Source organism: Kitasatospora sp. NPDC058243 (assembly GCF_042882025.1).
Lineage (GTDB): Bacteria > Actinomycetota > Actinomycetes > Streptomycetales > Streptomycetaceae > Kitasatospora.
The window spans coordinates 1-45117 of record NZ_JBHVWW010000078.1 but is presented as its reverse complement, the minus strand read 5'-3'; the positions used below and the strand labels follow the sequence as shown (position 1 = coordinate 45117).

39 protein-coding genes and 1 pseudogene are annotated in these 45117 nt (G+C 74.8%); 21 read left to right on the top strand and 19 right to left on the bottom strand.

Annotated features, from left to right (window positions below; all coding sequences use genetic code 11):
- The 3 genes and pseudogenes from ACFVX9_RS34645 to ACFVX9_RS34635 all read right to left on the bottom strand — a co-directional run.
- Positions 1 to 1635 (bottom strand): annotated as a pseudogene (locus tag ACFVX9_RS34645) (hypothetical protein); the annotation flags it as partial.
- 37 nt (positions 1636 to 1672) lie between these two features.
- On the bottom strand, positions 1673 to 2548 hold the full coding sequence (locus ACFVX9_RS34640; RefSeq protein WP_063350182.1) for a hypothetical protein: 876 nt from the start codon (positions 2546 to 2548) through the stop codon (positions 1673 to 1675).
- Between the two features lie 66 nt (positions 2549 to 2614).
- On the bottom strand, positions 2615 to 4168 hold the full coding sequence (locus ACFVX9_RS34635) for a hypothetical protein (RefSeq protein ID WP_079136051.1): 1554 nt from the start codon (positions 4166 to 4168) through the stop codon (positions 2615 to 2617).
- Between the two features lie 185 nt (positions 4169 to 4353).
- On the opposite strand from ACFVX9_RS34635, the gene ACFVX9_RS34630 reads away from it, so the two are divergent.
- From ACFVX9_RS34630 to ACFVX9_RS34610, 5 genes are all read left to right on the top strand, one after another.
- Entirely contained in the window at positions 4354 to 5394 is a 1041-nt protein-coding gene (locus ACFVX9_RS34630) for an IPT/TIG domain-containing protein (RefSeq protein WP_387985686.1), read from the top strand.
- Between the two features lie 236 nt (positions 5395 to 5630).
- Positions 5631 to 6167: a hypothetical protein gene (locus tag ACFVX9_RS34625; RefSeq protein WP_380484566.1), complete on the top strand. Its 537-nt coding sequence runs from the start codon at positions 5631 to 5633 to the stop codon at positions 6165 to 6167.
- Positions 6168 to 6307: 140 nt separating this feature from the next.
- On the top strand, positions 6308 to 7084 hold the full coding sequence (locus ACFVX9_RS34620) for a LamB/YcsF family protein (protein ID WP_244293516.1): 777 nt from the start codon (positions 6308 to 6310) through the stop codon (positions 7082 to 7084).
- Positions 7081 to 7707 (top strand): 5-oxoprolinase subunit PxpB, encoded by a 627-nt coding sequence (pxpB, locus tag ACFVX9_RS34615; protein ID WP_387985681.1) that lies wholly within the window; start codon positions 7081 to 7083, stop codon positions 7705 to 7707. The genes ACFVX9_RS34620 and pxpB overlap by 4 nt, the downstream gene beginning before the upstream one ends.
- Positions 7708 to 7801: 94 nt before the next feature.
- Positions 7802 to 8665, top strand: a complete 864-nt coding sequence (locus ACFVX9_RS34610; RefSeq protein WP_380484564.1) for a biotin-dependent carboxyltransferase family protein — start codon at positions 7802 to 7804, stop codon at positions 8663 to 8665.
- 71 nt (positions 8666 to 8736) lie between these two features.
- Here ACFVX9_RS34610 and rox read toward each other — a convergent pair whose 3' ends face one another.
- The 3 genes from rox to ACFVX9_RS34595 form a co-directional block, all read right to left on the bottom strand.
- Positions 8737 to 10161, bottom strand: coding sequence for a rifampin monooxygenase (rox, locus tag ACFVX9_RS34605; protein WP_387985678.1), 1425 nt, complete (start codon positions 10159 to 10161; stop codon positions 8737 to 8739).
- Between the two features lie 217 nt (positions 10162 to 10378).
- On the bottom strand, positions 10379 to 11305 hold the full coding sequence (locus tag ACFVX9_RS34600; protein WP_387985676.1) for an aminoglycoside phosphotransferase family protein: 927 nt from the start codon (positions 11303 to 11305) through the stop codon (positions 10379 to 10381).
- Between the two features lie 28 nt (positions 11306 to 11333).
- On the bottom strand, positions 11334 to 12098 hold the full coding sequence (locus ACFVX9_RS34595; RefSeq protein WP_380378592.1) for an alpha/beta fold hydrolase: 765 nt from the start codon (positions 12096 to 12098) through the stop codon (positions 11334 to 11336).
- 115 nt (positions 12099 to 12213) lie between these two features.
- Here ACFVX9_RS34595 and ACFVX9_RS34590 point away from each other — a divergent pair, with 115 nt between their 5' ends.
- The 3 genes from ACFVX9_RS34590 to ACFVX9_RS34580 all read left to right on the top strand — a co-directional run bounded on the left by ACFVX9_RS34590 (position 12214) and on the right by ACFVX9_RS34580 (position 14700).
- On the top strand, positions 12214 to 12750 hold the full coding sequence (locus ACFVX9_RS34590) for a PadR family transcriptional regulator (protein ID WP_380484558.1): 537 nt from the start codon (positions 12214 to 12216) through the stop codon (positions 12748 to 12750).
- Between the two features lie 119 nt (positions 12751 to 12869).
- On the top strand, positions 12870 to 13583 hold the full coding sequence (locus ACFVX9_RS34585; RefSeq protein WP_380338335.1) for a class I SAM-dependent methyltransferase: 714 nt from the start codon (positions 12870 to 12872) through the stop codon (positions 13581 to 13583).
- A gap of 274 nt (positions 13584 to 13857) precedes the next feature.
- Positions 13858 to 14700 (top strand): undecaprenyl-diphosphate phosphatase, encoded by an 843-nt coding sequence (locus ACFVX9_RS34580; protein ID WP_387985689.1) that lies wholly within the window; start codon positions 13858 to 13860, stop codon positions 14698 to 14700.
- A 272-nt stretch (positions 14701 to 14972) separates the two neighbouring features.
- Here ACFVX9_RS34580 and ACFVX9_RS34575 read toward each other — a convergent pair whose 3' ends face one another.
- Positions 14973 to 16484 carry a HEAT repeat domain-containing protein gene (locus ACFVX9_RS34575; RefSeq protein ID WP_380378584.1) on the bottom strand — a complete coding sequence of 504 codons (1512 nt, stop codon included), beginning with the start codon at positions 16482 to 16484 and terminating at the stop codon, positions 14973 to 14975.
- 286 nt (positions 16485 to 16770) lie between these two features.
- Between ACFVX9_RS34575 and ACFVX9_RS34570 the strand changes: the two genes are divergently transcribed.
- Positions 16771 to 17295 carry a hypothetical protein gene (locus tag ACFVX9_RS34570; RefSeq protein ID WP_380484552.1) on the top strand — a complete coding sequence of 175 codons (525 nt, stop codon included), beginning with the start codon at positions 16771 to 16773 and terminating at the stop codon, positions 17293 to 17295.
- Between the two features lie 98 nt (positions 17296 to 17393).
- On the opposite strand, the gene ACFVX9_RS34565 is transcribed toward ACFVX9_RS34570, so the two are convergent.
- On the bottom strand, positions 17394 to 18875 hold the full coding sequence (locus tag ACFVX9_RS34565; protein ID WP_063350171.1) for a hypothetical protein: 1482 nt from the start codon (positions 18873 to 18875) through the stop codon (positions 17394 to 17396).
- A 473-nt stretch (positions 18876 to 19348) separates the two neighbouring features.
- Between ACFVX9_RS34565 and ACFVX9_RS34560 the strand changes: the two genes are divergently transcribed.
- The gene (locus ACFVX9_RS34560) at positions 19349 to 20563 is read left to right on the top strand and encodes a phosphotransferase (RefSeq protein ID WP_387985668.1); all 1215 of its coding nucleotides are present in this window, start codon (positions 19349 to 19351) and stop codon (positions 20561 to 20563) included.
- A gap of 36 nt (positions 20564 to 20599) precedes the next feature.
- On the opposite strand, the gene ACFVX9_RS34555 is transcribed toward ACFVX9_RS34560, so the two are convergent.
- The 3 genes from ACFVX9_RS34555 to ACFVX9_RS34545 all read right to left on the bottom strand — a co-directional run bounded on the left by ACFVX9_RS34555 (position 20600) and on the right by ACFVX9_RS34545 (position 23624).
- Positions 20600 to 21883 carry an acyl-CoA dehydrogenase family protein gene (locus tag ACFVX9_RS34555; protein ID WP_380378587.1) on the bottom strand — a complete coding sequence of 428 codons (1284 nt, stop codon included), beginning with the start codon at positions 21881 to 21883 and terminating at the stop codon, positions 20600 to 20602.
- 321 nt (positions 21884 to 22204) lie between these two features.
- Entirely contained in the window at positions 22205 to 22699 is a 495-nt protein-coding gene (locus tag ACFVX9_RS34550) for a hypothetical protein (protein ID WP_063350170.1), read from the bottom strand.
- A gap of 712 nt (positions 22700 to 23411) precedes the next feature.
- Positions 23412 to 23624 (bottom strand): DUF397 domain-containing protein, encoded by a 213-nt coding sequence (locus tag ACFVX9_RS34545; protein WP_208869206.1) that lies wholly within the window; start codon positions 23622 to 23624, stop codon positions 23412 to 23414.
- A gap of 294 nt (positions 23625 to 23918) precedes the next feature.
- On the opposite strand from ACFVX9_RS34545, the gene ACFVX9_RS34540 reads away from it, so the two are divergent.
- The gene (locus ACFVX9_RS34540) at positions 23919 to 24533 is read left to right on the top strand and encodes a PTS-dependent dihydroxyacetone kinase phosphotransferase subunit DhaM (protein ID WP_380379295.1); all 615 of its coding nucleotides are present in this window, start codon (positions 23919 to 23921) and stop codon (positions 24531 to 24533) included.
- A 119-nt stretch (positions 24534 to 24652) separates the two neighbouring features.
- Here the strand turns inward: ACFVX9_RS34540 and ACFVX9_RS34535 are convergent, their stop codons facing one another.
- The 3 genes from ACFVX9_RS34535 to ACFVX9_RS34525 all read right to left on the bottom strand — a co-directional run bounded on the left by ACFVX9_RS34535 (position 24653) and on the right by ACFVX9_RS34525 (position 26325).
- Complete coding sequence (locus ACFVX9_RS34535) at positions 24653 to 25141, bottom strand: NUDIX domain-containing protein (protein WP_387985664.1); 489 nt, start codon at positions 25139 to 25141, stop codon at positions 24653 to 24655.
- A gap of 73 nt (positions 25142 to 25214) precedes the next feature.
- On the bottom strand, positions 25215 to 25724 hold the full coding sequence (locus ACFVX9_RS34530; protein ID WP_063350168.1) for a sugar transferase: 510 nt from the start codon (positions 25722 to 25724) through the stop codon (positions 25215 to 25217).
- 328 nt (positions 25725 to 26052) lie between these two features.
- Positions 26053 to 26325 carry a hypothetical protein gene (locus tag ACFVX9_RS34525; RefSeq protein WP_063350167.1) on the bottom strand — a complete coding sequence of 91 codons (273 nt, stop codon included), beginning with the start codon at positions 26323 to 26325 and terminating at the stop codon, positions 26053 to 26055.
- Positions 26326 to 26698: 373 nt separating this feature from the next.
- Between ACFVX9_RS34525 and ACFVX9_RS34520 the strand changes: the two genes are divergently transcribed.
- Positions 26699 to 27724: a polysaccharide deacetylase family protein gene (locus tag ACFVX9_RS34520; protein WP_244293515.1), complete on the top strand. Its 1026-nt coding sequence runs from the start codon at positions 26699 to 26701 to the stop codon at positions 27722 to 27724.
- 477 nt (positions 27725 to 28201) lie between these two features.
- On the opposite strand, the gene ACFVX9_RS34515 is transcribed toward ACFVX9_RS34520, so the two are convergent.
- On the bottom strand, positions 28202 to 28987 hold the full coding sequence (locus ACFVX9_RS34515) for a glutamate racemase (protein WP_380427349.1): 786 nt from the start codon (positions 28985 to 28987) through the stop codon (positions 28202 to 28204).
- A gap of 57 nt (positions 28988 to 29044) precedes the next feature.
- Between ACFVX9_RS34515 and ACFVX9_RS34510 the strand changes: the two genes are divergently transcribed.
- Both ACFVX9_RS34510 and ACFVX9_RS34505 read left to right on the top strand, forming a co-directional pair.
- On the top strand, positions 29045 to 30193 hold the full coding sequence (locus ACFVX9_RS34510) for a glycosyltransferase (protein WP_380427347.1): 1149 nt from the start codon (positions 29045 to 29047) through the stop codon (positions 30191 to 30193).
- A 57-nt stretch (positions 30194 to 30250) separates the two neighbouring features.
- On the top strand, positions 30251 to 30997 hold the full coding sequence (locus ACFVX9_RS34505; RefSeq protein ID WP_387985659.1) for an SAM-dependent methyltransferase: 747 nt from the start codon (positions 30251 to 30253) through the stop codon (positions 30995 to 30997).
- Between the two features lie 55 nt (positions 30998 to 31052).
- Here ACFVX9_RS34505 and ACFVX9_RS34500 read toward each other — a convergent pair whose 3' ends face one another.
- Both ACFVX9_RS34500 and ACFVX9_RS34495 read right to left on the bottom strand, forming a co-directional pair.
- Positions 31053 to 31727 (bottom strand): thiol:disulfide interchange protein DsbA/DsbL, encoded by a 675-nt coding sequence (locus tag ACFVX9_RS34500; RefSeq protein ID WP_063350163.1) that lies wholly within the window; start codon positions 31725 to 31727, stop codon positions 31053 to 31055.
- A 164-nt stretch (positions 31728 to 31891) separates the two neighbouring features.
- Positions 31892 to 33151, bottom strand: a complete 1260-nt coding sequence (locus ACFVX9_RS34495) for a glycosyltransferase family 4 protein (protein WP_380484541.1) — start codon at positions 33149 to 33151, stop codon at positions 31892 to 31894.
- A gap of 323 nt (positions 33152 to 33474) precedes the next feature.
- On the opposite strand from ACFVX9_RS34495, the gene ACFVX9_RS34490 reads away from it, so the two are divergent.
- The 5 genes from ACFVX9_RS34490 to ACFVX9_RS34470 all read left to right on the top strand — a co-directional run bounded on the left by ACFVX9_RS34490 (position 33475) and on the right by ACFVX9_RS34470 (position 40182).
- The gene (locus ACFVX9_RS34490) at positions 33475 to 34605 is read left to right on the top strand and encodes a glycosyltransferase family 4 protein (RefSeq protein WP_380484539.1); all 1131 of its coding nucleotides are present in this window, start codon (positions 33475 to 33477) and stop codon (positions 34603 to 34605) included.
- Positions 34606 to 34811: 206 nt separating this feature from the next.
- A complete protein-coding gene (gene mscL, locus ACFVX9_RS34485; protein WP_063350160.1) occupies positions 34812 to 35261 on the top strand; it encodes a large conductance mechanosensitive channel protein MscL in 450 nt (149 codons plus the stop codon).
- A 345-nt stretch (positions 35262 to 35606) separates the two neighbouring features.
- The gene (locus ACFVX9_RS34480; RefSeq protein WP_387985653.1) at positions 35607 to 36416 is read left to right on the top strand and encodes a DUF6643 family protein; all 810 of its coding nucleotides are present in this window, start codon (positions 35607 to 35609) and stop codon (positions 36414 to 36416) included.
- Positions 36417 to 36615: 199 nt separating this feature from the next.
- Positions 36616 to 37494 carry an MOSC domain-containing protein gene (locus ACFVX9_RS34475; RefSeq protein WP_380379308.1) on the top strand — a complete coding sequence of 293 codons (879 nt, stop codon included), beginning with the start codon at positions 36616 to 36618 and terminating at the stop codon, positions 37492 to 37494.
- Between the two features lie 246 nt (positions 37495 to 37740).
- A complete protein-coding gene (locus ACFVX9_RS34470) occupies positions 37741 to 40182 on the top strand; it encodes a right-handed parallel beta-helix repeat-containing protein (protein WP_380379310.1) in 2442 nt (813 codons plus the stop codon).
- A 187-nt stretch (positions 40183 to 40369) separates the two neighbouring features.
- Here ACFVX9_RS34470 and ACFVX9_RS34465 read toward each other — a convergent pair whose 3' ends face one another.
- Both ACFVX9_RS34465 and ACFVX9_RS34460 read right to left on the bottom strand, forming a co-directional pair.
- Entirely contained in the window at positions 40370 to 41581 is a 1212-nt protein-coding gene (locus ACFVX9_RS34465; protein WP_380379312.1) for a PLP-dependent cysteine synthase family protein, read from the bottom strand.
- A 142-nt stretch (positions 41582 to 41723) separates the two neighbouring features.
- Positions 41724 to 43001 carry an ROK family protein gene (locus ACFVX9_RS34460; RefSeq protein ID WP_380379314.1) on the bottom strand — a complete coding sequence of 426 codons (1278 nt, stop codon included), beginning with the start codon at positions 42999 to 43001 and terminating at the stop codon, positions 41724 to 41726.
- A gap of 17 nt (positions 43002 to 43018) precedes the next feature.
- Between ACFVX9_RS34460 and ACFVX9_RS34455 the strand changes: the two genes are divergently transcribed.
- Complete coding sequence (locus ACFVX9_RS34455; RefSeq protein ID WP_387985647.1) at positions 43019 to 44290, top strand: MFS transporter; 1272 nt, start codon at positions 43019 to 43021, stop codon at positions 44288 to 44290.
- Positions 44291 to 44415: 125 nt separating this feature from the next.
- Positions 44416 to 44997, top strand: a complete 582-nt coding sequence (locus ACFVX9_RS34450) for a HutD family protein (protein WP_380379318.1) — start codon at positions 44416 to 44418, stop codon at positions 44995 to 44997.
- Positions 44998 to 45117: the final 120 nt, after the last annotated feature.

Sequence of the window (45117 nt, the reverse complement as noted above, 5' to 3'; positions counted from 1 at the left end):
GGCGAGGGCGGCGCCGGCGGCCTTCTCGACGTCGGCGGCGTGCAGGGCGGCGCGGGCCGGGTCGACGTCGCCGTCGGCGTCGATGAAGCCGGCCTCGACGGCGGCGGCGGTCTCCTGCTCGACCTCGGCGAGGCGCTGGCGCAGGTGGTCGACCTCGCTGCGGGCCTTCTGGGCGGCGGTGGCGGCCTCGGTGGCGTCGGACTGGGCCTTGGCACCGTCGTCCTGGAGCTCGCCGGCGCGCTGCTCCTCGGTGTCGGCACGGGCCTCGGCGGCCGCAGCGGCGCCTTCCAGGGCGCGGGCCAGGGCGGTGGCGGCGCGGGCACGGGCGGCGAGCGCGGGGGCGGCGTCGAGTTCGGCCTCGCGGATGGCGGCGGCGACCCGGGTGATCCGGTCGGCGGCGGCGCGCTGGCGCAGGACGGCCTCGGCGGCCTGCCAGGCGGAGTGCAGGGTGCGGGCGTCGATGAGTTCGCGGCGCAGTGCGGCGGCCTCGGCGGTGGCCGCGGCGAGGCCCAGGGTGGCGTGCCGGTGGGTGAGTTCGGCGGTGATGAGGGTGTGCCGGGTGCGGTCGGCCTCGGCGGCGGTGACGGCGCCCGCGGCGGCGGCGACCTCGATGGCGAGGTCCTGGGCGCGGTCGCGTTCGGCGGCGGCGCGGGAGGTGAGGGCGTGGGCGAGGCGTCGGGTGCGGCGTTCGGCGGTGCGGTGGGCCTCGCGGACGCTCTCGCGGGCGCCGGTGGCCTCGACGATGCGTTCCAGCAGGTCGAGGGAGCCGGCGGTGAAGTCGCGTTCGGCGGTGAGTTCGGCGCGGCGGCCGAGCTTGGCGGCGAAGCCGTGGACGAGGTCGGCGAGGCCGTCGGTGTCCCGGGTGTCGGTGACGGCGCGCAGCAGCAGGTCGGTGAAGTCGCTGTCGTGCTTGACCGCGAAGAGGCCGGCGGCCTCGCCCTCGTCGGCGTTCATCTCGCGCTGGTAGCGGAAGAGTTCGGGGTCGAGGCCGAGTTCGCCGAGGTGCTCGGTCCAGCGGTCGTGGCCGTCCTCGAAGACCAGGTCGAGGTGCGGGTGGGCCTTGCCGGCCTCGGTGAGGGCGTCGCGGAAGCCCTTCATGGTGCGGCGGCGGCCGCGGGCCTTCTGGTCGCCGGCCAGGCCGATGCGTTCGGCGACCGGCAGCGAGTCCAGGGTGAGGCCGGGGCCGGGGCGGAAGGAGTACCAGGTCTCGGCGAACTTGCGCGGGTCGGAGGAGACCTGGCGGCCGCGCCACTCGCTGACCTTGCCGACCACGATCAGCTCGCCGGTGACGGTGTGCTGCCACTCCAGCGCGACGTGGCCGCAGTCGTCGGCGAGCAGGAACTTGCGCAGCACGCCGGAGCTGGCGCCGCCGAGGGTGTTGCGGTGGCCGGGGAGCATCACCGAGAAGATCAGTTTGAGCAGGACGGACTTGCCGCCGCCGTTCTCCAGGAAGAGCACGCCGGCCGGGGCGGGGCGGCGGACCGGGCCCTCGGTGTCCTCGCCGAACAGGCCGATCTGCTGCGGGGCCGGGTCGGCGACGGGCTCGCCGACACCGCGCAGGTCGAGCACCGTGTCGGCGTAGCGGGCGCCGGCCGGTCCGATCGAGTAGAGGCGGACCCGGTTGAGCTCGTACATGTGCGGCGGTTCTCCGTGGGCGAGTCGGGTAGGGGTGTCAGAGCGAGTGGAACGGCAGGCCTGCGTCGGCCACCAGTTCGTCGCCGGTGTCCGGCGGCAGCAGGCTGGCGGTGCCGTCGGAGACCGGGACGATGCCGAGGTCGAGCAGTTCGGCCATGGCCGCGCTGCCGGCCAGGTCGCGGACCTGGAGCTGGTAGCGGGCGGTGGTGCGGTAGGTGCCGCCGGAGTCGTCGGAGACCTTCTGCAGGAAGCCGGAGTCGACCAGGAACAGCACGGCCTTGGCGACGATGCCGATGGTGGAGCCGGAGAGCCGGCGGGCGTCCTTGGTGGCGCCGGTGGCGGTGCGCCGGGCCCAGACCCGCCAGGCGGCCTCCAGGCCGGGGGCGTCGGACTGCGGGTCGGTGTTGTCGCCCTCGGTCGCGGCCTGCTCCTCCAGGCGGCGGCAGGCCTGGCGGACGAAGGCGTCGACGCCGTTGACGGTGATCCGGCCGAGGTAGCCGTCGTCGGCGAGGTCCTCGGGCCGGGGGAAGGCCATCGCGGCGACGGCGAGGTGGGCCAGGCCGTGCAGGAAGCGGTCGGTGGACTCGGTGGCGGCGCGGCGCGAGTAGTCGCCCATCCGGACGGCGAACAGCGAGTCCTCGGCGGCGGCGACGGCCATGCCGGCGCGCGGCGAGACCTCCAGGACGACCAGGCCCATGCCGGTGGCGACGGCGTCGGCGAGCCGGGCGAACGGCGGGTCCTCGCGGTGGCGGCGGACGAGTTCGGCGTACTCGGCGTCACGGGCGGGGAGCAGCTTGGCCTGGAGGCCGAAGGAGACCAGCCGGGCGGCGTCGGCGACGTCGCCCGGGGTGATCGGGGCGGGGGCCGCGGGTTCGGTCTCGGCCGCCCAGGACGTGTCGTGGTGGGTCGTCACGGGCGGTGCTCCTCGGGGCTGTTGCTAGTACGGGTGATCTGGTGGTGCGTCGAGACGGCGGCTTCGTCAGCCGGCGTCCTTGCGGTCGGCGGCCATGCCGGCCGCGTCGAGCAGGGCGCTGCCGACGATCAGGTCGGCGCCGCCGAACTGCGGGTCGCGCAGCGGGGTGCCGTCGTCCACGGCGAACAGCAGCCGCTCCTCGCCCTGCCGGTAGGCGGTGCCGACCGGCGGGCTGGCCGCGTGGACGGCCAGCAGGGCGACCAGGTACGGCAGCTCCGGGTCCTGCCCGCGGGCCTCGGCGAGCAGGCCGGAGAGCCGGCGGGGGGCGTCGGCGGGCAGGTCGAGCAGGAGCAGCGCGGCCTCCAGCTGGGCTTCGGAGAAGCGGCTGTCGTCCGGGGTGGCGACCAGGTCCGGGTCGGGCAGTTCGGCGCCGAGGTGCTCGCGCTCGACCGGCGGGGTGAGCAGCAGGTCGACCAGGTCGGCGACCCGGACGGAGACGGGGGTGCGCAGGCCGGCGCCGCGGGCGAAGAAGGCACCGGTGGGGCGGACGGCCTGCTCGACCGGCAGCCGCAGCACGGGGGCGAGCAGCTGGCCGTAGAGGTCGATGCCGCTGCGGGCGCCGGGGGTGGCGAAGGCCTGCCGGTCCTGCTCGGCGCGGAACAGCGGGCCGGCCTCCAGCAGGCGGGTCTGCAGTTTGGTGTGGCGGCGGATGCAGTCCTTGACGATGTCGAGCAGCTCGGCGGCGCGGCGCTTGTTCTCGGCCCCTTCGGGGGTGTTCGGCTCGGCCTCGTCGCGGGCCTTGCGGATGTTGGTGAGAATCGCGTTCTCGTGCCGGTAGCGGTCGGCGATGTGGTCCAGCGCCTCGTCGATGAGGTCCGGGATGGCGCGCATCCAGTCGACGGCGCGGACGTTGCGCCGGGTCGCGTCGAGGGCGCGGCGCAGCGTCTCGGCGTACTGGACGGTGCGGTAGCGGGCCTGCTCGGCGGCGAGTTGGGCGTCGGCCAGGCGGCCGCGGCGGATCAGCACCTCCAGCTTGACCTCGGCGGCGATCTGGGCCGAGGTGACGTCGGTGTCGAGCGCGCCGACCAGGACGTTGACCGCCTCGTCGGTGGTGCGCAGGTAGACGCCGCCGTCGGGGCCGGGGACCTCCTCGATCAGCTTGAAGTCGTAGTCGCGCCGGACGTACGCGCCGTCCGCGCCGAAGGTGCCGTAGACGGCGCGGAAGCCCCGGTCGACGCTGCCGACGTTGATCAGCGACTCCAGCACCCAGCGGGCGACCCGCTCGTGCTCGGCGGCGGGGCGGCCGGCGGCCTGGGCGGCGACCCTGGGCAGCAGGCGGGCGAGCACTATGTCGCGGTCGGCGCCGGTGTCGAAGTCCATGTGCAGGGTGACCAGGTCGATCGCGGCGAGACCGACCTCGGCCATCGCGTAGCCGCCGTACTCGCCCGCCAGGTTGACCTTGCGGTTGTCCAGGTCGTGCAGGGGGGCGGTGCAGGCCAGCGCCTTGAGCCGGCGGGCCAGGCCCTCGTCGGCGGCGGGGCCGGGCGCGGGCCTCGCCGCGACGGACCCGGCGGGCGGCCGGGGGCCGGGCAGGGTGGGCGGGTCAGCGATGGCGGTCACGGTGCACAAGATTAGAGGTTCGCACCGACATCGACCGAAACGGGCCTTGTGGGCGGGCTGCGCGGCAGGCCGGAGGGCGTGTCGGGGGTGAATTCAGAACGGGATTTCGACGGGATTCCGCCAATTCCGAACCGATATTCGGCAAACCCGTGAAGACTGCGCGTCGCTACCGTGATGATCGGCCTATGATCACTCGACTGGTCAAAGCGGGCTTCGCCGCCGCGCTGTCCGTGACCACCCTCGCCACCGGTGCCGCCGCCTCGTCAGCCGCCCCCGCCGACGCCCCCGCCGTTCAGGGGCAGCACGTGACCGCAGCCCTGAACGGCTTCCTGCCGGGCACCACCCCTCCCGGACCGGGCAAGCTCTCGGTCGGCTGGACCTCCGCCGGCACCCAGGACCTCACCGGGCCGACCCACATCACCGTCGACCTGCCGCCCGGGCTCACCACCGAGCTCGGCATGTTCTACTCCACCCCGTACGACTACACCTTCACCGAGTCCGTCTCGCCCGACGGGCGCCACCTGGACGCCGTCCTCATCGGCACCCGCAGGTCCGGGCGCTACGAGTTCATGAAGCTGAACGTGGGCCGCGACTACACCCAGCAGCTGACCGGCCAGATCGTCGTGACCGTGTCCAATCCGAACGACACCGACCCGACCGGCCACGTGACGGCCCTGTCGGTCGACGGGACCACCCCGGCGCCGGTCGTCCAGGCGCCGCCCACGGTCGACGGCCTCGACACCACCACCGGCCCCGGCGCGGGCGGCACCGCGGTGACCGTCAGCGGCAGCAACCTGGCGCACGGCATGGTGCTGGTCGGCGGCGTCCCGGCGGCCGGCACCTGCACCGACACCGCCTGCACGGTGACCACGCCCGGCGGCACGGGCAGCGCACCCGTCTCCGTGGTGACGCCCGGCGGCACGGTCGCGGCGCCGGCCGCCTTCGACTACACGGGCGCCCCGCCCCCGCCCCCGCCCGCGCCGACGGTCGGCAACCTGACCTACATCAGCGGCCCGGCCGCCGGCGGCACCCAGGTGTACCTGCAAGGCACCAACCTGACGTACGGGACGGTCGCGTTCGGCGGGGTGCCGGCCGCGCACGTCTCCTGCGGCCCGTCCTTCTGCTCGGCCACCTCCCCGGCGGCGGCGGGCCCCGGCCCGGTGGGCGTCACGGTGACCACGGCGGGCGGCACCAGCGCCCCGGTGACCTTCACGTACACCGCGTAGTCCCGACCTACACCGCGTAGTCCCGGCGGTTCCGATGCCCGGGTGCTCCGGCACCCGGGCATCGGCGTGTCCGGGGGCGCGCGCCGGCCCGGCGTCCGGGGGTGCGTACCGGCCCGGTGTCCGGGGCGTGCCCGCACGTCAGGGGCTAGTTGAACGCGTTCAAATCAAGGGTCTAGAGTCGGTTCCGCACAGACGGGACAAGGCCCCGCCTGCTCTTCGGCATGGAGGTTCGCACCATGGACACCAATCCGGGCACCGATCCCGCGGCGGTACTGCGCAGAGTCCGGCACTGGCTCTGGATCTTCGTGGTCTGCCTGGCGCTGAGCGGCCTGACGGCCTTCCCGCTGGAGACCGAGACCCGCTGGCTGGCCGATCTCGCGACCGGGCCGGCCGCGCCGCTGGCCGACCGCTTCCCGGCCGCACTGGACTGGATCGAACGCGTCCGCACCGGCGTCGCGGAGACCAATGACCGCTACCCCTTCCTGGCCTACGGCACCGACTGGCTCGCCTTCGCCCACCTGGTGATCGCCGCCGCCTTCTGGGGCCCGATCAAGGACCCGGTCCGCAACATCTGGGTGATCCGCTGGGCGGTGCTCGCCTGCGGCGCCGTCATCCCCCTGGCCCTGGTCTGCGGGCCGCTGCGGGGGATCCCCCTGGGCTGGCGATTCATCGACATGTCGTTCGGAATCGTCGGCGTCGTCCCGCTGCTGATCGTGCTGCGGGCGCTGCGCCCGCTGGAACGTTCCTTCCAGGGGCCGGTGGCCGCGAGCTGAGTCGGAGCCGCCCAGCGCCGCCCCAGGGCGTGTGACCAGGGGTCGCACGCCGGTGGGCCCCCTGGGCCCGGGTCACGGGCAACGGCCTTCATCCGCAGGCCCTACCATCTGGCTCAACAGCTGCTGGAAGGCGGACGGGCGTGGCCGATGCGGTGATCGATCTCAATGCGGACCTCGGTGAGGGGTTCGGACGCTGGACGCTGACCGACGACGAGGCCCTGCTGTCCGTGGTGACCAGTGCCAACGTCGCCTGCGGCTTCCACGCGGGAGATCCGTCGACGATGCGCCGGGTCTGCGCGCTGGCCGCCGAACGCGGCGTCCGGATCGGCGCCCAGGTCTCCTACCGCGACCTGGCCGGCTTCGGCCGCCGGGCCATGGACGTCCCCCCGGAGGAGCTCGCCGACGAGATCGCCTACCAGATCGGCGCCCTCCAGGTCTTCGCCCGCGCGGCCGGCTCCCGGGTCTCCTACGTCAAACCGCACGGCGCCCTCTACAACCGCGTGGTCACCGACTCCGAACAGGCCGAGGCCGTGGTGGCCGGCGTGCTGCGGGCCGGGGCGGTCTGCGACGGACCGCTGCCGGTGCTCGGACTGCCCGGCTCCCGGCTGCTCGCCGTCGCCGAGGGCGTCGGCCTGGCGGTCGTCGCCGAGGCCTTCGCCGACCGCGCGTACACCTGGGCCGGCACCCTCGTCCCGCGCCGCGACCCGGACGCCGTGGTGCACGACCCCGAATCGGTGATCACCCGAGCCGTCGGCATCGCCCGGGACGCCTCGGTGGAGGCCGTCGGCGGCGAACGGATCGCCGTCGAGGCCCGATCCCTGTGCGTCCACGGCGACACCCCCGGCGCCGCCCAGCTCGCCTGGCGGATCCGCGGAGCCCTCGCCTCCGCCGGGGTCCGGGTGGAGGCGTTCACATGACGCCCGCCGCCGTCCGGCGCGTCGGCGAGCGGGCGCTGCTGGTCGAACTCGACGACACGGCGCAGGTCGCCGCGCTGTACGGATGGCTGCGCGAGCGGCAGGAGAGCCGGGCGCTCGGCGCGGTCGAGGAGATCGTGCCGGCCGCGCGCACGGTGCTGCTGGACGGCGTCGCGGACGTCGACGCGCTGGCGGCCCTGCTGCGCACGGCCCGTCCGTCGGCGTCCGCGGCGGCGACCGGGCCGCTGGTGGAGGTGCCGACGGTGTACGACGGCGCCGACCTCGCCGAGGTCGCCGCGCTGTGGGGGGTGTCCGAGGAGGCCGCCGTACGGATCCACACCGGGCCCGAGTACGTGGTCGCCTTCTGCGGGTTCGCACCCGGCTTCGGCTACCTGACCGGGCTGGCGCCGCGGTACGAGGTCCCGCGCCGGGCCACCCCGCGCAGCAGCGTCCCGGTCGGATCGGTCGCCCTGGCCGGCCCGTACACCGGCGTCTACCCGGGCTCCTCCCCCGGCGGCTGGCAGCTGATCGGGCGCACCGGGCTCACGCTCTGGGACACCGGGCGCGAGCCGGCGGCGCTGCTGGCGCCCGGGGTGCGGGTGCGGTTCACGGCGGAACGGGCGTAGCGGGGGTGCGGGCCGACGGCGGGCGGCGCGCGGGCCCCGGACGACGGCGGACGGGGCGGCCAGGGACGGGACGGCAGCGGACGGGGTGGGGGCGTTGAGCGGTTTGCTGGTGGTGCGGCCCGGACCGTTGACCACCGTCCAGGACCTCGGACGGCGCGGCGTCGCCCACCTCGGGGTGCCCAGGGCCGGGGCGCTGGACGAGCCCGCGCTGCGGGCGGCGAACCGGCTGGTCGGCAACGAGCCGGGCGCCGCCGGGCTGGAGACCACGCTCGGCGGGGTCGCCCTGCGCGCCCTCGGGCCGGTGGTCGTGGCCGTCACCGGCGCACCCTCGCCCGTCCGGGTGGACGGGCGGGCGGCCGCATGGGGTGCGCCGGTCGCGGTGCCGGCCGGGGCGGTGCTGGAGGTGGGGGCGGCGACCGCCGGGGTGCGCGGCTACCTGGCGGTCGCGGGCGCGATCGCCGTCCCGCCGGTCCTGGGCAGCCGCTCGACGGACCTGCTCTCCGGCCTCGGACCGGCCCCGCTCGCCGCCGGCGACCGGCTGCCGGTCGGCCCGCCTCCGCCCGACCGCCCCCGGCCCGACCTGGTGCCGCTGCCCGCTCCCCCGGCCGAACTGGTGCTGCGGCTGCGGCTCGGCCCGCGCGCGGACTGGTTCGAGCCCTCGGCGCTGACCCGGCTGGCCCGCGACGGGTACCTGGTCTCCCCGACCGGCAACCGGATCGGGCTGCGCACCGAAGGCCCGCCGGTCACCCGCGCCCGGGCGGGTGAACTACCCAGTGAGGGCATGGTGTTGGGCGCGGTGCAGATCCCGCCGGACGGGCGGCCGGTGGTCTTCCTGGCCGACCACCCGACCACCGGCGGCTACCCGGTGATCGGCGTCGTCCCCGCCGCCGACCTCGCGGCGGCCGCCCAGGCACGCCCGGGCACGCCGGTGCGCTTCGTACTGCTGCGGGAGCGCTGAGCGGCCGCGACAGCACGCCTCCCGGCGCGATCGCGGTTCCTGCACCACCGAGGCCAGCCGCGGCGGTGCATTCAGGCCGGGGCGCCGAACCACCTGGACAGGTGGCCGCGCAGGCCCTGCTGGTCCTCGCCGACCCAGGCCACGTGGCCGTCCGGGCGCAGCAGCACCGCGGGCACGTCCAACTCGTCGCTGACGTCGACGACATGGTCGACCCGGTCCGCCCAGCCCGCCACCGAGAGCCCGCCGGTCTGGTCGAGCAGCAGCCCGCGGCCGCCGTGCATCAGCCCGTAGAGACGGCCGCGCTTCAGCTGCACGTCGCGCAGCCGGCGGCCGAGCAGTTCATGCCCTTCGCCGAGGTCGTAGCGGACCCCGATCGCGATGATCTTCTCGATCAGGTACCGGTTCACCTCCTCGAACTCCATCAGCTCCGCCAGCAGGCGGCGCACCGCCTGGGCGCCGGGCTCCAGGGACATCAACTGGATCTGGGCGCGGGTGTTGTCCAGCACGTCGGCGGCCACCGGGTGCCGTTCGGCGTGGTAGCTGTCCAGCAGCCCCTCCGGCGCCCAGCCGTCGACCTCGGCGGCCAGCTTCCAGCCCAGGTTGAACGCGTCCTGGACGCCGAGGTTGAGCCCCTGCCCGCCGGTCGGCGGGTGGATGTGCGCCGCGTCGCCGGCCAGCAGCACCCGGCCGACCCGGTAGCGCTCGGCCAGCCGGGTGGCGTCACCGAAGCGCGAGAGCCAGCGTGGCGAGTGCGCCCCGAAGTCCGTGCCCGCGACGGCCCGCAGCTGGTGCTTGAACTCCTCGAAGGTCGGAGCAGCCGTACGGTCCTCGGCCACCCCCTCGGCGGGCACCACGACGCGGTACACCCCGTCCCCCTCGGGGATGGCGCCGAACCGCAGCTGGGTCTTGCGGACCTCCGCGATGACGGCGGCGATCGTCTCCGGCTCCTCCGCCAGCTCCATGTCGCCCAGCAGCGTCTCCACCCTGGAGGGCTCGCCGGGGAAGCCGACGCCGAGCAGCTTGCGCACCGCACTGCGGCCTCCGTCGCAGCCGACGAGGTAGCGCGAGCGCAGCCGCGTGCCGTCGGCCAGTTCGACACTCACCCCGTCCTCGTCCTGGCTCAGCCCCACCAGTTCGCGGCCGCGCCGGAGCTCGGCGCCGAGTTCGGTCGCGTGCTCGGTCAGCAGCCGCTCGGTGACCGCCTGCGGGATGGCCAGGACGTACGCCTGGGTGGTGTCCAGCCGCTCCGGCCACTCCTTGCCGATGCCGGCGAAGAAGCCGCCGACCTCGAACTTCCGGCCGAGCGGGAGGAACCGCTCCAGCAGCCCGCGCTGGTCCATCACCTCAAGACTGCGCGCGTGCAGACCGCGCGCCCGGGCCGGCAGGGGCCGCTCCGCCTCCTTCTCCAGCACGAGTACCTGCACGCCGTGCAACCGCAACTCGCCGGCCAGCATCAACCCGGTCGGTCCGGCACCGACCACGATCACGTCAATCATCACAAACCCCCAGGTATGCCCGCAGATCCCGGCTTCGGCCGGTCATTCTGCGGCACGACCGGGGCCTTGCCGCAAGCCCCCCAGTCCGCTATACCTTGAGAGTGGCAAGGAGAGTCGGTGACCTCCTTGCCTTCGTTGTTTCCGCTCGCTGTTTCCGCCCGCTGTTTCCGCTCGCGGTTTGCCGCCCGCTGTTTTCCGCCCGCTGCGCGCGCTCCGCTCAACGCCCCGACAGCAGCTCCGCCACCACCCGCTGCGCCGGGTCGAGCGCCGACTCCCCGTCCTCCGCCGCCCACACGGCGTTCTGCAGCACCCGGGCGAGCGTCCAGCCGACCGCCGCCTCGCGGTCCAGTTCCAGTGCCTCCACCAGGACGTCGAACCGCCACCGCAGCGCCCGGGCGACGTCGCCGGTGGCCAGTACGTCGGCCCAGCGGTTGCGCAGCGCCGGGAGGAGTTCGAAGCCGGGGTGCCCGACGAGCGGTTTGGGGTCGATGGCGAGCCAGGGGGCGCGGCCGCCGCCCTCGGGCGGGGCGAGGACGTTGCCGTAGTGCAGGTCCCAGTGCAGCAGCCGGTCGCCGGGCTCGGTGCAGACCTCGCGCAGGGCCGCGGCGCAGTCGGTGAGCAAGCGCCGCTCGGCCGGGTCGGCGAGGGCTGCGGCGGCCGCCGGGGCCCGCGCGAGCAGACCGTCGGCGAGGTCCGCCAGCCGTCGCAGGTCCGGGGCTTCGATCTGACGTCCAGTCAATTCCCTTAGCAAGCCTGCGAGGACGTGCAGCGCCTCCCGATCGTCCGCGACATCCAGCAGTGAACGCCCCGGGTCGAGGCGTTCCAGCAGCATCGAGCCTGAGGCCGGTTCGTGGCCGAGGAGTCGCACGGCCCCTCGCCCGCCCCAGGCCCGGAGGGCTGCCGGCTCGCCCTCCGTCTCCTCGTCCACCGGCTGGAGCTTGAGCGCCGCGGGCGCGCCGTCGGCCCGCCGCACCGGCAGCACCAGGGCGACGACGCCGTGCGCCGGCGGGCCGTCCGGGCGCAGCTCCCAGCGTTCGAGCAACTCTCTTGCCAGCGCGGGGAGTCGGGCCGCCCAGGCGCGACCTTCGGGGCCGAGGGAATTCTCCAGGGACGCGGTCAGAGCGGGCGGGACGTCAACAGGCATCAGGTGGGCTCCTCTCCGACTTCCCAGCCTACGGTCGAGGTTCGAGGCCGGCCGCCGAAACGAAGCCGTCGAGGTTGTCGAGCATGATGTTGTGCCCGCAGTCCGGGACGGCCGCCAACCGTACGCCCGCTTGCCGGAGTTGGTCGGCGCCGCGCGGCTCGCCGTCCGCCTCCGGGTACAGGAAGGCGCGCGGGAGGTCGAGGCCGAGCAGCAGTTCGCGCATCGTCGGCACCGTCGCCCGGGCCCGGTGGACGGCGCTGCGGTACAGCGCCTCGGGCCCGGCGAGGCGCATCGTGGACCACCAGGACGGGCCGACCCACGCGGCGACCTCGTCCCGGCCGCCGGCCAGGAACTCCTCCTCGGTGAAGCTCGCGATGCCGCTGCTGCCGGGCCGGCGGCCGGGGGTGACCGGGTCCAGGTTGGCGTCGACCAGGACGAGCCGGGAGGCCGACTCCGGATGCCGGTGGGCGAGGACGACGGCGATCGCGCCTCCCATGCTGTGGCCGATCACCTCGACTCCGGCGAGCCCGGCCTCCGCCAGCGCCGCGGCGACGGCGTCGGCGTGCTCCTCCAGGGTGTATCCGAAGTCGGCGGGCCGGTCGCTGAGGCCGAAGCCGAGCAGGTCGAGCAGCAGCGAGCGGCGCCCGGTGAGCCCCGGGTGGGCGGCAGCGGCCGCGAAGTAGGCGGGCGAGCTGGCGCCGAGGCCGTGCAGGTAGAGCCGGGCGGGCTCGGCTCCGGGCAGCTCGACCCATCGGATCCGGTCGCCGTTCGGGGTGACGGGGGCGTGGCGCAGCACGGGGACTCCTCCTCCATCGGGGGCTGGGAACGCCCAGACCATACATCGCCATCGAGGTATAGCGGAATCGATATACCGAAGCTCCGAGGGACGAATCTGCGAGAGTGGCCCCATGCTGAAGCTCGCGATCCTCGGATTCCTCTACGACCGCCCGCTGCACGGCTACCAGCTGCGCCGCCACCTCGCCGCACTCACCGGGCACGTCCGCCCGATCAGCGACGGCACGCTCTACCCGGCGATCAAGCGCCTGGAGGCCGACGGCCTGCTGGTCCGCGAGACCGAGCCCGGCAGCGCCGCCGCACCCCGGCACACCCTCCACCTCACCGAGGCCGGCCGCACCGCACTGCTCGACCAGCTGCGCGAGCCCGAGCCGTTGGACATCAGCGACGAGAACCGCTGGTTCGCCCTGCTCGCCTTCCTGCGCCACCTCGACGACCCCGCCGCCCAGGCCGCCGTGCTCCGCCGCCGCCTGGCCTTCCTCTCCGAGCCGGCGAGCTTCTTCTACGACGGCGACCGCCCGGTCGGCGCCGAGGAGTTCGCCGACCCGTTCCGCCGCGGCCTGCTGCTGATCGCCCGCGCCACCAGCGAGGCCGAACTCGCCTGGCTGCGCGCCACCCTGGCCGAACTGGAAGACGTACCGACAGGCTGACGGTGACGGGCCGACGGACTGACGGGCCGACCGACTGACGGACTGACCGACTGACGGACTGACCGAAAACCCGCTGCGGCGCCTTCCCTCCCCGCCCTGCCCGTGTTCCGATGACGCCCATGGCCAACGACACGCACACCGGCAACGTACGACGCGAGGGGCACGACGGAACGGGCCCGGGCGCGATCACCCCGGACGGCTGCGCCGTCGAGCTCTGGGCCCGGCTCCCCGTCGGCGACGCCCCGGACGTGATCGAGGCCGCGGTGCCGGCCGGCGCCACCATCCTCGAACTGGGCTGCGGCGTCGGCCGGATGACGCACCCGCTGACCGATCGCGGCTTCACCGTGACGGCAGTGGACGAGTCTCCCGAGATGCTGGCCAGGGTGCGCGCGGGCATCCGCACCGTGCGCAGCCCGATCGAGCGACTGGACCTCGGCGAGCGCTTCGACGTCGTCCTGCTCGCCTCCTTCCTGATCCACGCGGGCGACGAGGCGGTCCGCCAAGGCCTGCTGGAGACCTGCCGCCGCCACGTCGCCGCGGACGGCTGCGTGCTGATGCAGCGGGAGGGCGAGGACTGGCACCTCAACGTGCCGCGCGAGGGCAGGCTCGGCACCGACGGCGTGTCGCGCATCGTCTCCTCGACGCCGGTCGGGGACGGCGTGAACTCCGTCCACGCCGAGTACGAGTTCCCGGACGGCCGTTGGACGCACACCTTCCGTTCCCGGCCGCTCACCACCGCCGCGTTCGACCGGGCGCTGGCGGACGCCGGTCTGACGGTCGAGAGCTACCTGACCAAGGACCGCACGTGGGTCCGCGTCCGGCCCGCCGGCTGAGCGGCGGAAGGGCAGGCGGAAGGCCAGGCAGAAGGCCAGGCGGAAGGGTCGGCGGAGGAGTCAGCGGGTCGCGGAAGGACCGACGGGCAAAGCCGGGTCAAAGGGTGAACAAAGAATAGTCATCTTCACCCCGTACCATCGGCCGCGCGCCCGCCCGTGCACGGCCCGATGGCCGTGCGGGTCGCGGCCTGTCCGCCTGCCCGCACGCCCGCTCCGACCTGCGAGGACCGCACATGTACGACGACTCACAGATACCCCTGGTGGGTGTCTGGTGATCGACTGGTTCCACGGGGCCGTTCTCGGTCTGATCCAGGGGCTCACCGAGTTCCTGCCCGTCTCCTCCAGTGCCCACCTGCGGGTCTTCTCCGCCCTGCTGGGCTGGGACGACCCGGGCGCGGCCTTCACCGCCGTGACCCAGCTCGGCACCGAGACCGCGGTGCTGATCTACTTCCGCCGGGACATCGTCTCGATCGTGCGGACCTGGACGCTGTCGCTGTTCCGCCCGGCGCTGCGCTCGGACCCGGACGCCCGGATGGGCTGGTTCGTGATCATCGGCACGCTGCCGATCGGCATCCTCGGCAAGCTGTTCCAGGACGCCATCGAGACCCACCTGCGCGATCTGCGGATCATCGGCACCACGTTGATCGTCTTCGGCCTGCTGCTGGCCTTCGCCGACCGCACCCGCGCGGTCCGGCACGCCCGGCCGATCACCGACCTCACCCTGCCGCACGCGGGCGTCTACGGCCTCGCCCAGGCGCTCGCACTGATCCCGGGGGTGTCCCGCTCCGGCGGCACGATCAGCGCGGGCCTGCTGCTCGGCTACAGCCGGGAGGCGGCGGCCCGCTACTCCTTCCTGCTGGCGATCCCGGCGGTGCTCGCCTCGGGGGCACTGGAGCTGTTCAAGATCGGCGAGGGCCCGGCGCCGGCCTGGGGGCCGACCATCCTGGCCACCGCGATCGCCTTCGCGGTCGGCTACGCGGCGATCGCCTGGTTCCTCAAGTACATCTCGCACCACAGCTTCCTGCCGTTCGTGGTCTACCGGGTGCTGCTCGGCGTCCTGATCATCGGACTGGTGGCCGGTGGTGTGCTGGCCCCGGACGCAGGCGTCGTGAAGTAGAACCGCGTTCCAGCAGGACCCCGGAACAGCAGTGGGCCGGGACACCCGAGGGGGTGTCCCGGCCCGTCGTTCGCCAGGATCGGGGAGGCAGCCACCGGCCTGCGGGGCCTGCGGGCCTCTCTTTCGGATCACGTCGGATCAGCGCGCGGCGTCGGAGTGCGTGCATCGCAAGGCGGAGGAGGGAGTCCATGCGGAGTATCGGCGACCGACGACAACGCGGCGAGGTGCGTGCTCCGGCGTCGCGCGCCCGGCGTGATCCGAAAGAGAGGCCCCTACCGCCCGAACTCCCGGGCGGCGGTCAGCCGGCCGCGGACGGCGGCGTGGACCTCGGCCTCCTCGGCCGGATCGGCGGCGAGCCGGCGCAGGCGCTCCAGCACGCGCGCGTCACCCGTGGTGGCGACATGGCGCGCGGCGAGCTCCCGCGTGGACTCCTCGCAGTCCCAGAGGCACTCGACGGCGGGGCCCTCGGGGAAGTGCACATCGGTCACGGCGAGCGCCCGGGCGGCGCGGCCGCGCAGTTCGGAGGAGGCGGCCTCCCCGTAGATGTGGCGCAGCACGGGGACGGCGTCGGCGGCGACCAGCCGCCCCGCACCGTCGACCAGCGAGCCGAGCCCGGTACCGCTGACCCCGCGGACGGAGACCCAGCGGCGCAGCCCGTCGACGACGAGCGGTGCGTCGGCCGGCTCCCCGGCGTCGGCGAGCAGTTTGACGGCGGCCTCGCCGAGCGCGCTGTCCGCGCCCCCGGTGGCCGGGTCGGCCCAGCGGCGGGCCTGCGCCAGGACCTCGGGGCCGCGCATCCGGCCGACCAGTTCCAGGGCGGCGCGCACGATCCGGTCGTCGACGTCCACGGCGGCGGCCTCGATCAGCTCGACGGCGGCCGGGTCGCGCTGGTCGACCAGGTAGCGCAGTGCGGCCCGGCGGGCACCGGGCAGGCCACCGCGGGCGGCCTCCAGCACGGCGGGGCGGTCCTCGGGCCGGACCACGGCGGTCAGGCAGCGGGCGGCCGCGGCGGCCCGGCGGTCCACGGCGTCGGGGGCGGCCGGATCGGCGGCGTCGGGCGCGGGCTCGGGCCGGCTGTCGGCTCCGCCGAGGAAGGCGCCGGCCCCGAGGGCGCCCAGGCTCCCCTGGTCGGCCCAGGCCAGGACGTCGGCGGTGGACCAGCCCGGGGTGACGCCGCCGCGGTTGAGCTGGCGCTGCCAGAGGTCGAAGGGTGACTGCTCGCTGGCCGCCGCCACTCTCGGGTGGTAGGCCGCCCACAGCCGCCAGGGCCGGGGCTCGTAGGCGTTGCGGATGAACTCGCGCAGCTCGGCGTCGCCCTCGGGGCCCGGGGCGAAGCGGTCCAGGACGGCGGTGCCGAGCAGCAGCAGGCCGCGGTCGTCGTCGCGCAGGGCGAGCTCGTCGAGGGCCCAGGCCCAGTTGGCGCCGGTGGCGGTGTACTCGCGCAGCATCAGCAGCGCGTCGCGCCGGCCGTACGCGGCGAGGTGGCCCAGGACGGAGAGGGCGAGGCCGGTGCGGTTCTCGTCGTCGCTGACGAGGTCCTCGGCGGAGTGGAGGTGGTCCTCGATGCCGTCGAGGGGGGCTTCCAGCTCCATGTAGAGGCGGGCGTAGTAGAGGGAGCGGTTCTCGACCTGCCAGTCGGCTCGCGGATCCCTGGTGACGCACTCCTCCAGCGCGGCGATGGCCTCGGTACGGTCGGCGGCCAGCGCGTGGAGCTGCCCGTCACCGCGGCCTCGCTGCAGGAGGCCGAGGAGGCTGGCACTGGGTGCTATCACTGGCTCGAACATGAGGTCAGCATCCGTTGCGGCGGTCGTAGTGGCAACGGGATTTCCGTCGCCGGGGTCTCTGGTCGGTACTGCGGTGGGCGCCCGGGCGCCGGAATCACCGAAGGTTACCGCCTCGCGCCACCTTCCGCACACAGGGCGACGAAGGCTGCTGCCACAGTGGCATATGCCAGGGGAATTTTGCCTGCGTTATGTCCAAATCGCCCGCAGGGGCGAGGGCGCTGTGCCACAGTCTTCTCACCACCGACGGCCCGCACGCGGCGGGCCACCCCCGAGCCATGGACCCGCCATGAAGATGCCCATAGGCGCCGCCCGCCCGCCGGACACCGCCACGGTGGACGGCGCCCCGGCGGGCGCGACGGACGACGGCGCGCGCGGCGAACCGAGCGGCGACGCCGACAGCGGAACGGACGGCAGAGTGGACGGCACGGCGCAGGAGCCGTCCAAGAACCCCGACCTCGGCGACGGACCCGACGCCGACGGCGACCACCTCATCGGCTCAGCCGAATGGGACCTCCTCACCGACCGCGTCCACTGGAACGCGGACACCTACCAGCTCCTCGGCTGCGACCCGGGCAACGGCCCGCTCAGCCTGGACCGGCTGCCCGACCGCCTCCCCGAGGCCGACCGGCCCGTGCTGCGCCGGATGATGACCGACGCCCTGATCCACGGCCGTATCTCCGCCGGCACCCTGCGGATCCGCCGCGACGGCGCCCCGCACGCCAGCGTCGAGTGCGCGGGCGAGCCCGTCCTCGGCACGGACGGCACCGTCACCGCCCTGCGCATGCTGCTGCGGCCGGCACCCCCGAACTGACCGGGGCCCGCCGGGGCCTCAGAAGCTCCGGGCCTCAAAAGCTCCGGGCCGCACAACCTCCACGTCTCAGGACCCCCAGGCCTCGGGACCCCCGGGCCTCAGGACCGCTTCGGCCGCTTCTTCGCGTCCGCCGCCCGCAACTCCCGCCCCAGCTCGGCCCGCAGCTCGTCCACCACCGGCAGGCCCCGGTAGCGCGCGGTCAGCCGGTACATCTCACGCAGCCGGTCCCAGGTCCGGTGCGAGGAGTTCTGGCCGATCAGGTTCATCACCATCTTGGCCTGGAACTCCGCCGCGTCCGGCTCTCCGCTCAGCCAGTGCACCGAGGCCAGGGTGATCCGGTCGAACAGCGCCGAGCGCAGCTGCCCGGTGCCCTCCCGCAGGGTGATCACCCGCTCCGCGTGCCGCTGCGCCTGCGCCGCCGCCGAGGGGTCGTGCTCCGCCAGCGTGCGCAGCACCAGCGCCTGCATGCCGCGCAGTTCGGCCTCGTCGAACACCTGCATCCAGGACGGCGGCGGCTCCGGCGCCCCCTCGGCGAACAGGTCCTCGGCCTCGCCGAGCAGCCGCCAGGTGTCCTGGGAGTGCCCGATCGAGGCGTGCGCCCAGGCCTCGACGGTGTTCAGCATCGCGCGCGTTCTCGGCAGCACCCGGCCGCCGGCCGCCTTGGCCGCCGACATCAGGTCGATCGCGTCGTCGGCCCGGCCCAGGTGGACCATCTGCCGCGCGGCCCGGGAGATCGCCTCGCCGGCCCGCGGCCGGTCGCCGGCCTCCTTGGCCGACTCCGCCGCGATCATGAAGTACCGCTGGGCGGTGGGCTCCAGGCCCACGTCGTGCGACATCCAGCCCGCCAGCACCGCCAGGTTGGCCGCGACCAGCCACAGCCGCTGCTCCACCGCCGGGGGGTGCCGGTGCGTCAGCAGGCCTCCCACCTCGTTCAGTTGACCGACCACCGCCTTGCGCTGGAGCCCGCCGCCGCGCGCCGCGTCCCAGGCGCGGAACACCTGGACCGAGCGCTCCAGCGACTCCACCTCGTCGAGCCCGACCGGGCCCGCGTCGTACACGTCCACCGCGGGGCGCGCCCCGCCCTGGGTGATCACCTGGCGCGGCCCGGGGACCGAGGCCGCGTACGCGACCGCGTCCCCCCCGAGCCAGCCCTTCAACGAATCGGCGATGACCGTTCCGGCCGTGAGCGCGGCACCCGCGCCCACCAATCCACGTCGGTTCAGCATGAGGTCCATTCCCGTGAACTCGGTGAGGACCGCGGCCGTTCGATCCGGCGACCATGGCACTGCTGCGGACTGCGCCGCTCCGGACCTGGTGGGCCGGTGTCGTTCCAGACCGAGGTCCTCAGTGGTGACGACACGGCCGAGCCGCTCCGTGAACACGGCCGCCAGCACCCTCGGCACCGGATCCCGGGGGATCTCCCCCTGCTCGATCCAGCGCCGTACCCTCGACGTGTCGGTGGACAGCTGCTGCTGCCCCATCGCGGCACCCCGACGGTTGACCAGCCGCGCGAGCTCGCCCTTCGACCAACCGGTCAGGACGAACAAGTCAGCGAGTCGGGTGTTGGGTTCCCTGCTCAACGAAGCCCCCAGGTTCCTCGGCTGATTCGAGGCTAGAGGCTCCGGCAAGTGCCAGGCGAGCATTCGCCACCGTTCGCCAGGGCCCGCCAGACTACTAAGCCAGTGCGCCGCGGGTGTGTTGTAGGGGTGCGCCACCTCGCCCCCGGGTCGGGCGGCGTCCCACCGGCGTCGGGGCAGTCCCCCGACCGTGGCACGGGACGCTCCCGGTCCTCACCCGAGGGGGTGGCGCGGCCGGGTGGCGCGGGGGCGCCGGGCACGGCCACGGCAGTCCGGCCGACCGTACTCCCCAGGGTGCGGACGGCCGGAGCACCGCCGTCGTCCGGGTCTTCCGACCCCGCGTCCGTGCCCGGCGCCCGCGCACCACCCACCGCACCGAGTCAGGGCCGCCGTCACGCCAGGAAGCACGCGGCACCGGCCCTCCCCGCACCGCGGGGCGCACCTGCCGACGGACAGAAAGGGACCACCCTCACCCCATGTACTCCTCAGCGACGACCCCCTCGCCGACCGCGACCCGCACCGCGCTGCGCCCCCCCACCGCGGCCACCGGGCGCCCCGGGCCGAAGCAGGTGCCCCCGTCGAGCCGCCCGGTGGCCCCGCACGGCACCGACGGCCGGTCCACGGACGCCCGGGTCCCGTCCGGCCGTACGGCGCTGGGGCTCCGCGGCCCCGAAGCGGCCCCGCCCGTCGGCGGCCGGCTCCCGCTCGCCCGCCAGGCCGACGGCCGGGTGCTGCGCCCGCCGCACCGGCCCGGCCAGGTCGGCGGCCCCGAGCGGATCGACCCGTCGGCGCTGCAGACCCCGGCGGTGCGGGCCGCGCTGGCGAGCGTCGCGCGGATATGTCCCGCGTTCACCCCGCGCCAGGTGCTGCGCGAGGGCAGCCGCCACATCCTGGTGGCGGGCACCATCGGGCGGGCCCCGGTGGTCGCCAAGTGCCTGGCGCCGCAGGCGGTGCGGAGTGGCTACTTCGAGCAGTTGGTGGCCGACTTCCACCACGAGGTGGCGGTCTACCGGGCGTTCGTCCGGCACCGCCCGCCGGTGCGGCTGCCCCGGCTGGTCGCCGCCGACCACGACCGTTGCGTGCTCGTCATGGAGCGCGTTCCCGGGCGCCCGGCCGCGCGGGAGCGCCACCCGGTCAACGCGCCTACCCCGGGCGAGGTGCGGGCGCTGCTGACCGCCGTCCGGACGCTCAACCTGTGGCGGCCGCCGACCGACGTGTTCCAGCCACGCATGGACTACCCGATGGAGATCGCCCGTTACCACTCGGTGGGCCAGCTCACCGACCGGGACGCCGGCGACCTGCGCGGCCTGCTGCACGGCCTCGGCCACACCCCGCTCCAGCTCTGCCACGGCGACGCCCTGCTCAGCAACATGCTGCTGGCGCCGTCCGGCCCGGTGCTGGTGGACTGGGAGCAGGCCGGCTGGTACCTGCCCGGCTACGACCTGGCGGTGCTGTGGAGCGTGCTGTCCGGCGACACCGCGGCGCGCCGCCAGATCAGCCAACTCGCCCAGAGCGGCGGCACGCTGGCCCGGGACGCGTTCCTGGTCAACCTGGTGCTGGTGCTGATGCGGGAGATCCGGCTGTACGACGTGCCGGGCGCCGGCGAGGAGCAGCGGATCATGATCCGCCGGCTCTACGACGACGCCGCGCTCGCCCGCCGGGCCGTCCGGGCCGCGGTCGGAACCCGCTGAGGCTCCGGGCCCCGAGCCCCCGGGGCCCGGAATCCGCTACGGCCGGCCGCCGCGCTCCAGGGCGGCCCGGCCGGCGGCCTCCAGGACGGCCTCGTCCGGGGCGAGGTGCACCCGGCTGCTCAGCACGTCCCGCAGGTAGCGCTCCAGCGGGTGACGCCGGCTCAGGCCGGGGTTGCCGGTGAGCGAGACCGCCTGCTGGACCGCCGCCGTCGCGGCCCGGGTGGCCAGCAGGTGGGCCGGGCCGGTCCGGGCGACCGCGTCCGGCTCGCCCCGGTCCACCCGGGGGGCCAGCCCCTCGACCAGTTCCTCGGCGCCGATCAGCTGGGCCTCGATCTCGCCGAGGGCGCAGCGGTAGCGGGGCAGGGTGCCGAGCGGCTCGGTCAGATTGGCCGGAGTGCGCTGGTTGAGGAAGCGGATCAGCCAGGACTGGGCGGCGCGAGCCACCCCGATCGCCACCGCGGAGAGCGCCAGATCGTGCCAGGCGAGGGAGAGTTCGGCGGCCCCGGCCGCGTCCGCCGCGCCGCCCTTGGGAGCGGTGAGGCCGAGCGCGAGCTCGGTCGGCACCCGGACCTGCTCCAGCACCACGTCGTGGCTGGCGCTGGCCCGCAGGCCGACCTGGTCCCAGGTCGGGTCGATCTCCAGGCCCTCGCTCTCGCCGCGGACCAGGAACGTCCCCAGCCTCGGCTCCGGCTCGTCGGTCCGCGCCGTCACCGCCATCCAGGCCAGCGCCTCGGCGCCGGTGCAGTACGTCTTCCGGCCCGTCAACAGCCAGCCCTCGCCGTCCCGCCGGGCCACCGTGTCCGGCAGCGCTCCGGGCCGGCCGCCGGGCTCCGCGCGCAGCGTGTTGACCAGGGCGGGCCCGCGCCGGGACTCGGTGAGCAGCCGCCGGTAGCCCGCCGTCGGCCAGGAGGCACGGCGGGCCTGCTCGGCGTGCTGGAGCAGCGTGAAGGCGGTGACCACGGCCACCGAGGCGTCCCCGCGCCCGAGTTGGGCCAGTACCCGGACGGTGTCGGCGAGCGTGCCGCCCGGTCCGCCGTACCGCTGGGAGACGGTCAGGGTGAGCAGTCCGGCCTCGTGCACCGCCTCGATGCCCTGGTACGGGAAGGTGGCGTCGCGGTCGTGCTCCTCGGCGCGGGCGGAGAGCAGGTCGACCACCCGGGGCAGTCCGGCGAGGGCCGCGACGACGGCCGAGCGGTCGGGCGCGGGATCGGGCGCGGGGTGGCCGGAATCCGACGCTCCCGAGGCGGTGCCGGGCACGGCGGCGGTCGCGGTGTCGGACGGGCGGTCCGCGGGCGAACGGTCAGCGGCGGTGGTCGTCATGGTGCTGGGGCCTCCGGGCGGCAGCGTGGGCGCGGCAGATGCGGGCGGCACGCCGGACGGGCGCGCGGTACCGGACGGGCGGCCTCGGAGGTCAGTTCACGACCCGCCCCCGGATTCGGCGCCGGCCACGAACGGCCGGCCGGCCGCCCGCCGCCTCGGGGACGAATCCCCCTCAGCGGCCCGGACACACCGCGCTGGCGGTGCGCCGCAGGTCCAGATAGCTGCGACGGGTCAGCAGCGGGAGACGGCACGACATGTTCGCGACTGTACGAACCTGTGATCGAAACCGTCAAGCGGCGTCCGAGCCCCGGTCGAGGCCGGTCAGCCCTGCTGGAACATGTCGGCCGGGAGCGGCTTCAACAGCTGATACAGGTCGTCCGAAATCGGTCGGTCCCAGGACGCGATGGTGACCTGGACGCCGTCGCTGCGCCCGAACTGGGCGCAGAACACCCGCTCCTCGCTGACCTTGACCTTCTTCACGATCAGCAGGTCGTCCCCGAGCATCACCGGGAAGTCCTCGGCCGAGACGAAGTCGACCGGCTCGTCGTTCTCCAGCGCCGCGAGCAGCTGCCGCACCTCGAAGGGCACGCTGTCGCCGGTCTCCCGGGCGGGCGAGCCCTCGGGGAGGTTGCCGATGAACATCGCCGGGCCTCTGCCGCCGAACAGGTCGTAGCGCAGGAAAATCCCCTGGCAGGAGCCGTCCGGGCCGGTCATCATGGCCGCACCGAAGTCGCCGGGCCAGTCACCCGGGTCCATCGCGAGCACGTCGAAGTCCGGGCCGGCGGGCTGTCCGGAGCGACGGCGGAGAAAAGACATGGGAACATCGTACGTGCCCGGCACACCACGCTCGCGAGGTGGGTGGGGCACCGTCGGGAGATCGACGCTCAGAGACCAATGTTGACTCTGAGCAACCGTCCGGGCTACGTTCGGTTCAGCACGACAGCCGTTCTGGGTTTCACCCTCCGGGGGGACGGCATGTCGCAACGCGGCCCTACACGCGTTTCCCTCACTGTGCACATCGTCGTGCCGAACTGCCGAGCACCCAGCTTCGTCGTCGCACACAGCACAGCAGACAAGCCAACAGTTCCATCACCACAAGCCAGATCCGCGGGGCCCCGGCCCGTCGCTCCCGCGGATCTTGCTCGGGACGCCGCCGCGTGGGGGCGTGCGGGTCCCGAGCAAACGGTGTCGCCGCCGAGTCGCTCTCGGCGTCGACGCCAGCCTCCCGGCGACTGCCGGCCCCTCGTGGGCCGGGACCGGCCGACGCACCCCGGTGCGCAGGGGATGACTGGGAGGATGGCCTGGCAACGCTGCCGGGTCGCACAGCAGGCGCCGTGTCTGGCCGCGTGGGGGCGGTGGGCACGGCGTCTGCCTGTGCTCATACTCTGAGCTGCGTTTGTCTAACAGTCAACAGAAATTCTGACGGGGCACGTTCAATAGATCATCAGTTGTGATGTTCGGGGCCGAAATCGACCGCGGAGCGGGCCCCGTTCCGACGGGACCCGCTCCGCGGTCGTGCGACGGTGGCTCAGGTGAGGTCGAACTCGCCGTCCCGGGCACCGAGCACGAAGGCCCGCCACTCCCCCGGCGTGAACACCAAGACCGGACCGTCCTCCTGGCGGCCGTCCCGCATCCCGATGTACCCGTCCACGAACGCGATCTGGACATCCCCGACGCCCTGGCTGCTGCACAGCCACTTCGCCCCGCTGAAGTCCACCTTCGGCTTCCCGCTCGGCGCCAGCTGCGGCTCCGCGCCGCCCGCCTCCACGTCGATCCCACTGTTGACTGCCACTACCCGGTCTCCTCCCGACGGCTTTCCCGGCCAGCCTAACCACACCCGCCCGCCCCGGTCAGCGGGTTGACGAGGACTCCACCAGCCGGGCCCGGACGCCGCAGGAGGCCCGCTCAACGCGTGTCCCGCCCGACGGGGGCCACCGGAGCTGCCAGAGTGCTTGGCAGCGCGGGGGACCACCCCCGCCGGCCGTACACGGGCCCTCGACGGCCCTCGACGGCCCGCCCCGGCCCCGCGAACCCGATGCGCACCGGACGCGGCCCGCACCACCTCGCCCAGCACCGCCCACCACCACCCGCCACCGCCCAGAGGGAGCAGCCGATGAGCCGCCGGGACGGCACCCGCGCCGATGTCATCCCCATCTCCGACGCCCCCTCGGCCCACCCCCCGGCGCCCCGCACGCCACCCGCGCCCGCCACGTTGCCCCGGCCCGCCTCCGGCCGGCCCCCCACGCACGGCCGGGTCGGGATCGTCCTGGTGTCGCACAGCCAGGAACTGGCCATCGCGGTGCGCGCCCTCGCGCTCGCACTGACCGGATCCGACTCCCCCGCCCCGATCGCCGCGACCGGCGGGGACCAGGACGGTCCCGGCATCAGCGCGGTCCTGGTGGCCGCCGCCACCCGCCGGGTCGACCAGGGCCACGGGGTCGTGGTGCTCGCCGACCTGGGCAGCGCCGTCACCACCGTGCGCGCCCTGCTGTCCGACGCCGACGAGCACGGCCTCCCGTTCCCGGTCCGCTTCGCGAACGCGCCGTTCGTCGAGGGCGCGGTGGCGGCCACCGCCACCGCCACCGCGGGCGGCGACCTCGCCGCCGTCCTGGACGCCGCGGAGGAGGCCTACCGGCAGCGCAAGGGCTGAGCGGCCTCGCGAATTCCCCCCACCCGGGGTGACCGGACGGCTACCATCGGCGAAGGGCCCGGGCTCCCGGCCCGCCCGGGGAGGGGAGGCGAGGATGCGGACCGTCCGCCGTGCGCCGGTCAGGGGCGCTCCTTGCCCTCCCACACGAAGACCGCCGGCCCCTCGCACTCCAGCGCGTGGCGCAGCCGCTCGTGCTCGACCTCGATCATCGGCGGCAGCCCGTCCAGCGGGTACCAGCCGACCTCCAGCGACTCGTCGTCGTTCACCCTCGCCTCGCCGCCGACCGCCCGGCACCGGAAGGTCAGCACCAGGTACTGCGTCACGTCGCCGTTCGGGTAGGTGACCTGCGGCGAGACGGTGACCGAGGCGAGCAGCTCGGGCACGGCCACCACCCCGGTCTCCTCCAGGCACTCGCGCACCACGCCGTCGGCGGGCTGCTCGCCGGGGTCGAGGATGCCGCCGACCGGCGCCCACCTCCCGTCGTCGGCCCGTCGGCCCAGCAGCACCCGGCCGTGGTCGTCCAGGACGACGGCGACGACGGCGGTCAGCCAGAGCGGGCGGGTGCCCACCAGGGCGCGGAGATCGGCGAGGAACGGGGGAATGGCCATACGCCGCAGCCTAGGCCCTGTCCGGCAGGCTCCCGGGCCGCCGCCACCGACGTGCGACCCGCGACGCGCGGGCTCATCGTGCGAGGCCGCCCTCCGGGCGCAGCAGGGCCAGCACGGTCAGCCCGAGGATCCGCAGGTCGAGCCGGAGCGAGCGGTGCTCCACGTACCAGAGGTCGAGTTCGGCCCAGTCCGGCCGGGCGAGCGGGCGGCGGGCCTGGAGCTGGGCCCAGCCGGTCAGCCCGGGCCGGACGGCGAGCCGACCGCGCTCGCGGCGGGAGTAGCGGACCACCTGGTCGGGGCGGACGGGCCGGGGGCCGATCACCCCCATCTCGCCGCGGGCGACGTTCCACAGCCGGGGCAGCTCGTCCAGGCCGGTCCGGCGGAGCAGCACGCCGAGCCGTCCTCCCCGGCTGGTCCGGAAGCGGAGGACCTGGAACTCCCGGCCGTGCCGTCCGGCCCGGGTCAGCCGCAGGAGCACCGGGCCGCGCGCCGTGCAGCGGAGCAGGGCGGCGATCACCAGGGCCAACGGGAGCGCGACGATCCCGGCCAGGGCGGCGAGGGCGAGGTCCCCGCCGCGCTTCATCCGGCGGACACGGTGGTGCGCGGTGCGCCGTCCGGCTTCCTGCCGGGTTCTCCGCCCGGACCGGACGTGGCGCTGCCGCCCATCTCTTCCCCTCCACGGCACCGTCGAGTCCACGGCACCGTCGAGCCGCAAGAACGCATTCACAGTAAAGGCGCCTTGGAGCCGTCGCCCGGGAATGGTGAAAGAAGTGGGCAGAGGATTGTCCGACAGGCCGAAATTCGGTCGATCTGACCAATATTGCTCGATCTGCTGCTCGATCTGCCGCTCGGAATGCCGAGGGCAATCGAAGTACAGCCGTCCACCGAAGGCCGGCCGGTCGCTGAGGAGGTTAGAGCGCGGCGCCCCGGCGGTAACGCAACAGCCCGAACGCGATCCGGCCGAGCAGCAGCACTCCCGCGGCCAGACAGCCCGCCACCGCCATCGCCCAGGCCGGACCGTCACTGTCCGGAACGATCACCGCCACCACAATGCCCAGCGCGAGACAGGCCAAACCCACCACCGCCAGCAGAAGCTGGTGGGTGACCAGGGCGCCGCCACTCCACGCACGGGCCATCCTGGTCGCGCCGTGCAGGTGGAAGGGATCACGGTCCGCATCTGCCATGAGCCCAAGGTACCCCCGGCGAACGCCGGAGGCAGCCCGCAGGGAGTGAACGTTCGACCACCCGGTGCGACCGGCCCGCCGACCTCGCCCGAGCAGGTCGCGGACCGGCCCCGGTCGTGCATTCCGGCTCCACATTCAGTTCACATCAGTTCACATCAGTCCACGAAAAATCCTCGTCCCCCCGGTACAACCATCCGCTCGGTGCAGCGGTCTCAATGGCATTGAGCGATCCAGGAGCCGTTCGCGGGAAGGGTGCGAGCCCCCCACCGCGGACCGGAATACCCAGGAGGCGGAGCCGCCGCCGCCTGGAGTCGGAGGCCGGGCTCCGTCCTCCGGCGGTACCGCCACGCCGCTCGGCGACCGAGGGGGAACCGTGCCGCAGTCCCAGTCCACCACGTCGATCTCCATGGCCCCCACCAGGCCCGTCCCGTTCGTGCGCCCGCTGCCGACGGCCACCCGCCGCCACCCGACCGCCGACCGGGGCAGGCCGGACGCGCGGGGCGAATGGCTGCGGTTCGCCCCCGTCCAACCCCTGTTCCGCGCCCGCGCCGCACAACGCCTCGCCGTCCTCGCCTACCACGGCGTCACCGACCACCGGTCCTTCGGCGCCCAGCTCGACCGGCTCCGAAGACTCGCCACCCCGGTCTCGCTCACCGCCGTCCTCCAAGCCGTCACCGAACAGCGGCCGCTGCCGCCCCGCAGCGTCCTGGTCACCTTCGACGACGCCGACCGCAGCGTCCTCACCCACGCCCTGCCCGCCCTCGACGCCCGCGGCATCCCCGCCACCGCCTTCGTCATCTCCGAACTCATCGGTACCGAACGCCCCTTCTGGTGGCACGAGGCCGACTTCCTCGCCCGGCACGGCGGCCGTGCCCGCTCGCTCGACTGCGGGCACCCCTCCCAGCTGCTCCCCCGGCTCAAGGCCATGCCCGACCCCGACCGGCGGCGCAGCCTGCACGAGCTACGGGTCAGCGCCGACCGCCGCCCGCCTCGCCAGGAGCAGCTCACCCCCGCCGACCTGCTCGCCCTGCGCGACGGCGGCGTCGCCATCGGCAACCACACCCAGGGGCACCCCTGCCTCGGCCGCTGCGACGACGCCACCGTCCGCGCCGAGATCACCGGCGCCCACGAAGCCCTCACCCGCTGGCTCGGCGAACCCCCGATCGCCTTCGCCTACCCGGACGGCGGGCACGACCCGCGTGCCGAAACCGTCCTCCAGGAGCTCGGCTACCGCCTCGGCTTCCTCTCCGACCACCGGCTCGGCCCCCGCATCCCCTCCCACCCGCTCCAGATCAGCCGCCTCCAGGTCGACTCCACCACCAGCACCCGCCGCTTCGACACCATCCTCTCCGGCCTCGAACCCGCCTACCGCCGCTGGCGCCGCCAAGCCGTCGCCTGACCGGCCGTGGGCGCGCGAGGGGACGCAGAGGGACTCAGGAGCGCTCAGGAGCGCTCAGGGGCAAAAATGAGCCCTGTCGGGGAGAGGTACCGGACCTCTGGGGGGCGAAATTTGGCCCCGCCTCAGCGGCAAACCACCCGCCCGTGGGGCAAGGCCTTGCCCTACGGGCACAGACCGTCGGGCAGGCCGAATTCCTGCATCAGCCGCCCCGGACAGGCAGCCTCCGCGGAAGACCGGGACGGCCGGCCACCACGGGACTCCTCGACCGACCCCCGGAGGTTGGAGGGCAAAGATTTACCCCTCAACTCATGACAGAGAGCCTGCTCTCGGCTGCCCCGGATGGGGATCAGCTGCGGTGGCCTTCCGCGCGGGCTGAAGGGTGGACCGCCGGCGGGCGAAAATTGGCCCGGCGGCGGCTCGGCGGGGGCCCGTCAGCGGCTCGCCGGGGGGCGAAGTGCTCCGCGAGGGCGGTGGGTGTCACGCCGGCAGCGTGCTGCGCATCAGGGCGGCGAGGGTGCGCCCCTGGGGATAGAGGAGTGCGGCCGGGGGGAGGGCGGCAGGGGCGCCGGCGTGGAGCACGGTGATGGTGCCGGCGCCGGTGCGCGTGGGGTCGGTGACCCGGCGCAGGGCCTGGGCGGCGACGGCGTCGGCGGAGCCGTGCAGGGTGAGCGCCGGGGAGGCGGTGGGGGCGACGGCGGCGCGGATGCGGTCGTCGACCAGTTCGTAGTGCGTGCAACCGAGGACGATCGCGGCGGTGCCGGCGGGGGTGCGGGCGGCGGCGTCGGCGATGGCGGCGGTGATGGCGGCGTCGTCGCCGTGTTCGATGGCGTCGGCGAGGCCGGGGCAGGCCACCTCGGTCACGTCCGCGGTGCCGCCGAAGTCGCGGATCAGGCCGCGCTGGTAGGCGCTGCCGGTGGTGGCCGGGGTGGCCCAGATGGCCACGGAGCCGCCGAGGGCGGCGGCGGGCTTGATCGCCGGGACGGTGCCGACGACGGGCAGTCCGGGTTCGAGTTCGGCCCGGAGGGTGGCGAGCGCGTGCACGGAGGCGGTGTTGCAGGCGATGACCAGCGCGTCCGGTTCGAGCGCCGCGGCGGCGAGCGAGCAGCCGCGGGCGAGGTCGGTGACCTCTTCGGAGGTGCGCGGCCCCCAGGGCATCGAAGCCGGGTCGGAGGAGAGCACCAGATCGACGTCCGGGCGCAGCTTCCGAAGGGCGGCGGCGGCGGCCAGCAGGCCGATTCCGGAGTCCATCAGTGCGATCTTCACGGGGCAAGACTTTAGTCGATCCGCCCGATCCGGCCGGTTCTGCGGCAAACTGCGGGAGTGACCGTCCTGTTGTGGATCGCCGCGTTCTCCCTGCTGGTCTGGCTCTGGTTGGCGTGCTGCCACGGGCTGTTCTGGCGCACCGACGTGCGGTTGCCGCCGCGCCGTCCGCCGGTGCGCTGGCCGCAGGCGGCGGTGGTGGTGCCGGCCCGGGACGAGGCGCAGGTGCTGCCGGTGAGCCTGCCGACGCTGCTGGCGCAGAAGTACCCGGGGCGGGCGCGGGTGATCCTGGTGGACGACCACAGTTCGGACGGCACGGGCGCGGTGGCGGCGGAGCTGCGGACGATGGACGGGCTGGAGCTGACCGTCACGACTCCTCCCCCGCTGCCCCCGGGGTGGACGGGCAAGTTGTGGGCGCTGCGGCACGGGGTGGAGCTGGCCGGTCCGGACGTCGAGTACCTGCTGCTGACGGACGCGGACATCGCGCACGGGCCGGACTCGCTGGCGGAGCTGGTGGCCGCAGCGGAGAGCAACGGACTGGACCTGGTGTCGCAGATGGCCCGGCTGCGGGTGGAGACCGGCTGGGAGCGGCTGATCGTGCCGGCCTTCGTCTACTTCTTCGCGCAGCTGTACCCGTTCCGCTGGAGCAACCGGCCCGGTGGGCGGACGGCGGCCGCGGCGGGCGGCTGTTCGCTGGTGCGGCGGGAGGCGCTGGAGCGGGCCGGCGGGGTGGCCGCGATCCGGGGTGCGGTGATCGACGACGTGTCGCTGGCGCGGGCGGTGAAGTCCTCGGGCGGGCGGACCTGGCTGGGGCTGGCCGGGGCGGTGGACAGCGTCCGACCGTACCCCCGGCTGGAGCAGTTGTGGCGGATGGTGTCGCGCAGCGCGTACGCCCAGTTGCGGCATTCGCCGCTGCTGCTGCTCGGGACGGTGCTGGGGCTGGGGCTGGTGTACCTGGTGCCGCCGGTGGCGGCGGCGGCCGGGCTGGTCGCGGGGGCGCCGGCGGTGGCGGTGGCGGGCGGGGCGGCCTGGGCGCTGATGGCGGGCACCTACCTGCCGATGGTGCGGTACTACCGGCAGCCGGCGCCGGCCGTGCTGCTGCTGCCCTTCACGGCGGGCCTGTACCTGCTGATGACGGTGGACTCGGCGGTGCAGCACTGGCGGGGCCGGGGCGCGGCGTGGAAGGGCCGGACGTACTCGCGGGCCTGAGCGTTCCGGGCCCCGAATTCGCGGGCACGGCAGGCCGGTTGGCTCCATACTGCTCGAATGGACCGCCAGAGGATCTCCCGTCTCGCCCATGCCCACCACCCGATCGCGGCGCCGCTGACGGACGAGTCGGTGGCCCTGCTGCTGGAACGCGCGACCGCCGGGACGGCGGACGGCCGCGCGCTGGACCTCGGCTGCGGCGAGGGGGCGTGGCTGGTCCGGGCGCTGGCGGCGCGTCCGCGCTGGCGGGCGGTGGGGGTGGATCTGGACGCGGCGGCGCTGACCCGGGCCAAGGAGGCGGCGACCGTGCTCGGCGTGGCGCGCCGGATCGGCCTGCACCACGTGGACGCGCGGGAGTTCGACTCGGTCGAGCCCTTCGACCTGGTGCTGTGCGTGGGCGCCACCCACGCCTTCGGCGGGCTGCTGCCGACGCTGGCGGCGGCCCGCGAGCACCTGGCCCCGGGCGGGCGGGTGCTGGTCGGCGAGGGCTTCTGGGAGCGCGAGCCGTCCCGGGCGGCCCTGGACGGGCTGGGCGCGGCCCGGGACGACTACGCGGACCTGGCGACCACCACGGACCGGGTGCTGGCGGACGGCTGGACACCGGTGTCCGGGTACGTGAGCAGCCCGCAGGAGTGGGACGACTACGAGTTCGCGTGGACGGGTGCGCTGGCCGAGTGGGCGCTGGAGCACCCGGACGACCCCGACGCGGCGGCCGCCCGGGAGGCCGCGGACCGGCACCGGCGGGAGTGGCTGCACGGCTACCGGGGGACGTTCGGCTTCGTGACGTACCTGCTGCGCCGGGACTGAACCGCCGGGCGGGGCGGGCCGCCGGAGGGCTGTCCGACCCCGGCCCGCGGCGGGCTCAGTTCCCGCGCAGCTGCTCCTGCTGGACCAGGTAGTCCAGCACCTCGGGCATCGCCTCGACGCCACCGGCCTTGCTCGGCGAAGTCCGGTACTCGCCCTGGACGACCACCGTCGGCAGCTCGTTGACGCCGTAGCGGACGAACTCGACGGCGGCCTCGTCGACCGACCGCGCCACCTCGTCGGAGCGGTACGTCCGGCGGAAGAGCTGGGCGTCCACGCCGTGGCGTACCGCCCAGTCGGTGGCGGTGGCCTCGGTGGTGAGGTCGGTCTGGTCGGTGCGCACCGAGCGGAAGACGCTGCTCTGCAGGCGCTCGACCAGGCCCAGGCGCTCCAGCGTGTAGTACAGGCGCGCGTGGCCGCGCTGGGCGCCCTCGTCCGGGCCGCCCGGCCAGATCGCCGGGACGCGCCGCAGGGCGACGTCCGCGCGGTGCTTCTCGGCCCAGGCCTGCAAGGGCTGTTCGAGCTGCTGGGAGTGGACGCAGTCGTACCAGAAGAACTCGGCCGCCTCCGTGCGGACGCTCTCGCGCACCGGCTGCGGATGGTCCAGCTTGACGAACTGGGCACCCTCGGAGGGGGGTTGGTGACTCACCGCGCCGGCCTGGAGGGGGGATACGGCGATCCCGGCGGCGATGGCGAGCAGGACGGTGGACCGCAGCAGCGACTTCGAGTTCACACCGGGCAGTGTGCTGGCGGCGGTTCGTTACCGTCGAGTTCGGCCGGGCACGCTGGCCCGGATTCGCCCGATCGGCCCAGCCCGACGCCCGGCCCGGCGCGCGACTCGACACCCGGCCCGGCGCGCGACCCGACGCCTGGCAGGGGCCCGCCGCCGCGGGTCTGTCACGGACCGGTGCGCGCCCCCGGGCCACCCCCCGCCCACACCTCGGCGACCAGCCCCTGCCAGGCATCCACCACGGCGCCGAGCTCGAAGTGCTCCAACGCGTGCGCCCGGGCGGCCGCGCCGAGGCCCGCACGGTTGCACGCCAGCACCTTGGCCAGCGCCTCAGCGAGGGCGAGCGGGTCCCCGGGGGCGACGAGCGCGCCGGTCGCGCCGTCCCGGACCACCTCGCGCACCCACCCGACGTCGGTGGCGACGGCGGGCACGCCGGCCAGTGCCGCCTCGATCAGCGCGCCGGGCACGCCCTCGCTGTCGCTGGTGAGCAGCAGCGCGTCGGCGGCCCGGTAGAGCGGCGCCGGATCGGGCAGGGCGCCGAGGAAGTGGGCGCGGGCGGCGGCCGGGTGGCGGGCCAGCGTCTCGCGCAGCGGGCCGTCCCCGGCGATGGCCAGCCGGACGTCCGGCAGCCGGTCGAGGACGTCGAGGGCGAGGTCGAGCCGCTTCTCCGGGGCGATCGCGCCGATCCAGGCGACCAGCAGGACGTCGGCGGGCAGGCCGAGCGCGTGCCGGGCGGCGCGCCGGTCGGCCCGGCCGTCGGCGGGCGGATAGCTCTCGGCGGCCCGGGAGTTGGAGATCACGTGCACCTTGCCGTCGGGCAGCCGGAACTGCCCCTCCAGGACGGCGCGGGCCTCGTCGGTGAGCGTGGTGACGGCGGCCGCGCGGTGCATCAGCGCGCCGCCGCGCACCCGGCGCAGCCGGTTCGCCGTCCAGTAGCGGGGGTGGCCGACGGAGACGTAGACGAAGGGGGTGCGGGTGCCGGCCAGGGCGAGGGCGCAGGCCGCCAGGGTGTCGGAGCCGTGGGCGAGCACCACGTCGGCGCCGCGGGCGGCCGCGCGCAGCGCCCGCAGGGTGCCGGGGCGCAGGCGGCCGGAGCCGAGGACGGCGGCGCGTAAGTCCTCCTCGTCGGCGCAGGCGCCGGGGTCCGGGTCGGGCTGCCGGTCGGGCCCGTCGGGGCTGGCGCCCGGACCGGCCCCGGCGCGAACTCCGGTGCGGTCCGCGGCGCGGGGCCCGGGGAGGGCGGGACCGGGGGGCCCGGGGGACGGGTGCGGGGCGAGGGCGCACAGGGCGGAGGCCTGGCCCCGGCGGCGCAGTTCCCGGTGGAGGTCACGGGCGAAGTTCTGGGCGCCGCCGCGGCGTGGATCACTGATCAGGTGCAGGACGCGGGGACGGGTTCCGGCCGGGTCGGCCGACGTATGGTCGGGCATGGACCGACCTTGGCACAGCGCCCCGCGCCGTACAGCCCCTTCGCGCAACCTGGTGGTGGCCCGTGCGCCCGCGTGAATACACCTGATGTGCGCTGGTCGACTGCGGCCGTGCGCCGGTTGCTCCCGTCGTGCGCCCTGTTCCGCCCCCTCTCGCCCTGCCTCGCTCTGCCTCGCCTCGCCGCACCCCGGCGCCCGACCCCGGCCGCCGTACGGCTGGCGGGCCCGACGGCCACCTGCGATGCTGATCACCAGTCAGGGGGCGTCCGGCACGGGAGAACGGACGCGCCCGCAGCGGGCGGGGGTGGCCGGTGCAGGTGCTTCTGGTGGTCGACAGCGTGAACCGGACCGGCGGGGCGGAGCGCGCCCTGGTCTCGATGGCTCCCCAACTGGTGCGCGCCGGCGTCACGTTGGACGTCGCCTACCTCTACGACTCCCCCGGCGGCTGGCAGCCGGAGCTGACCGCGGCGGGCGCCGCCGTGTTCGGCGTCGGCCGACCGACCGGGGCCGCCACCGCCGCCGCGCTGCGCCGGCTGATCCGCGAACGCCGGCCCGATCTCGTCCACACCGCCCGCCACGCCTCGGACGTGCTCGGCCGCACCGCCGCCCTGGCCGCCCGCACCCCGGTGGTTTCCAGCCTCCTCGACCCGGCGTACGGACCGGAGCAGTCGGCGGCACACGGGGCGAGCCCCTGGCGGATGCGCACCGCGCAGGCCCTGGACGCGGCCACCGCCCAGGGCGCCCGCCGCTTCCACGCGCTCACCCGGCACGTGGCCGGCACGATGGCACGGCGGCTGCGCGTCCCCCGGCGCCGGATCGACGTGGTGCCGCGCGGGCTCGACCCGGAGCTGCTGGGCACGGCCACCCCGGAGCGGCGGGCCGCCGTGCGTGGTGCGCTGGAGCTGGCGCAGGACGTGCCGGTGGTGCTGGCCGCCGCCGGCCAGCACCACCGGAAGGGCCTGGACGTGCTGTTGACGGCCTGGCCGGCGATCCGGCGCGCGCAGCCCGGGGCCGTCCTGCTGCTCGCCGGCGCGGCGGGCCCGGAGAGCGCACGGCTGCGGGCGCTCGCCGAGTCCGCCGGGAGCGTCCGCCTGCTCGGGCCGCGCGAGGACGTGGCCGACCTGATGGCCGCTGCCGACGTGCTCGCCGTGCCGTCCCGCTGGGCGGGCCAGGGCGGCACGGCGATCGAGGCGATGGGCGTCGGGGTGCCGCTGGTCTGCGCGGACGTGCCGGCGTTGCGCGAGACGGTCGGCTCGGAGGACTACGCCCGGCTGGTGGCGCCGGAGCGGCCGGCCGAACTGGCGGCGGCGGTCGTCGACACGCTGGACGACCGGGCGGCGGCGCGGGTGCGGGCGAAGGCCGCGCGGGCACGGTTCCTGGCCTCGTTCACGCTGTCCCAGGTGTCCGCGCACATGGTCGAGTTCTACGAGCGCGCGCTGCGGGTGCGGCCGCTCTGACCCCTGCGACCCGGCGGCGGCCGGATCGACCCGTACGCGGAGCGCCCGGGCTGCGCCCGGACCCGGCCGGCGTGTCCTGCGGCCGGTTACGCGGATCGGGTGAACGCGGTTGGACCTCGGCCCGGCCCGGTCGGCAGGATGTCCGGCCGGGGCGCCCGTCGCGCTGCCTCATCTCCCCCTTCCCCGTACGGATTTGGAGTCACCCGGTGTTCAAGGGATTCCGCAGCTTCCTGCTGCGCGGCAACGTGGTGGACCTCGCAGTCGGCATCGTGATCGGCGCGGCCTTCACCGCCGTGGTCACCGGGTTCGTCACCGCCTTCCTCACCCCGCTCATCGGGGTCGCCACCGGCGCCGTCGGCGACTTCACCCAGAAGACCTTCGAGGTGGCCGGCACCCGGTTCCCGTACGGGGTCTTCGTCAACGCGCTGATCGGGTTCGTGCTGGTCGCCGCGGTGATCTACTTCGCCGTGGTGCTTCCGGTCGGCAGGCTGCAGGCGCGCTTCGAGTCGGCCAAGCCGGCGCCGGTCGTGAAGGTCGACTGCCCGGAGTGCCTGAGCCCGATTCCGGCCGCGGCGACCCGCTGTTCCTTCTGCACCTCGGAGGTCGCGGGCCGGCCGGGCCTCCCGGCGCAGGCGCAGGCGTTGCAGGCGAGCTGACCACTGGCCCGAGGCCGCTGACGGGGACTTTATTCCCGAAACATTCACGAGCCCTCGTCGGACCGTCGGCGGGGGCTCGAATGCGCCGGCGCACGCCCTGTCCGCAAAAGTTTCTCCGGCGGGCCCCGAACCGTCCACCGCCCGGTCACCGCAAGGGTTCGCCGCGCCGCCGTCCGGGTACTGTTCGATCACTGACGGCACGCCAAGGTTGTCCGGAACTGAACGCCGGTATGTCCGTTCTTCCTACTTTCGAAACCTTTGTGCGAGCGAAGACTGTGTAAACAGTCGAACTGCTCCCCCTCCCGCTCTCCTCAGCAGGCGCGTTGTGGGCTTACCGTATGCCCCATGACCTCGCCCCGCTCCTACGACGGAGTCGGCTACCCCTCTCCGTCCTTCTCCTCCGGCACGCCGATCTACGACAGCCTCGTGGCTGAGCGCGGCGTCCCCCAGATCGCACCCATCAACGTGCCGGCGGCCCTTCCGCCGGCCATGTCGTCCGGTTACGGGGCCAGCGCCGGCCCGTCCTACGAGAACCGGTACGGCAACGGGTACGAGAGCGCCGGCAGCAACCTCCCCGCGCTGCCGCCCGCCCGCCTCGCCCTGGGCCCCGGCCCGAGCAGCGGCCCCTCCACCGGTCCCGCCACGGCGTACATCCCCGCGCAGCCCGCGCCGGCGTACGCCTCCGCGCCCCAGCCGCCCGTCCCCGGCTACGGCGCCCCCCAGCAGTACCAGCGGCCGCAGCCCGCCGCACCGGCCTTCGCGCAGACCGCCGGCGGCGGCTACCAGCCGACCGGCGGCCAGAGCTTCGGCGGCCAGAACACCTTCATCGGCGGCCAGGGCGGCCAGCAGTCCTTCGGCGCCCAGCCGATCGGCGGTCCGGGCGCGTTCGGCCCCGGGCAGCCGGGCGGCCAGCCGCAGGGCGGTCCGCAGAGCCTCGGCGGCCAGCAGTCCTTCGGCGGCCCCGGCCAGGCCGGCCCCGGCTTCCAGGGCCAGGGCGGCGACCAGGGCTTCGGCGGCGCCCAGCTACGCCCGGCCATGGCGCCGGTCCGCCCGATGCAGCCGCAGCGCCCGGGCCCGTACGGCGAGCCCGGCCACAACGCCTACAACGCGGGGGGCCAGCAGGGCGGCTACCAGCAGCAGGGCCAGGGCTACTGAGCCACTGACCTCCAGGGCCGGACCCCACCCGGCCCGTACCCGCACCACCTGAGCACCACCCGGCGCGCTCCCCGCGCCGGGCGTACGGAGAAACGGGTCATCCACGGACCGCCCGGAACGCCCCCCACGGCGTCCCGGGCGGTCCGTGCGCGTACGGGGGCCCTGCGGACCGCCGGGAACCGGCTGGCAGGATGGGGGAATGCAGCTCACCGGACTCCACGTCTACCCCGTCAAGTCCATGTACCGCCTGAGCCCCGACACCGCCGCCGTCGAACCCTGGGGCCTGGCCGGAGACCGCCGCTGGATGCTCGCCGACACCACCGGACGCTTCGTCAGCCAGCGCGAGAACGCCGCCCTCGGCCAGATCAGGCCCGACCTGCTCCCCGACGGCGCGCTCTCCCTCACCGCCCCCGACGGCTCCCGGATCGAGGTCCCCGCGCCCGCCGTCGCAGCCGGCGACCCGCTCGCCGAGGTCGAGGTCTGGGGCACCCGCTTCCGCGCCGCCGAGGCCGCCAAGGAAGCGCACCGGTGGATCGCCGAACACCTCGGCGACTACCGCCTGGTCCACCTCGACGACCCGCACGCCCGGCCGGCCGACCCCGACTACGCCGAGCCCGGCACCACCGTCTCGATGGCCGACGGCTTCCCCCTGCTGCTCACCACCACCGCCTCGCTGGAACGGCTCAACGAACTGATCGCCGCCGAGCACCCCGACGGCCACGAGCCGCTGCCGATGGAGCGCTTCCGCCCCAACGCCGTGGTGGGCGGCGCCGAGCCATGGGCCGAGGACGGCTGGCGCCGGATCCGGATCGGCGACCTCACCTTCAAGGTCGTCAAGCCCTGCGGCCGCTGCGTCATCACCACCACCGACCAGGAGAGCGGCGAGCGGCGCGGCCCCGAACCACTGCGCACCCTGGCCCGGCACCACCGGCTGCTGAAGAAGGCCGCGTTCGGGCAGAACCTGATCCCGGAGCGGCCGGCCGGCACCACCGGCGACGTGCTCGGCACGCTGCGCGTCGGCGACCGGGTCGAGGTCCTGGAGGACGGGGCGCAGTGGCCCGCCGACGCGCGGGGGTGAACCGGCGGCGCTCCGGTTCACCGGCTCCCCCCGCCGCCGCCCCCGCGGCGCGTCCCCGTCTCGGAACCACAGGTGTGCGCGCTCGTTGAACATGTGGTCGGAACCTGTGGCGAAGGCGCGAGCCCCCGGTGCCCGCGCGACCGCGGCCGACCGGACCACCCATGGAGGCGCGCTACGGTGGGCGGGCGGCCCGCGCGTACGGCCCGTTGAACGCCGGCTCGACGAAGGTGGGGACGACAGACCGTCATGGCAGAGCACAGGGTCCGGGTCACCCAGGACAGCGCATCCCGCTGGCGCCGCCGCGCAGGCGAGTACGACACCCTCGCGGAGGCCCTCGCGGCCGCCGAACCGGGCGACACCGTGACCGTCCGGCCGGGGACGTTCCGGGAGAACGTACTGCTGGACAAGCCCGTGACGATCGTCCCGGCCCAGGGCCCGGGCACCGTCCGGATCGACCCGCCGTCCGGAGTGGCGCTGACCGTCACCGCCGACGCCATCGTCCGCGACCTCGTCGTCGAAGGCGGCGACAGCTCCACCCCGGCCGTCCTGATCACCGGGCCGCAGACCGCACCCTCGCTCAGCGGCTGCCGGATCGAGACCCGCTCCGCCACCGGCATCGAGATCACCGACGGTGCCCGGCCCACCCTGCGCGGCTGCGTCGTCGCCAACCCGGCCGGACTCGGGCTGCGCCTGCGCGGCCCCGGCACCGCCGCCGCCCTGGAGGACTGCGAGGTCGCCGCCGCCGGGCAGGCCGGACTCGCCGTCCTCGGCGGCGCCACCGCCGCCCTCGACCGCTGCCGGGTCCACCACGCCGTCGGCGCCGGCGTCCTGCTCTCCGACCCGGGCAGCGCCGCCGAACTGACCGGCTGCGAGATCTACGAGATCCGCGGCAGCGGCGTCCAGGCCGAATCACAGGCCCGCGGGCGGCTCGTCGACTGCGAGATCCACCGGGTCACCGGCAACGGCCTGACCCTGGACGGCGAGGCCGAACTCGTCCTCACCGGCTGCCGGGTGCACGACCTGCCGGAGAACGGCGCCGACCTGCGCGGCCGCTCCCGGCTCAGCCTCAACCACAGCACCGTCCGGGACTTCGGGCGCGGGGCGCTCTCGGTCTGGGACCAGGGCACCGAGGCCGTCGCCGAGTCCTGCCAGATCCACGGCTCCACCGGCGAGTACCCGGCGCTGTGGGTCAGCGACGGCGCCCGGCTCACCCTCACCGACTGCTCGCTGTACGACCTGCCGGACGCACTGTTCGTCCTCGACCGGGACTCCGCCGCCACCGCCGCGGACTGCTCCTTCAGCCGGATCCGCAGCTCGGCGGTCTCGGTCAGCGGCGGCGCGGCGGTGACCCTCACCGGCTGCCGGGTCCAGGAGGCCGGCACCGGCCTGTGGTTCCGCGACCACGGCAGCGGCGGCCTGCTCACCGGCTGCGAGATCTCCGACGTGGCCACCGGGGTGATCGTCACCAAGGGCGCCGACCCGGTGCTGCGCGACTGCACCGTCCGGGCCAGCACCGACGCCGGCGTGTACGTCTCGGCGCAGGGGCGGGGCACCTTCGAGGACTGCCGGGTCTCGCACGGCAAGGGCTTCGGCTTCCACATCATCGACGGCTGCCGCACCCAACTGACCCGCTGCCGGGCCGAGCAGAACGAGCGGGCCGGCTTCGAGTTCTCCGAGCCCGGGCCGGTCGCCGAGGGCTGCACCTCGGACGACGTCGCACCGGCCGCCGGTGCGGCCGAGGTGCCGGGCCCGCGGGCCGCCCAACTGGCCTCCACCAGCACCCCGTTGGCCGGGAGGGCCGGGAAGGCCGGGGTGGCCGGCACCGCCGCCGCGTCGGCCGCCACCTCGGCGATCGCCCCGATCCCGGACTGCCGGCCCGCCGACGAGGCGCTCGCCGAACTGGACGCGCTGGTCGGGCTGGCCACCGTCAAGCAGGAGGTGCGCACACTCATCGACCTGATCTCGGTCGGCAAGCGCCGCCGCCAGGCCGGGCTCAAGGCGCCCTCGCTGCGCCGGCACCTGGTCTTCACCGGCGCCCCCGGCACCGGCAAGACCACCGTCGCCCGGCTCTACGGCGAGATCCTCGCCTCACTCGGGGTGCTCCAGCGCGGACACCTGGTCGAGGTGGCCCGGGTCGACCTGGTCGGTGAGCACATCGGCTCCACCGCGATCCGCACCGCCGCCGCCTTCGACCGCGCGCGCGGCGGGGTGCTCTTCATCGACGAGGCGTACGCGCTCGCCCCCGAGGACGGCGCGCGCGACTTCGGGCGGGAGGCCATCGACACCCTGGTCAAGCTGATGGAGGACCACCGGGACGAAGTGGTCGTCATCGTGGCCGGCTACACCCTGGAGATGGAGCGCTTCCTCTCCGCCAACCCCGGTGTCTCGTCCCGCTTCTCACGCACCGTCACCTTTCCCGACTACACGGCGGACGAGCTGCTGGAGATCGCCCGGGCCCAGTGCGCCGAGCACGAGTACGCGCTCGCCGAGGCGACCGAGGGCGTGCTGCTGGACCACTTCGCCCGGCTGGAGCGCGGCCCCAACTTCGGCAACGGACGCACTGCGCGGCAGGTCTTCGAGACCATGGTCGAGCGGCACGCGATGCGGGTCGCCCACCTCGCGGACCCCTCGACGGAGGAGCTCCAACTCCTCGTCCCGGCCGACCTGCCGGGCGCGCCGCTGCCCTGACGCCGGGGGGCTCGGCGCTGTGGCGTCGGGCGGGGAGGGCGGCGAACAGATAACAGAGTCTGAAATCTGTTATCTGAAAGCTGTTATCTGTTATCTGTTCGCTGTCATTTGTTCGCGGTCATTTGTTCGCCGCCGCCAACGCGAGCAGGTGGGCAGGCGGGCGAGCGGGCGGCCGGCGACCTCGGCGTCAGCCCGTCCAGGCACCGCCGGCGAGGAAGGACTCCAGCACGGCCCGGTACGGCGCGATGTCGATCCGCTCGCCGGCCAGCCAGTCGTCCGAGTAGTACTTGTCCAGGTAGCGGTCGCCCGGGTCGCAGATCAGACCGACCACGCTGCCCCGCCGCCCCGCCGCCCGCATCTCGGCGACGATCTTCAGCGCGCTCCACAGCCCCGTCCCGGTGGACGCCCCCGCCTTCTTCCCGAGCACCTGCTCCAGCACCCGCACGGCGGCGATGGAGGCGGCGTCCGGCACCTTCATCATCCGGTCGATCGCCCCCGGGACGAAGCTCGGCTCCATCCGGGGCCGTCCGATGCCCTCGATCCGCGAGCCCCGCTCGCAGACGGCGTCCGGGTCGTGGTGCACCCAGCCGTCGAAGAAACAGGAGTTCTCCGGATCGGCGACGCAGATCCGGGTGTCGTACTGCATGTAGTGCACGTACCGGGCGATGGTCGCCGAGGTGCCGCCCGTCCCGGCGGTGGCGACGATCCAGGCCGGCTCGGGGTGCGGCTCCAGGCGCAGCTGGGCGAAGACCGACTCGGCGATGTTGTTGTTGCCGCGCCAGTCGGTGGCCCGCTCGGCGTAGGTGAACTGGTCCATGTAGTGCCCGCCGGTGCTCTCGGCGAGCCGGGCGGAGGCCTCGTACACCTCGTCCGAGCGGTCGACCAGGTGGCACTCGCCGCCGTGGAACTCGATCAGGTCGATCTTGGCCTGGCTGGTGCTCTTGGCCATGACCGCGATGAACGGCACCCCGACGAGCTGCGCGAAGTACGCCTCCGAGACGGCGGTGGAACCGCTGGAGGCCTCGATCACCGGCTTGCCGGGGCGGATCCAGCCGTTGCAGAGCCCGTGGAGGAAGAGCGAGCGGGCCAGGCGGTGCTTGAGCGAGCCGGTCGGGTGGGTGGACTCGTCCTTGAGGTAGAGGTCGATCCCCCACTCGCCCGGCAGCGGGAAGCGCAGCAGGTGGGTGTCGGCGGAGCGGTTGGCGTCGGCCTGGACCTTGCGCACCGCCTCCTTGAGCCAGGCGCGGTACTGCGGGTCGGTCCGGTCGACGTCGACGGTCGGTTCGATGCCGGTGGTCGGCGCGACGTCGACGGTCGGCTCGACGGTCGGCTCGACGCTCGCGGTCGACTCGATGCCGCTCGCTCCGCCGGACTGGGTCCCGCCGGGTTGGGTGCTCATGGCCACTCTCCCTCGTTACGACCCCCCACTGCTCACTACGAGTGTATGAGAGTCACGATAAGTGACCGTTTTCACAGTCCCAGCTTCCGCTTATCGCCCCTGGTCCGACCTGTCGCCCCCAGCCCGACGCCCGGCCCCGGGTTCAGCCCGCCGTCACCGACTGCGGGTCCGCCAGGTACGGCCCCCAGCCCAGCTCCGCCGCACCCGCGAGCGCACCGTGCGCCAGCTCCGCGCCGACGATCGGCACCCGTCCGCTGCGCCCCCACAGGCTGCGCTCGGCGACCACCGCGCGCAGCCGCTCGGGCGCGGCCTCCAGCAGGTCGAGGTGGAGCCCGCTGAGGACCACCCGGTCCGGGTTGAGGATGTTGGCGACGCCCGCGAGTCCGAGCCCGAGCCGGTCGATGACGTGTTCCACGGCGGCCCGCGCGCGCTCGTCGGTGGCGGCCGCCCGGCACAGTTCGCGCGCCTGGTCGAGCAGCGGACGCCCCGGTTCGGGGGTGAGCCCGGCGGCGGCGAACAGTGCGTCGGGGTCGGTCTCGGAGTTCAGGCAGCCCCGGTTGCCGCACGGGCAGAGCCGGCCCTGCGGGTCGACGGTGAGGTGGCCGACCTCCAGGGCCAGCCCGGCGCTGCCGGTGTGCAGGTGGCCGTCGATCACCAGCGCACCGCCGACGCCGCGGTGGCCGGAGGTGACGAGGAGCAGGTGACGGGCACCGCGCCCGGCACCGTGCCGGTACTCGGCGAGCGCGGCGAGGTTGGCGTCGTTGGCGAGGGCGGTGGGCAGTGGCCGACGGGCGCCGGGGCCGTGGTCGGCGCGGCCCACCTCGACGTCGTACAGGTCGGCGACCGGGGTGCCGCTGGGCCAGGCGAAGTGCAGTGCGGCGAGCGCGGCGCCGTCGGGTTCGGTGACCGGGTTGGGCAGGGCGAGCGCGGCGCCGAGGCAGCGCCGGCTGGTCGCGCGGGCGAGTTCGGCGCCCGCCTCGGCGACGGCGCGCAGCATCCGGACGGGGTCGGTGGCGGCGGGCAGCGGCAGGTGGACGGGCGGGTCGAGCAGGCCGCCGAGGCCGGCCAGGGTGACGCTCAGTCCGTCGGCGTGGATCTGCCCGGCGACCACGACCGGGCCCTGCGGGTCGATCGCGAGCCGGTGCGAGGGGCGTCCGCGTCCGCCGCCGGCCGGGCGCGAGTCGACGGTGATCAGCCCGAGCGCCTCCAGTTCGGCCGTGACGGCCCCGGCGGTGGCCCGGGTGACGTCCAGCGCGCGGGTGAGCGCCGAGCGGGTGGGCGTCTGTCCGGTGTGGATGAGCGAGAGCGCGGGGCCGAGCAGCGTCCGACCGCGATCGGGGGCCGCGCGGCGGTGGGCGTCGCGCTGCGCTTCGAGGTCGGTTCCGGAACCTGGTCGCGGACTTGAAGGTGAGAGCTGCACGCCCCTATTGTGACTTTGTGCCGCTTCGAAACAAAATCCGCCCGCGTCCTCGACCCGACCAGACCTCCCCCCAGTCTCTCAGCACACCCCCCGGCACGGACAGCCCCTGGGGCTCGGCACGGCTCGCACTCACCGCGTTCTTCGCCGTCGACGGCTTCCTCTTCGCCGCCTGGGTGGTCCGCATCCCGGACATCCGCAGCCAGGTCAACGCCTCGCACAGCGCCCTCGGGCTGGCCCTGCTCTGTCTGTCGATCGGCGCCGTCCTCACCATGCCGCTCGTCGGGCGGCTGTGCCTGCGGTACGGCTCGCGCCCGGTGACCGTCGGCTCGCTCGCCCTGCTCAGCCTCGCCGTCCCGCTGCCCGCACACGCCCACTCGGTCACCGCGCTCGGCGGCGTGCTGCTGCTCTTCGGCGCCGGGTACGGCGGCGCCAACGTCGCGATGAACAGCGCCGCCGTCGACCTGGTGGCGCAGCTGCGACGGCCCGTCATGCCGAGCTTCCACGCCGGGTACAGCCTCGGCGGTCTGCTCGGCGCGGGCCTCGGCGGGCTCCTCGCCGGTGCGCTGAGCACCGCCTGGGCGCTCGCGCTCGGCGGTCTGCTCGGCCTCGCCGTCACCGCCGCCGCAGGCGTCGTCCTGCTGCGCAGCCCGGCCGCGCCGCTGGTCGCGCCCGGCCGCACGGGCGACGGCGACGCCACGGGCGACGACGCGAACGGCCACGGCACCCGCGCCACGGCCGGCCGCGCCGCCCCGCACCTGCGGCTGCTCGTCCTGCTGCTCGGCCTCACCGCGCTGTGCACCGCGTACGGCGAGGGCGCGATCGCCGACTGGACCACCCTCCACCTCACCGACGACGTCCACGCCAGCCCCGGGACGGCCGCCGCCGGGTACGCCGCGTACGCCTTCGCCATGACCAGCGGACGGGTCGGCGGCACCTGGCTGTCCATCCGGCTCGGCCAGACCCGGCTGATGCTGCTCGGCGGCCTGACCGCGGCGGCCGGCATGCTGGTCGCCGCCCTCGCCCCGGTGGTGCCGCTGGCCGTCTGCGGGTTCGTCCTGGTCGGCCTCGGCCTCGCCAACCTCTTCCCCCTCGCGATCGCCCGGGCCGGTGCGGCGGGCGGCCCGCAGGGCGTCGCGTTCGCCTCGACGCTCGGGTACGGCGGCATGCTGATCGGTCCGGTGGTGATCGGCTTCCTCGCCGACGCGGCGGGGCTGCCGATGGCCCTGACCACCGTCGCGGTGGCGGCCACGGCGGCGGCGCTCCTACCGCTGGCCGTCCGTCGGCGCTGACCGTCTGTCGGCGCTGACGGGAGCACCCGGGTCGTCGGCACGGCCGGTCCGACCGACCCCACCGCCGACGGCCCCGGGCGACGCCCGACGCGGCCGCGCGCGGACGTGGTGGCAGGATGCGGGCCATGACGAGCAGCGGACGGATCCAGGTACTGCGGGCGGCCGAGCGCCCGGCCACGGCGTGGCTCAACGGGGGCGGGGTGACCAGGGAGGTCGCCGGTTTCCCCGTCGGGGCCGGGCTGGACGCCTTCGACTGGCGGGTCAGCCTCGCGGACGTCGCGTCGGCCGGGCCGTTCTCGCCGTTCCCCGGCGTCGACCGGGTGATCACCCTGGTCGAGGGCCCCGGCATGACGCTCACCGTCGACGGCGCCGAGCAGCTGGTCGACGCGCCCTTCCGCCCCTTCGCCTTCCCCGGTGACGCTGTGACGGACTGCCGGCTGTCGGCCGGCCCGGTGGTCGACTTCAACGTGATGACCCGTCGCGACCGGGTCGCCGCCGCCGTGGACGTGCTGTCCGCACCGGCCGTCGCGGACGTCCCGCCGGGGGCGACCGTCCTGCTGGTCTGCCTCGCCGGTTCGGCCGCCGTCGACGGTGACACGGTGCTCGACCGCTACGACGCCGCGCTGCTGGAGGGGGCCGGTCCGCGCGAGGTGCTGGTCCGGGCCGGCGGGGTCACCGCCGTGGTCACGCTCCGCCCGTCGCGCTGACGCCGAGGATCCGGGGCGCACGGGCGCCCGGACACCGGAACGCTGCGGGGCCAGGGGGGGGGGGCCCCAGGGGCAGGGGTCCCTTGTGTGTGGGTTCACCATCGAACAACAATGTGTGGT

Bases quoted from the DNA above. Each gene is read 5' to 3' on its own strand.
- ACFVX9_RS34630 (WP_387985686.1), top strand. From the start codon at position 4,354: ATGATCACTCGACTGGTCAAAGCGGGCTTCGCCGCCGCGCTGTCCGTG.
- ACFVX9_RS34625 (WP_380484566.1), top strand. From the start codon at position 5,631: ATGGACACCAATCCGGGCACCGATCCCGCGGCGGTACTGCGCAGAGTC.
- pxpB (WP_387985681.1), top strand. From the start codon at position 7,081: ATGACGCCCGCCGCCGTCCGGCGCGTCGGCGAGCGGGCGCTGCTGGTC.
- rox (WP_387985678.1), bottom strand. From the start codon at position 10,161: ATGATTGACGTGATCGTGGTCGGTGCCGGACCGACCGGGTTGATGCTG.
- ACFVX9_RS34600 (WP_387985676.1), bottom strand. From the start codon at position 11,305: ATGCCTGTTGACGTCCCGCCCGCTCTGACCGCGTCCCTGGAGAATTCC.
- ACFVX9_RS34590 (WP_380484558.1), top strand. From the start codon at position 12,214: ATGCTGAAGCTCGCGATCCTCGGATTCCTCTACGACCGCCCGCTGCAC.
- ACFVX9_RS34585 (WP_380338335.1), top strand. From the start codon at position 12,870: ATGGCCAACGACACGCACACCGGCAACGTACGACGCGAGGGGCACGAC.
- ACFVX9_RS34575 (WP_380378584.1), bottom strand. From the start codon at position 16,484: ATGTTCGAGCCAGTGATAGCACCCAGTGCCAGCCTCCTCGGCCTCCTG.
- ACFVX9_RS34570 (WP_380484552.1), top strand. From the start codon at position 16,771: ATGAAGATGCCCATAGGCGCCGCCCGCCCGCCGGACACCGCCACGGTG.
- ACFVX9_RS34560 (WP_387985668.1), top strand. From the start codon at position 19,349: ATGTACTCCTCAGCGACGACCCCCTCGCCGACCGCGACCCGCACCGCG.
- ACFVX9_RS34555 (WP_380378587.1), bottom strand. From the start codon at position 21,883: ATGACGACCACCGCCGCTGACCGTTCGCCCGCGGACCGCCCGTCCGAC.
- ACFVX9_RS34550 (WP_063350170.1), bottom strand. From the start codon at position 22,699: ATGTCTTTTCTCCGCCGTCGCTCCGGACAGCCCGCCGGCCCGGACTTC.
- ACFVX9_RS34540 (WP_380379295.1), top strand. From the start codon at position 23,919: ATGCGCACCGGACGCGGCCCGCACCACCTCGCCCAGCACCGCCCACCA.
- ACFVX9_RS34535 (WP_387985664.1), bottom strand. From the start codon at position 25,141: ATGGCCATTCCCCCGTTCCTCGCCGATCTCCGCGCCCTGGTGGGCACC.
- ACFVX9_RS34530 (WP_063350168.1), bottom strand. From the start codon at position 25,724: ATGAAGCGCGGCGGGGACCTCGCCCTCGCCGCCCTGGCCGGGATCGTC.
- ACFVX9_RS34525 (WP_063350167.1), bottom strand. From the start codon at position 26,325: ATGGCAGATGCGGACCGTGATCCCTTCCACCTGCACGGCGCGACCAGG.
- ACFVX9_RS34505 (WP_387985659.1), top strand. From the start codon at position 30,251: ATGGACCGCCAGAGGATCTCCCGTCTCGCCCATGCCCACCACCCGATC.
- ACFVX9_RS34495 (WP_380484541.1), bottom strand. From the start codon at position 33,151: ATGCCCGACCATACGTCGGCCGACCCGGCCGGAACCCGTCCCCGCGTC.
- ACFVX9_RS34480 (WP_387985653.1), top strand. From the start codon at position 35,607: ATGACCTCGCCCCGCTCCTACGACGGAGTCGGCTACCCCTCTCCGTCC.
- ACFVX9_RS34475 (WP_380379308.1), top strand. From the start codon at position 36,616: ATGCAGCTCACCGGACTCCACGTCTACCCCGTCAAGTCCATGTACCGC.
- ACFVX9_RS34470 (WP_380379310.1), top strand. From the start codon at position 37,741: ATGGCAGAGCACAGGGTCCGGGTCACCCAGGACAGCGCATCCCGCTGG.
- ACFVX9_RS34465 (WP_380379312.1), bottom strand. From the start codon at position 41,581: ATGAGCACCCAACCCGGCGGGACCCAGTCCGGCGGAGCGAGCGGCATC.
- ACFVX9_RS34450 (WP_380379318.1), top strand. From the start codon at position 44,416: ATGACGAGCAGCGGACGGATCCAGGTACTGCGGGCGGCCGAGCGCCCG.